Genomic DNA, 57,078 nt, shown 5'->3' with positions numbered 1-57,078 from the left:
AGCAACTCGGGCAGACGCATCGAGGTGGAGACCGATGACGACTCCATCGGCGGCCACTTCCTGCACCTGCTGCACGGAAGAAAGCCAAGCGCGTTGTGGGAGCGCGCGATGCACACCTCGCTCAACCTCTATGCCGAGCATGAGTTCAACGCATCGACCTTCGCCGCGCGCGTGGTGGCAGGCACGGGCAGCGACATGTACTCCGCCATCACGGGTGCGATCGGAGCCCTGCGCGGCCCCAAGCACGGCGGCGCGAACGAGGTGGCCTTCGAGATCCAGAAGCGCTACGACAACCCTGCCGAAGCGGAAACCGACATCCGCCGCCGCGTGGACAACAAGGAAGTGGTGATCGGCTTCGGCCATCCCGTCTACACGGTGAGCGACCCGCGCAACGTGGTCATCAAGGGCGTGGCGAGGAAGCTTTCGGAAGATGCGGGCGCAACCAAGATGTTCGATATCGCCGAACGCCTGGAGTCCGTGATGTGGGAAGTGAAGAAGATGTTCCCCAACCTCGACTGGTTCAGCGCGGTGAGCTACCACATGATGGGCGTGCCCACCGCCATGTTCACACCGCTCTTCGTGATCGCCCGCACCAGCGGCTGGGCAGCGCACGTCATCGAACAGCGCGCGGACAACAAGATCATCCGTCCAAGTGCCCATTACGTCGGCCCGGATCACCTGGCCTTCATCCCGATCGAGGCCCGTACGTGACGATGGAGAGCCCAGGCGGGGACATGGGCGCGCTGCGCCCCCTGCAGCCCTACTCGCTGTACGCACAGTATCGAAGGAGCTGATGCTGCAGTTCTTTCAGCTCGCCCATGCACGCCTGCAACTGGCCTATGGCCCGGCAGAAACGGCCCGAAACAACGCCATCCATTCCAACTGACTCCCAGCTGCCCCAACGGTCCCACCTGACCCAGCGGGCCCCACCGACAATCCACGGACCAGCCCATCCGCAACCACTTGCAGGTGGCGATGCCCCCACGATACCACGACATGAACTCGCCTTTCCGCAAGCCGCTTCCCGGAACACGCCTTTCCTACTACGACGCACAAGCCGCCGTCGATGCCATAGCGCCCGGCGCCTGGGCCACCCTGCCCTATACGTCGCGCGTGCATGCCGAGAATCTGGTGCGCAAGGCCGATCCAGCCTGTCTGAGCGACTACCTCGCACAGCTCATTGCACGCAGGCGCGAGCTTGACTTTCCATGGTTCCCTGCCCGCGTGGTGTGCCATGACATCCTGGGCCAGACCGCGCTCGTCGACCTGGCCGGCCTGCGCGATGCGATTGCCGACGAGGGGGGCGACCCGGCAGCGGTGAACCCCGTGGTGCCCGTGCAGCTCATCGTCGATCATTCGCTGGCCGTGGAGTGTGGCGGCTACGACCCGCAGGCATTCGAGAAGAATCGCGCCATCGAGGATCGCCGTAACGAGGACCGCTTCCACTTCATCGACTGGTGCAAGCGCGCCTTCAAGAACGTGGACGTGATCCCGCCGGGCAACGGCATCATGCACCAGATCAACCTGGAGCGCATGAGCCCGGTGATCCACAACGTGAATGGCGAGGCCTATCCCGACACGCTTGTCGGCACCGACAGCCATACCCCGCACGTCGATGCGCTCGGCGTGATCGCCGTCGGCGTGGGCGGACTCGAGGCAGAGAACGTGATGCTGGGGCGCGCCTCGTGGATGCGCCTGCCAGAGATCATCGGCGTGGAGCTGACGGGCTCACGCCAGAGCGGCATCACCGCCACCGACATCGTGCTCTCGCTGACCCAGTTCCTGCGCAAGGAAAAAGTGGTGGGGGCCTACCTCGAATTCCACGGCAGCGGCGCCCGCGGCCTCACCATCGGCGACCGCGCCACCATCTCCAACATGGCGCCGGAATACGGGGCCACGGCAGCGATGTTTGCGATTGACGAGCAGACGATTGCCTATCTCCAACTCACCGGCCGCGAGCCCGAGCAGGTGCAGCTGGTCGAGACTTACGCCCGGCAGGCGGGGCTCTGGGCCGATTCGCTGAAGGACGCTCAGTACGAACGCACTTTGAAATTCGACCTCTCCACCGTGGTTCGAACGATGGCGGGTCCGTCGAACCCGCATGCCCGGCTGCCCGTTTCCGAGCTGGCCAGCCGGGGCATCGCGGGTGCGTGGAACGAGACCGCCGGACGCATGCCCGACGGCGCCGTGATCATTGCCGCCATCACCAGTTGCACCAACACCTCCAACCCGCGCAACGTGATCGCAGCCGGACTGCTGGCGCGCAACGCCAATCGCATGGGCCTGGTGCGCAAGCCCTGGGTGAAGTCATCGCTGGCCCCCGGCTCCAAGGCCGTGGCGCTGTATCTGGACGAAGCAGGCCTCACACAGGATCTTGAACAGCTAGGTTTTGGCGTGGTGGCATTCGCCTGCACGACCTGCAACGGCATGTCCGGTGCGCTGGATCCAGACATCCAGCAGGAGATCATCGAGCGTGATCTCTACACCACTGCCGTGCTGTCGGGCAACCGTAACTTCGACGGACGCATCCACCCCTATGCGAAACAGGCTTTCCTTGCCTCTCCACCACTGGTGGTCGCCTATGCGATCGCGGGCACGATGCGCTTCGATATCGAGAACGACGTCCTCGGCGTCCACGAAGGCAGGGACGTTCGCCTCCGGGACATCTGGCCCAGCGACGAGGAAATCGATGCCGTCGCGGCCAGGGCCGTGAGGCCCGAGCAGTTCCGCGCCGTCTACGAGCCCATGTTCGCCATCCACGCAGACCACGGCGCGAGCGAGCCGCCGCTCTACCCATGGCGCCCCCAGTCCACCTACATCCGCCGTCCACCCTATTGGGAAGGCGCGCTGGCGGGGGAGCGCACGTTGAAGAGCCTGCGCCCGCTGGCCATCCTGCCCGACAACATCACCACCGACCACCTCTCGCCCTCGAACGCCATCCTGCCAGACTCCGCTGCCGGCGAATATCTTGCGAGGATGGGATTGCCCGAGGAGGACTTCAACTCCTACGCCACCCACCGCGGCGACCATCTCACCGCGCAACGCGCCACCTTCGCCAACCCCAAGCTCTTCAACGAGATGGTGCTGAAGGAGGATGGCACCGTCAGGCAGGGCTCGCTCGCTCGCGTGGAGCCTGAAGGCAAGATCATGCGCATGTGGGAGGCCATCGAAACCTATATGGACCGCGGGCAACCGCTGATCATCATTGCCGGCGCCGACTACGGCCAGGGCAGTTCGCGCGACTGGGCCGCCAAGGGCGTGCGCCTGGCCGGTGTGGAGGTGATCGTGGCCGAAGGCTTCGAGCGCATCCATCGCACCAACCTCATCGGCATGGGCGTATTGCCGCTGGAATTCAAGCCCGGCGCCAACCGCAAGACCCTCGCGCTCGACGGTACCGAGGTGTATGACGTGATCGGCGAACGCACCCCGCGCGCCGAACTCACCCTGGTCATCCACCGCAGGAATGGCTCCACGGCACAGGTGCCCGTCACCTGCCGCCTGGATACCGGCGAGGAGGTTTCGATCTACAACGCCGGTGGTGTCTTGCAAAGATTTGCGCAGGATTTTTTTGCGGATGAGGCTTGATATGGACACCACCCTGAGGCGCTTCGCGACATGCCGTATTGAAGCTGACTGGTTTAACACCTGCTTCCTATGTTTTAGGGCGGAGGCCGGGAGTGCCCCGGCGGGGCAGTAACTTTTTGGTCTTGCCCAAAAAGTCACCAAAAATGCGCTTTGAATACGGGGGCACGCGGTAGAACTCACTGCGCGCCTGTGGCGCTCCGTTCAAACAGCCACCGCGAGTCAGTTTGGAAGAGGTGGTCCGGCACGTCGCGATGCTCGTGCCGGGCTCGCCCGACCTCGGGCGAGCAAGCTGCGCCCACTTTGAACCACAGCGGTAGATTGGGGCACGGCACATCTCGCGAAGTCGCGAGATGCCAGGGCACGAGCGCAGCGACGTGCCGAATGCTCCTCCCCCTAATCTGACTCACGGCGGCTGTCTGAACGGAGCGCCGCAGGCGCAGAGTGAGTTCTGCCGTGGGTATTGAGAAAGCGCGTTTTTGGTGACTTTTTGCGCGCAAGCAAAAAGTTACTGCCCCGCCGGGGGCACTCCCGGCCTCCGCCCTAAAAAAGACCTCAGCAACAAAAAAGACCTCAACAACAACAACAAACCATAAGCTCAAAAAGCACACAACCCAACACCTCATCTCCCCATGCCCGCACTCCCCCAACTCCGCATCCCCGCCACCTACATGCGCGGCGGCACCAGCAAAGGCGTGTTCTTCCATCTCGCCGATCTGCCCGAGGCCGCACAACAACCCGGCAAAGCACGCGACGCCATTTTTCTGCGCACCCTCGGCAGCCCCGACCCTTACGGCAAGCAGATCGACGGCATGGGCAACGCCTCGTCGAGCACCAGCAAAGGCGTGATCCTTTCCAGAAGCACGCGGGCCGGGCACGACGTGGACTACCTGTTCGGCCAGGTCTCCATCGACCAGCCCTTCGTGGACTGGAGCGGCAACTGCGGCAATCTCTCGTCGGCCGTCGGCCCGTGCGCGATCCACATGGGGCTGATCGACCCGGCCCGTATCCCGCAAGACGGGGTGGTCACCATCCGCATCTGGCAGGCCAACATCGGCAAGACCATCATCAACCACGTCACCATCACCCACGGCGAGGTGCAGGAGAGCGGCGACTTCGAACTCGACGGCGTGACCTTTCCTGCCGCCGAGGTGCCACTGGAGTTCATCGACCCTGCCGACGATGCCGAGGATGGGGGTTCGATGTTCCCCACGGGCCATCTCGTGGACCGGCTCGACGTTCCGGGTATCGGCAGCTTTCCCGCCACGCTGATCAATGCAGGCATCCCCACCATCTTCCTGAATGCACGGGATCTGGGCTATGCCGGCACCGAATTGCAGGATGCGATCAACAACGACGCCGAGGCCCTCGTCCGCCTCGAAACCATACGCGCGCATGGCGCCGTGAAGATGGGCCTGATCGCAACGCCAGAAGAAGCCGCCCGGCGCCAGCACACACCCAAGATCGCCTTCGTCGCCCCGTCAACGAGCTATGTCACGTCGAGCGGCAGGAAAGTCGATGCCAGGGATGCGGACCTCGTCGTGCGCGCGCTCTCCATGGGCAAGCTGCACCACGCCATGATGGGCACCGCTGCCGTTGCCATCGGCACGGCGGCGGCCGTCCCCGGCACGCTGGTGAACCTGGCTGCTGGCGGCGGCGAACGCAATGCGGTGGTATTCGGTCATCCTTCGGGCACCTTGCGTGTCGGTGCCGAAGCCAGGCAGAAGAACGGGGAATGGGTGGTCACCAAGGCGCTCATGAGCCGCAGCGCGCGCATCCTCATGGAAGGGTTCATCCGCGTGCCGGCCGAGGTGCTTGTCACCACTCCCTGAATCACCCCGCCAGGTCAGCCCTCCAGCTTGAACTGCGCGCGCACGCGGCTCAGGTAGGTGCGGCCCACGGGAACCAGTGAACCGTCCTTCAGCTCCACAACCCAGTTCGAAAAGGCGCCTCGGCGAATGTGCGCGATGCAGTCATGGCGAACAATGCTGCCGCGATGCACGCGAACAAACTCTTGCGCGGACAGCCGCGCCTCCAGCGATGCCATGCTCTCCCAGTGCAGGAAAGCCTGCCCGTCCGCATGGATCCGCACATAGTCGCGCTCCGCATGGATGCGCGAAATATGCCGGGTGGCCACACGCGTATAGCCATCGAGACTGCGAATCCAGAGCTCGGTGATCTCGTCCCTTCCTGCAACGGCAACGGTGCTTCCGTCCTGCCCGGGTGCCTTCAGCGCCTCGGCGAGCTCGGCAATCCGTTTCTGCAGGATCGGCACCTGCCGGTCCCCTTCGCGCGCAAGCACAAGTGCGCGCGCGCGATCCAGGGCCCTGCCCAGGCGCTCCGGCTCCACAGGCTTGAGCAGATAGTCCACCGCATGCACCTCGAACGCCCTGATCGCATGCCGGTCAAACGCCGTGACGAAAATGACCAGCGGAGGTTGAGTACCCAGCAGGCCGAGCAATTCAAAGCCATCCCCGCCGGGCATCTGGATGTCCAGCAGCAGGATATCGGGCGCCGAACGCTGCACAAGCTCCTGTGCCGAGCTCAGGTCGGCAGCGGCCCCCACGCAGTGCACGCCGGGGCAGGCCTCAAGCATCCGGCGCAGCCTGCGTCGCGCAAGTGGTTCATCGTCCACGATCGCCACGGAACAGGATCGATCACCCATGGCGTCAGACTCCGCGAAGAGGCAGGTTCACCGTGACCCTGAAACGCCGCGAGGCAAGGCCGGGCTCGATCGCCAGCTCCGCCTGCCCCGGGTAGTGCGCCTCAAGACGCTGCCGCACATTCACGAGGCCGATGCCCGCTCCCCGCGCGCGCGTGCCGCTCTCCGGCCGGAAGTCGTTCTCCACCGTCAGCACCAGCCGGTCGCCCGCGCTGCGCGCCGTCAGGGCAATCTCCGCAGCGCCGGGCACCGTGCATACGCCATGCTTGACGGCGTTCTCCAGCAGGGGCTGCAGGATCAGCGCGGGCACCAGCGCATGACCGAGCGGCTGCGGCACGTCGATATGCAGTTGCATGCGATCCGAGAAGCGCTCGCGCTCGATGTCCAGGTACTGGCGCTGCAGCGCAAGCTCATCGGACAGCGACAGGTCGCTCAAGGGGTCGAGCATCAAGGTCGTGCGCAGGTAGTTCGAGAGCGACAGCAACATGATCTGTGCACGCTCCACCGCCCCCTCCTCCATCAAACCCACCGCGGAATTCATGGTGTTGAACAGGAAATGGGGGTTGACCTGATAGCGCAAGGCACGCATCTGCGCCTCCAGGGCCTCCTCGCGCCAGGCGTGGATGCGCCGTTCGCGCTCAATGAGATCGAAGCTGAAGAGAAATGCCACGAACAGGCTGCACCAGCCGAAGATCAGCGCCGCACCGTACAGCACGTTGTAGCCGAAGTCCCTGGCATCGAATGCCCCCTGGCGTGTCTCATGCATGTTGATGGCCTGGTCCACCAACCCGTAGGCACTGGCTGCAGCCACGGACAGCAAGACCGAGATGCCCGCCATCCTGCGCAGCCTGCGGCCCCTGTTCAGCAGCAGCACGTAGGAGACCAGCAGGAGCAACGCTTCGGCCAGGATGAAAAGACCTACCCTGAACGGTGTCAGGCCATAGGATTCGCCACCCAGGACACCGCGGATCACTGTGGTGATGACGATGATGGCACCGCAGTACAGCACACTCAAGAGCAGGCTGGCCCGCAACAGCCTTCCCCGATCTTCGCGCGAGAGAGGCGGCCTCTCAAGGCCTGGGCGAAGCCCCGCTGCCATCGAAGAACGAGAAAGCCGCATGCACACATTTCCTCATGAACAACGGGGATGGCGCACGAAGCCCGCCATGGCAGGGCTTGGGCGCAAAGGGCAAAAAGCGCTTACTTGGGCGCGTAGCTGATTTTAGTGACCACAATCGTGCCCACCTGGTCACCGGTACGCGTGGCGAGCTTGAGCAGCTGCCCACGGTAGGCGCCGTCTGCGGCAACCCAGCTTTCCTGTATCTGCGTGAGATCCGAGCCGTCCACCTGGCGGAACTTGACCACCCCCGTGAACTTGCAGGAGGCAATCACCCCCATGGGAGTGTCCAGGTTGACGCGACCGTCATAGGTTTCGGTGCCGGTGACCACCTGCGCCCCGCGCACCTGGCCATCCGCGCCCTCGACCGAGCGCACCGTGTAGTTCATGTCAATCTTCTGGCCGGGTGACATGACGGGCTTGCGGATCAACGGGTCGTTGTAGGTATAGCCCATGGCCGGGTCGGTGCCCTCGCCACCGTTACGGGTTCCGTAGTGCACGATGTTTCCATCCACGAAGTCCGTGTACAGGCGATCCGAAACCTCTGTGTTGAGGAAGTACTGGGTGCGCAACTTGCGTACGGGATTGGCGCCCATGAAGGCCTCCCGGCCTCGCGTGAGGATCACCGTGCGCATTTTTTCGGTCTGCCCGTTCGAGATGACGTCCTGCTCCATCTCGAGCCGGGTGCCCTCGTGCAGGTCCGCCTGGTTGAAGCAGGCAGCCGACGAGGTTCCATCCGATGGCGCGGGTGCGGGCGGGTTCGGAGCCGGTGGATTCGGTGCCGGAGGGTTGGGCGCTGGAGGATTGGGAGCCGGCGTCGAGGGCGATGGCGCCGGTGACGATGGATCGGAGCCACCGCTCCCCCTCCGCATCCGGCAAGCATTGCCATGCTGATCGCAGCCGAAACCCATAGCAGCGAGCGCCGGCCTGACGCCTTCCCGCTGCCGGCATCCGTACATCGCGGCGCCGGCGCGTCAGGCAGGATCGGGGTCGGCGCGGGTGGCACGGCACGCATGGATGGGAAGGATGGGAGAGACATGCTCGAGAACTCCTGAAAAGAGGGAATGAGAAGGCGGACCTCCGCGCCTGCCTCAGGCACGGGGTCATCGGGCGAGCGTTGCGCCTGGTCAAATCCTAGGGTTCGGAGTTCCCGGGCGAGGAATATTTTCTGCAAGCGGCTTGTGCCGTCGACGAACGACAGCCGGACAGTGGCATCCTGCCGACAGTGCCTCGCCGGATCAGCCGGCAACGCCGTAGCGCCAGGTGAAATAGCAGGCGGCCGCGATTCCGACGATCGCAAGCAGGGTCATGATGCGGGGCATGGCGGAAATCCGGTTGGCTGAAAAACGAAGGGGATGGCAGACGGACACATGCTATCAGCCAGACAGCCATGCACCAAACGTTACAGTCCCGGCGCCCGAAACAGCCCAGACTGAAGCCTCATTCCCGGTGCGCGAACGATGGGCCGTAGGGCTGCACACGCACCGCCTCTCCCTCATCCATGGAAAGAAAAGGAATCGACACATGACCCGCATTCTTCTAGGTGTCCTGATGGCATCGGCCCTCGCGGCCTGTTCCTCCAACCGCGTTGCCACCCCTGAATCACCCGTACCTTCGCCGGCGACCGTGCTCAACGGCGTGCTTGTCGGCCCCAACCAGATGACGCTCTATGTGTTCGACAAGGACGGCGCAGGTTCGGGCCGCAGCGTATGCAACGGCCCCTGCGCGACCAACTGGCCGCCACTGCTGGCTCCCGCCAATGCCCAGCCGATCGGCGACTGGTCACCCGTGGCACGCGACGACGGCAGCAGGCAATGGGCCTACAAGGGCCGCCCTCTCTACAACTGGGTGAAGGACGCCAAGCCCGGTGATCGCACGGGCGACGGTTTCCTCAACAACAGCTGGCACGTGGCGACACCCTGATGCAAAGGAGGCGGGCCGCAGGCAGCCCGTCGGCCCGTCCCGTTGCTACCCCTGCTTCAGCCGCCGCCACAAGGTCGCCCGGCTGATGCCCAGGATCTCGCAGGCGCGCTTCTGATCACCTTGCACCGACTCCAGCACCTCGCGCACGCGATCCCTTTCGGCCTGCTGTCGGGTGTCGCGAAGCCGCGCCTGCTGCTGCAGGGGAGCCTCGTCCTCCTCCCGTGACCGCGAAGCAGCCGCGCATTCGCAGAACACCTCCAGCAATCGCTGCCTGCGGGTCGCACCGTCCTCGCTGTCCAGATAGGGGCCGCAGGCGAGCAGCCGCTCGATCCAGTTGTCCAGCTCCCGCACATTGCCGGGCCAGCCGTAGCCCGCGGACAAGGCCAGCAGCTCGTCCAGCAATCGCTCGAGTCGCAGTGGCTGCACCTGATGGGAAGTGTCCCCTGCGTGTCGGCCCAGCATGGCATGCGCGAGCGTGGCGACATCGGCCTGCCCGCGCTCGCGCAGGCTCGGCATGCCCATGCGCAACACCGCCAGCCGGTAGTAGAGGTCGCGGCGAAACAGCCCCCTCTCCACCAGATCTGCCAGATCCGCATGGGTTGCGGCGATCACGCGCACATCCACCGGAACGGGCGTGGTGGAGCCCACGCGCATCACCTCGCGCTCCTGCAGGACGCGCAGCAGGCGCGACTGCAGCGCCAGCGGCATGTCGCCGATTTCGTCGAGAAACAGCGTACCGGTATGTGCCGCCTCGATCAGCCCCGTCTTGCCTCCGCGGCGTGCCCCTGTGAATGCGCCTTCGTCATAGCCGAACAGCTCGGATTCGAGCAGGCTCTCGGCAAGAGCCGCGCAGTTCACGGCCAGAAATGGCTGTGCCGCCCGGCGGCTGGCGCGATGGATGCCCTGCGCCATCATCTCCTTGCCGGTACCGCTCTCGCCCTGCACCAGCACCGTCGCGTCGCTTGCAGCGTACCGGTGCGCCAGCTCGCGGATGCGATGGGCGCAGGCTCCGTGCCCCTGAAAGTCGTCGATGCTCCAGCGCACGCCCGCGCCGCGCTGGCGCTGGTTGGCGCGCAAGTTGCGGTCGGCACGCTGGATCACCGCAGGATCGCGGCATACCAGCAGCGCTCCCGCCACCGCGCCGTTCTCCATCAGCGGCGCACGGCGCAAAACCAGGGTACGCATCGCCAGCTGGACGACATCCTCGGTGCCCTCCTGCAGGTTCTGGGAATGTCCCTGCATGAGCACCGGTGACACCTCGGCCAGCATGCGTCCATGCAGAGCTTCGACGGGTTCGCCAAGCAGCGAGGCCATGCGCGCGTTCAGCGCCCGGATGCGGCCCTGCGCATCGATGGCGACCACCCCATCCTGCAGCTCGCCAAGAACGGTCTCCAGCCACTGGTTGCGGTCGCGCTCGGCCATGCGGTGGCGCGCCAGCAGCAGGGCCTCGTTCAAGGCCTGCCGCACAGCCGCCTCCGAATACAGAAGAACGCTGGGAATGCCGGCCTGCTGCGCGAGATCGGCCACCAGCCCCGGGGCCACGACCGCCCCCACATTGGCTGCCCGCAGTTGCTGCACGCACGCGGCAGCATCTTCCGCACCGTGGTAGACGAACTGGGCCACGCCCAGCCCGAACAATGCATCGAATTGCATGAGCTGTGGCGAGGGTGCATCGAAGGACACCAGGCCCACGCGCGGCCTGTCGGGAGTGGTCTGCTGCTTGGCGGTCATCAGCGCCTCCAGCAGCCCGAGGCCGCGCACCTCGACCATCGCGACCGGAATTTCCACCTGCTCGCGCACGTGCGCGCCACTCGCGCCCGCCACGACCAACGCATCGATGGGCCGCCTGGCATCCAGCGCGCGCACCGTGCGAACCGCATCGGCAAACGATGCGCTGACATGCGTGATCTGCGCCACGCCATCCCACGACTGAGCGATGGACTGCATGACCCGCCCGATGCGGTAGCGCCCCACCGTCACGATGTGCGGCAACCTGTGGCCTGGTGCCGCCTCCAGTTCAATTTCATTCATGAAATGAATTATTTCATTCCTGCAACAGGCTTTCGGATCCGCCTTCCAAAACCCTCCGCCCTGGTCCCTGCCAAGCGCCATGGGGAGCGCCCTGGGTGGCATATTGCACATGGCATGGGCCTTGCGTTGATGCAGGGGACTCATCTATCCCATCGCACGCATTCAGCATCCCGGAAAAAACCGAATGAACACCAAACAGAAACTTCGCCAGCTCATCGACGCACGCCGCGGCGCCCTGGTGCCCGGCGCCTTCAATGCGCTCTCGGCCCGCGTCGTGGCCGACCTGGGCTTCGAGGCCGTCTACGTCACGGGCGCCGGCGTCACCAACATGTGGTTCGGCCTGCCCGATCAGGCCTTCATGGGCCTGACCGACATCGCCGACCACACGGCGCGCATCCGCGACGCGGTCGAGTTGCCACTGATCGTCGATGCCGATACCGGCTTCGGCAATGCCCTCAACACCTACCACGCGGTGCGCACACTGGAGCGCGCAGGCGCGGACTGCATCCAGCTCGAGGATCAGGTCAGTCCCAAGCGCTGCGGCCATTTCAACGGAAAGGCCGTGATCGAGACCAGCGAGATGCTGGGCAAGATCAAGGCTGCCGTCGATGCCCGCCGCGATCCCGGCACACTGATCATGGCCCGTACGGATGCGGCCGCAGTGCACGGGTTCGATGCCGCAGTCGAGCGCGCACAGCAATTCGCCGAGGCGGGCGCCGACATCCTGTTCGTCGAAGCCGTTACCTCGCTCGATGAGATCCAAGCCCTCCCGCGCCGCCTGCCGCAGCCCCAGTTGATGAACATGGTGATCGGCGGCAAGACACCGATCGCCACCGCTGACGAACTGGGCGACATGGGTTTCTCGATCGTGCTCTACGCGAACGCAACCCTGCAGGGCGCGCTGGCCGGCATGCAAAGAGCGCTCGGTGAACTGAAGCGCTCCCATCATCTGCAGGAAGACCCGGCCCTCGTCGCACCATTCGCAGAGCGTCAGCGCATGGTGAACAAGCCGCACTGGGATGCCCTCGAGAAGCGCTATGAGTGAACCCGGGCATCGGACCGTGCCACGCCCGGGTAGCCCTGCTTCCTGCTATCAGCATAGGCATTGATATTGTTGTGAATTGCAAGCGGCTTGGTGTACCGATCCTGCTTGCTTCCGCCCGGGCGGCGGGTTGCATCCGCAAGTCCCGCTATCGACCAGGGTTTTTCCTTATCTCCCGAGTCCTCCTTGCACCTTCCGCTTGCGGCTACCGGCAGCCCCCTCCAGGGGAACTCCGGCCGCCCAGTGTGACTCAATGATGTCGTCGGCGCGTGCGGACGACAAATTCACTGACACTTGGTGACGTTTGGTCATCACCCTGTCCGGGGTTTGTCTAGAATCCAGCCCATTGCAGACATTCGAGCCTACGCACAGGAATATGGACGTGAAGCACAGCTTCTTCCTTCTTCCGCCAGGCCGATCTGCTGAGTCCGGCGATTCACGGCAGGGTTCGCCAACCCGCTCCCGACACACATCGGGGTGCCGTACGCAGCTCCCGGTTGCATGACCGGGGGACGAGCCGACTGTGCAATGTGCCCACCGCACGTTGCCGACGGCGTTCGATCACCCGAGCGAACGAACCAACTGATTGACAACCGCTCGATGTATAGCGGCCCCTGGCCGTTGCCATCAAGGATCGGAGGAGTCCCCGTTTTGGCTGGAACTGAAAACAAACTGCAGTACAACCCCGCGCTGGATGGCCTGCGAGGCGTCGCCATCGTGCTGGTGCTGCTCTCGCACGCCCATGTCCCCCTGTTTGACGGCGCCTTCTTCGGTGTCGATCTGTTCTTCGTGCTGAGCGGATTCCTGATCACCTCGCTCCTGCTGATCGAATTCGACAAGAGCCAGCGCATCGATTACTGGCAGTTCTACCGCCGCCGCTTCTTCCGCCTGATGCCCGCACTGGCGCTGTTCCTGCTGGCCTACTGCATCTTCGCGCCCATGATCTGGCCCGAACTGGACGATGTCTATTCCGATGCCCTGGTCTCCATCATGTATCTGGCGGACTATGGCATCGCCTTCTTCGACAGCCCGGACACCATCCTGCACATGTGGTCGCTGTCCGTCGAGGAACACTTCTACCTGATCTGGCCGCCGCTGCTGGTTCTGCTGCTGCGCTACGCCACGCCGGGCAAGGCATGGCGCTCGATCCTGCTGCTGTGGATCATGGCCTGGGCCTGGCGCGTGCTGTGGGTGGCACAGGGCCAGCAGTTCTACGAAATCTTCTTCCGCTTCGACACCCGCGCCACCGGCCTGCTGGCTGGCGCGCTGCTTGCCGCCCTGATGATCGAGCGCCCGGCGTTCACACGCAACCTCAAGAAGAACATGGCCCACCTGATGTGGTTCCCGCTGGCCATCCCCCTGCTGATGGAAATGGGTTGGGACAACCAGCAGGCCATGCTCTGGGGCATGACCGTGGTCGAATGTGCCGCGCTCGTGCTGCTGGTCGCCGTCAACCAGCGCTCCGGCCTGGTGTACGAGATGCTGAGCGCGCCCTTGCTCGTGAAGCTGGGTCGCCTCTCCTACGGCGTCTACCTGTGGCACTACCCGGTGGTGCGCTACCTGCGCGCCGATCTGCCCTGGCCACTGGTCGTGTTGCTGGGCTTCGCCATCTCGGTAGGCCTTGCGGCCCTGTCCTTCTACACCATCGAGCGCTGGGCCATGCGCATGCGGGATGCCAAGCCACGCCGCCAGGCCACCCCAGCCAAGCCCCGCGAGAGAAAGCTGCAAGCGGGCGTGGCAGGCCATTCCGGCATGGTTCTGTCCCCGCAGGCACCGCGCTGAAGGCTGCGGTCCATTCCAGGCAAGCCGCGCGCGACGCCCGTCGCAGCGCGGCTTTTTCATTGCCGGGCCTCCCAAGATGAAGCTTGGGCTTATCAAATATGAAACACCGGCGCGCACGCGAGCGCCCATGAGCCGCTACACTGCGCACTGCGCTTGCCGACCTCCTGCAGAAACGCTGAAAGCACCGAGGGCCGCCAAGCGCTTTTTCTTCCTTTTTCACCCCCCATTTCTGGCCGCCTGACTACCCTCCCGCCCATGTCCGCCGTCTTCAATTTCACTTTCGTCCCCTGGTTCCGGTCCGTGGCTCCCTATATCCACAAGTTCCGACACCAGACCTTCGTGGTGGGCATCACGGGTGAAGCCATTGCAGCCGGCAAGCTGCAGGGCATCGTCCAGGATCTCGCACTGATCCAGGCGATGGGCGTGAAGCTGGTGCTGGTGCATGGCTTTCGCCCCCAGGTGAACGAGCAGTTGCGCGCCAAGGGACACGAGCCCCAGTACTCGCGCGGCCTGCGCGTGACGGACGAGGTGGCCCTCGATTCGGCCCAGGAAGCCGCGGGCCAGCTGCGCTACGAGATCGAGGCGGCATTCAGCCAGGGCCTGCCCAATACGCCGATGGCCGATGCCCGCGTACGTGTCATCTCCGGCAATTTCCTTACCGCACGCCCGGTCGGCATCGTCGACGGCATCGACTTCAAGCATTCGGGTCTGGTTCGCAAGGTGGACGTGGAGGGTATCAAGCGCACGCTCGACTCCGAAGCCATGGTGCTGATCTCGCCCTTCGGGTTCTCGCCCACCGGCGAGGCGTTCAACCTGTCGATGGAGGAAGTGGCCACGCGCGTGGCCATCGAACTGCATGCCGACAAGCTGCTGTTCCTGACCGAGGTGCCCGGCATCCATGTGAAGCCGCTCGAGCCCGAAGGCGACGACAACCCCATCGACACCGAATTGCCGCTGGCCGCCGCGCGCCTGTTGCTCTCGCAGTTGCCCGCACCGCAGGCACCGACCGACGTGGGCTTCTACCTGCAGCACTGCGTGCGTGCCTGCGAGCACGGCGTTGAGCGCAGCCACATCCTGCCGTTCTCGGTGGACGGCGCGCTGCTGCTCGAAATCTATGTGCACGACGGCATCGGCACCATGATCATCGACGAAAAGCTGGAGGAACTGCGCGAGGCCACCATCGACGACGTGGGGGGCATCATCCAGCTGATCGAGCCATTCGAAAAGGACGGGACGCTGGTCAAGCGCGACCGCACCGAGATCGAGCGCGACATCAACAGCTACACGGTGATCGAGCACGATGGCGTGATCTTCGGATGCGCGGCCTTCTATCCCTATCCTGAGGCCAGCACGGCGGAAATGGCCGCCGTCACGGTCTCCCCCATGAGCCAGGGCACGGGCGATGGCGAGAAGCTGCTCAAGCGCATCGAGCAGCGCGCACGCGCCATGGGGCTGAAGAGCATCTTCGTGCTGACCACGCGCACCATGCACTGGTTCATCAAGCGCGGCTTCCAGCCCGTGAGCCCCGACTGGCTGCCCGAGGCGCGCAAGAAGAAGTACAACTGGGATCGCAAGAGCCAGGTGCTGGTCAAGCAACTCTGACCCGACCGCAGCAGACAGGCACCGTCAAGGAAGCTCCTTCAGGTCCTGCCTGCCCGGCCTACCGGGACTTCAGCAGCTCGGGGTGATCCTTCGCCAGTTTTTCCCAGGCACTGGACTGCTTTCGGAGCAACTCGGTCAATTCCTCGGGACTGCTGCTGCTTGCCTTCGCCCCGATCTCCTTGAGCCGGCTCTTGAAACTCCCCGAGGTGGCCACGGCACGCACGGCGCTGTTCAGGCGCTCCAGCCGCTCCGGCTCCATGCCGACGGGCCCCTGCAGAACGTACAGGGCGGAAATGATGAAATCCACTCCGCTTTCCACGAAGGTGGGGACATCGGGCAGTGAGTCCTTGAGCCGCTTGGGCGAGGTGATGCCGATGGCTCGCAGCTTGCCCGCCTCCAGCAGAGGCAACAGCACCGGCGCCAGCGCAAAGGTCGAGTCGACGACACCCGACATGGTATCGGTCACCGCCTGTGCGCCGCCCTTGTAGGGTACGTGCAGCAGCTCGACGCCGGCCACATGCATCAAGCGCTCCACATAGGTATCGAGCTGGCTGCTTGCCACCGACAGGCGGCCCGGCTCGTGGCGCGCCGCCAGCACGAATTCGCGCGGCGTGCGGAACGGCGCGTCGGGATGGGCCGCCAGGACGAACGGGACCTCGGCCACCGTGCTGATGGGCGCCAGCCCCTCCTGCGGATCGAACCCCGGCTTGGGACCAAAAATCTGGTTCACCAGGAGCGCACTGCTGCCGAACAGCAACGTATAGCCATCCGGGCGAGCCTTGGCGACCCATTCGGAGCCGATATTGGTTGCTGCACCAGGGCGATTGTCGATATAAACTGATTCACCAAGCTCCTTAGCAAGGCCCTCGGCAAGAATTCGAGCAATGGCATCCGTGCTGCCGCCCGGTGGAAACGGTACGACGAGTCGCACGCTTTGGGCAGGCAGGCCCTCCGCTGGAGCCGCGAAGGCATGCGGGCCGGCAATGCCGATACATGCCAGTAGAACGAGGCGGAGCGTCCTCAAGCGCATTCGTGAACCTATGTGTGAATACCCTCTTCCCACTATCATAATTTTTTGTTAATTCATCGGGACGATGGTCCTCATTCTCGCGCATTTCGCCACATAATATTAAATAACTATGTACACAAAAGAACAAATCGATGAGCTGCGAGTGAAACGACGTTACGGCGTCGGGCGCATGCTTCTGCTCGCACGCAAGGACTTCGTCAACCGCCTCCACGCGGCGATGGGAGACCAGCTCAAGGATCTGCCGCCCGCGGCTGGCGGCATGCTGCCGTACATTGATCTGGAAGGTACCCGAGGCACCGAGCTCGCCCGGCGCATGGGCGTCAGCAAGCAGGCTGCAGGCAAGGCCGTGCGCGACCTGGAGGCCGCCGGCCTGGTCACGCGCATCCAGGACCTCACCGACGCCCGAGCCTTCAAGGTTCAGTTCTCTGCCAAGGGACTGGACTACATGATGAACATGCACGAAGCGATCAACGAGATTGAGAATGACTATGCCAAGCTGCTGGGTACTGAAAAGGCCCAGATGCTGCGCGAAGCGCTCTGCGAAATCGCCTATCACAGTCCGTTGCCGCGCTAGGCGGTCAGTCCTTGAGTCCCGTGTGCGGCGTTGCGCATACGGGCTTCTTCATCCGAGCCTCGGGCGGCAGCGCTACCGCACCCGCGTCTCGTCTCCCTTCCCGAAAATCATGCTTGCTCATCGGCTGGTGCAACACCATCCGGCATGATTTGTATACACCGCGATTGCCTTCCCCAACACTCTCAGTTGATCTCAATCAAAAGTATTGATTGGCAGCGAGGGAAACAAATCGTTAGAAACGTGTCGAGCGTTGAGTAGTCCTGACGCGGGGCCGATCTGCAGGCGAATCGATCCGGACATTGCTCCCGAATCGCCGCCTGCCGGATGACCAAACAGCCCCAAGGCAGGAATTGCTTTGTTCTTCCTTTCACTTTTCCGGGAGGTGATACATGGACTCGTTGGTACAGACCAGTTACAGCAGAGAGCTCGTAGTGCTGTCTTATGTCATATCGGTCATCGGCGCATTCATTGCGCTGTATTCCGCAAGCCACCTGCAACCCCACTCCAGGAATAAACGAGCCTACTTCTTCAACGTGCTTGCGGCCGGTGTGGCACTGGGCGGTATCGGCGTGTGGTCCATGCACTTCATCGCCATGCTCGCGCTGCGCATGGATGTGGGCCTGGGCTACTCGATGTGGGAAACACTGCTTTCGCTGGTCGCAGCGATCGCCATCTCGGGCTTTGCATTCCACTTCGTGGCCTTGAATCCCTCCAGCCTTCCCCGCCTGCTCAGCGCAGGCTTGCTGCTCGGCTCGGGCGCGGTCGTCATGCACTACCTGGGCATGTACGGCATGCGCTTCGGAGGCTATTTCCAATGGGACTATGTGCGCGTGGGCATCTCGGTGGTGATTGCACTCGTCGCGGCCACCGTCGCTCTGTGGCTCGCCTTCCACACCCGGAAACTCAGTTCGCGCCTGTCGGCCGCATTCGTGATGGCCATTGCCGTGTGTGCCATGCACTACACCGGCATGAGCGCGGCCGAGTTCATCTGCACCACGGAGAACCGCCGCGCAATTCCCACCGGTCCAGACATCGTGAGCGTGCTCGATCTGCCGATGATGGTGATCACCCTGGCGCTTGGCATGTCGATCGCGCTGCTGCTCGACCTGGCTTTCGTGTCGATGCACGAGACCCATGGCGGCCGCCGCACCAAGGAGTTCGCGACGTCCAGGCAGCACTGAACTGAAACGACGGCCCGGCACACTGCCGGGCCATCCACCTGCTCGGGCATCCCTGCCCGTACCTGTTCACCGCAGCACGAACTGGAACGCCGCTCCGCCCCCTGATGGCGGCAGCAACCGGATCGTGCTCGCGTGCAATTGCAGGATGCGGTGGACGATCAGGAGCCCGAAGCCGCCCGAGCGCCCTCCTTCCCCATTCACGCTGCCCCTCGTTCCTGCATAGGCCGTGAATGCCGGGCGCTCGAACAGATGCTCGGCCAGCGCGGACGGCACGCCCGGCCCGGTGTCGCGCACCGTGACCTCGATTCCCCCTTTCACGTGCGGCCGCAATTGCACCGAGACCTCCCCTCCCTGCGGAGACGCACGCACCGCGTTGTCGACGAGATTCACCAGCACGCGCTCCATCATGGCGAGGTCGGCGGTAATCGGCGGAAGTCCCGGGGTGATGTCGGCCACAAGGCGTTGCTGCCGAGCCTCGGCCGCAAGCTCGAACTTCTGGTACACGTCCTGCAGCAGGTCGGTGAGAAAGAAAGGCTCCATCTCGGGTTTGACCACGCCATACTCCAGCCGCGCGAGCTCGAACATCTCCTGCGCGAGGCGACCCACCTTGCGGCTTTGGTCCAGCGCGATATCGAGATAACGGCGCTGCTCCTCAGGGGCAAGCAGCCCGGATTTCATGCGCAGCGTTTCCAGGTAGCCATGCAGCGAGGTGAGCGGCGTGCGCAGATCATGCGATAGATTGGCGAAGAGCTCGCGCCGCTGCTGGTCCTGTTGCCGAAGCTCCTGCCATTGCTCCACGGTGCGTTGCGCGAGCCTCTCGAAGCTCTGGCTCAGCAAGGCCATCTCGCCACCGCCGCGCGCCGCCTGCTGAAGAAGCGGCTGAGCCTGCGGCAGCCAGGACAGGCCCTGGGTCTCTAGGCCTCGCACCCCTTCGGTCAATGCACGCAACGGGCGCGTGATGAGGTGAAACGCCGTGAGCCCCGCCAGCAGGCCCAGCAGGGCCACCAGCGCCATGGACCACAGCATCGCGTTCGCGGTGCCGCCCGCAGTCACGCGAGAGGCCAGCGACTCACGGCTCTCCCCCTGCAGGATCACGTAGACATAGCCGGCATCGCGCCCCGCCAGTTGCAGTGGCGCCGCACTGAACACCTTGCGGCCCCCGGGGTTGCGCGGATCGTCACCAAACACCGGCAGCGCGCCGCCACCCAGCAACAGCCGCACCGGCGCGAGATCAACCTGCTCGCGCTTGACCGCCCCCTGCGGTGCCGAGTAGGACTGGATGCGGCCGGCCTGATCGAGCAGGTACACCTCCACGCTCGGATTCACCGCCATCAGCTTGTCGAACAGCCCGCTCACGGCGGCAGGGTTGAAGCCCGCCGGTTCCATCAGTTCGGGGTACTGGGCAATCTGCGGCGCGAGATCCAGTGACAGCCGCTGGATGACCTCCTGCTCATGTCGCTCGCTGCCCCGCATCTGCAACGCCACCGAAGCGGCACAGCAGGCCAGCAGCAGCACAACGAACACGGCAGACAGACGCTGCGACAGCGACAGGCGCTGCATACGCAGCGTGAGGGTGGTGATCACAATGCCTCCTCCGAGAGTTTGTAGCCCCGCCCCCAGACCGTGAGGATGCGCTGGGGATCGGCCGGGTTCTTCTCGATCTTGGTACGCAGGCGGTTGATGTGCGTGTTCACCGTATGCTCATAGCCGTCATGCTGGTAGCCCCAGACGTGGTTGAGCAGGTCGAGCCGCGAGAACACCTTGCCGGGCTGGCGCGCAAAGAAATACAGAAGATCGAATTCGCGTGGCGTGAGCTCGACGGCCTGGCCATCCACACGGGCCTCGCGTGCGATCGGGTCGATGCTGAGGCTGCCCAATGCAAGCACACCGGCTTCGATCCGCGCATTGCGCGCCAGCGCCTCGCTTCGCCGCAGCAGCGCACGCACACGGGCAACCAGTTCCATCACGGAAAAAGGCTTGGCCAGATAATCGTCCGCACCCAGCTCCAGCCCGAGGATGCGATGCACCTCGCTGGAGCGCGCACTCGTGATGATGATCGGCACGTAGTAGGTCATGGCGCGGGCACGCCGGCAGATCTCGAGGCCATCGACACCCGGCAGCATCAGGTCCAGCACCAGCGCATGCCAGCCCCCACGCTCCACGGCGGCAAGGCCGAGCCGGCCGTCCGCCACATGCTCGACCTCGAAGCCCTCGTCGCTCAGATGCATGCGCAGCAGCTCGGCGATGTGCTCGTCGTCTTCGACGATCAGGATGCGTTTGGTGGTGTCCATCGGCGCATTCTCCCGCACAAGGGCCCGGGGAAGTATCACGTTTTTTTGAACTTTCGGTGAGGACTTCGGGAACATGCGCGCCGAACAATGTGCCCATGCCAGTCCACACCACGCACCCCAACCGACGCCCGTCCTCGCATCAGCCGCTGTGGCTGCGCGTCACCCATTGGCTCAATGCCGCGGCGGTACTCGTCATGGTGACGAGCGGCTGGCGCATCTACAACGCATCGCCCATCTTCGGTGATTTCACCTTCCCTGCCGGCATCACCCTGGGCGGCTGGCTCGGTGGCGCGCTGCAGTGGCATTTCGCGGGCATGTGGCTGCTGGTGCTCAACGGGCTGGCCTACCTGCTGCTCAGCCTGCTCACCGGCCGATGGGCTCGGCGCATGTTTCCCGTATCGCCACGCGGCGTGTTGCGCGATGCATGGCTCGCGATCACGGCGCGCCTGTCCCACGCCGACACAGGCCACTACAACCAGGTCCAGCGCGCGGCCTACCTGTTCGCGGTCGCGGACCTCGTGCTGCTGGTGGCAAGCGGACTGGTCATCTGGAAGTCGGTGCAGTTTCCGCTGCTGCGCGACCTGCTCGGCGGATATGACTTGGCACGAATCATCCATTTCTGCACGATGGCGGCGCTCGTCGGATTCACGATCCTGCATCTCGTCATGGCCATGCTGGTACCTCGCTCGCTGCTCGCCATGCTGCTGGGTCGTCCCACGCTGCAGACCACCACCTCCCGGGAGAACACACCATGAGCCCATCCATCTGGCAGCGGGACAACGCTGAAGCCGTGGTCACCGAGGCACGCAGGATGCTTTCCGGTCCCTTGCCCCAGGCCGCCCGCAGGCAATTTCTGCGACGAGGGCTTACGCTGGGCGGGCTGGCACTGCTCAGCGGCTGCCGCATCGACGACAGCGCAACGGCGGAAGCTGCGCTCCAGCGCGTCTCGCGTTTCAACGACACCGTGCAGGGTTGGTTGTTCGATGCTTCGCGTCTCGCGCCGACCTATCCGGATTCGATGATCACCCGGCCGTTCCCGTTCAATGCCTTCTACGGCGAAAGCGAAGTGCCGCAGGTGGACGCGGACACCTATCGGCTGGAGGTCACGGGCCTCGTCGCCGACAAGCGCCGCTGGCGGCTCGACGAGCTGCGCGCGCTGCCGCAGCACACCCAGGTCACGCGCCACATCTGCGTGGAAGGCTGGAGTGCCATCGGAAAGTGGGGCGGCCCGCGTTTTCGCGATTTCCTGCAGGCCGTGGGCGCCGACCTGGGTGCCCGCTACGTCGGCTTTCAATGCGCCGACAACTACTACACCAGCATCGACATGGCGACAGCGCTGCATCCGCAGACCTTGTTGGCGCTCGACTGGGACGGGCAGCCGCTGCCGCCCCGCTACGGCTTTCCCATGAAGCTGCGCATGCCGACCAAGCTTGGCTACAAGAACCCCAAGCACATCACGGCCCTGTTTGTCAGCAACACCTTCAACCGAGGCTACTGGGAAGACCAGGGCTACAACTGGTTCGGAGGCAGCTGAAGCCCATCCTCATCACCGCATGTTCCCGCGGCTCACGCCGTATTTCTCCACCACCACCAAGAAAGAAGCATCATCATGAAAACCGCATTCACCACCACTGCGCTCTCCCTGTGCCTCGCGCTCGGAGCCGCCTCCGCTTTCGCCGCAGATCCGATGGCAAAGGATGCCATGGGCAAGGACGCCATGAGCAAGGACTCGACGGGTAAGGATTCCATGGCTAAAGATTCGATGGCCAAGGACTCGATGGGCAAGGACAAGGGTGCCATGAAGAAAGACGCCATGAAGAAGGACTCCATGGGCAAGGACGCCATGTCGAAAGACAGCATGGCCAAGGACAACATGGGTAAGGACGGCATGGCCAAGTAAGCCGCGACAGGGCATGGCGTACCCGCTCCGGGTGCGCCATGCCCGCATCGATCAGTCCTTTCAGCGAACCTCTTTCACCGAAGCCCGCTCATCAAGCCTGCGGCGCAGCTCGGCCCTCCACGTGGCCGCATTTTCCTGGTGCTCCCTTCATGAAACCTCCGTGGCACCAGGTCGGCTTCTCCCGTCGTTCTGACCAGCTCACTGCGGCCGCTCCTCACGGCCCCTTGCTTCATCGCCCCTCGCACGCGAAGGTGCCGGAGGCGAATCCAGCTCGCCCTAGAGTAAACCACTACACCCATGTCTTGACCATATATTTCACAAGTGTCTACACTTAATAAGACACTCGTTGAAATGCTTTGCATGGACACCCGGAAACGGGCAGCGTGCACAACGATGTTGATCTGTTTGCACGTCCCGGGACGGATTCAAGTCTTGCCTGGAATACCTGCTCTTTCCCTTCATCCATGGAGTTCCCTATGTCCATCAAGCGTCTTCACACCAACGCCCGCATGAGCCAGTCCGTCATCGCCAACGGCTTCGCCTTCCTGGCTGGCCAGGTTGCCACCGACACGTCCCTGGACGTGGCGGGCCAGACGCGGCAGATCCTCGACAAGATCGATGCACTGCTTGCCGAATCGGGCAGCGACAAGAGCCGCATCGTCCAGGCCACGATCTGGCTGGCCGACCACAAGACCTTCAATGAAATGAACGAAGTATGGGACGCGTGGGTCGCACCAGGCCACGCACCTGCGCGCGCCTGCGTGGAGTCGGCACTTGCCTTCCCGCCCTACACCGTCGAAATCGGCGTGGTCGCCACCGTCTGACCGTACTTCGTCAGGACTGCCCCATGCATACCGTGATCCTCGGCGCCGGCGTAGCAGGCGTCACCACCGCCTGGTATCTGGCAAGCCAGGGCCGCAAGGTGACCGTGATCGATCGCCAGCCTCAGGCCGCCTCGGAGACGAGCTACGCCAACGCCGGCATGATCGCTCCCGGCCATTCGTACACATGGGCTTCACCGCGTGCGCCCGGCATTCTGTGGCGATCGCTGCGCGACGACACCCAGGCCTTGCGCCTGAAGCTCAACCCCGATCCCCACATGTGGACGTGGCTGTGGAAATTCTGGCGCAACTGCACAGCCGAGCGTTCGCGCATCAACACCCGCCGCAAGCTGGTGCTGTGCCGCTATTCGCAGGCGCAACTGCAGGCACTGACGGAGCATCTTCAGCTCGAGTACGAGCGCCTCTCGACCGGTGCCCTCTACATGTATCGCGACGAGGCGTCGCTGGCACGTGGCACCGGCAACATGAAAATTCTCTCCGACGGCGGCATGGACCTGCGCACGCTGACCGCGGACGAGGTCGTCGCGCACGAGCCCGCGCTGGCAAGCGCCCGCGAACACATCGCGGGTGCCATCTATGCACCCACAGACGAGAGCGGCGACGCGCGCATGTTCACCCGCAATCTCGCCATGCGCTGCGAGGAAGCAGGTGTACGTTTCCTGATGGATACCTCGATCGAGGGCATCGATGTGTCGGGAGACCGCATCACGGGCGTGCGCACGCCCAAAGGCCTGATTGCCGGCGACGACTACGTGCTGAGTCTCGGCAGCTATTCACCCATCATCGCGCGACCGCTGGGCTATTCGCTGCCGATCTATCCCGTCAAGGGCTATTCGGTGACCTTTCCGATCCGCGAGGGACACACGCCTCCGTCACTCAGCGGAGTGGACGAGAACAACCTCGTCGCCTGGGCACGCTTCGGCAACCGGCTGCGCTTCACTGCCACCGCCGAATTCAGCGGCTACGACCGCTCGCACAGTCCCGCTGACTTTGCACCAATGTTGCGCGTGGCGCAGCAGTTGTTCGGCAACGGTGCCGACTTCTCCGAACCCGAGTACTGGGCCGGCCTGCGCCCGATGACGCCAGAGAACACGCCCATCCTGGGCAGGACGCGGCATCGCAACCTGTACTTCAACACGGGCCACGGCCACATGGGCTGGACCATGGCCTGCGGCACCGCCAGCGTGGTGGCCGACATCATGAATGGCCGCACGCCAGCCATCGACATCACTGGAATGACTCTTGCATGACCCCCTCCACCATGACGACCGCCACCGACACTTCCTACCAGATCCTGCCCTTCACCATGGACGAAGGCGTGATGCCACGCGCCGCCATCGGTCTTGTGGTGCTGGCCACCGACCAGACCCTCGAACATGAATGGCGCCAGGTCTTCGCCCACGTGCCGGGTGTCGCGTTTTTCGAGGCTCGCCTGTACAACTCACCCGACATCAATCCCGAAACACTGGCCGGGATGGAGAAGGACATCGCCGCCGCGGTGAAGCTCATCGTGCCCGACGTACCACTGCAGGTCGTGGCCTTCGGCTGCACCTCCGGCTCGGTGGTGATCGGCGAGGACAGGATCGCCGACCGCATCCGCAGCGTACGCCCCGGCATTGCCACCACCACGCCGATCACCGCGGCGGTGGCCGGGCTGCGAGCACTCGGCAAGCAGCGCATTGCGCTCATCACGCCCTATGTGCAGAGCGTGAACGAGCTCTTTGCACGGCATCTTGCGAAAAGCAACATGCAGGTCAACTGCATCGCCACCTTCAATCATGCCAATGACAACGAAGTCGCTCGCATCGACCGCGAATCGTTGCGCAACGCGGTGATGACCGCGGGCGGGCATGACGACGTGGACGCCGTGTTTGTCTCCTGCACCAGCTTGCGCATGGCCGCGCTGATCGCGGATTTCGAGAAGGAACTTGGCAAGCCTGTTCTCGCGAGCAACAGCGCCATGGCATGGCATGCCCTGCGCCTCGCCGGCATCAACGATGCGTTGCCGCAGTTCGGCAGCCTCTACCAGATCTGATTTCCACCGAAAGCATCTTTCCCTACCCTTGTTGTCATTCACCCTGGAGCCGATCATGAAAAATACTTTCTTCTCATCGTCCCGCCGACTTCACCTCGTTGCCGCCGCATCCCTGCTCGCCCTCGGCGCAGCTGGTAACGGGCATGCACAGGACGCGGTCAACATCGGCGCCGTGCTGTCGCTTACAGGCGCCAATGCCACCGTGGGCGAGGATGTACGCCGCGGCGTGCTGCTGGGCGTGGACCACGTGAATGCCAAGGGGGGCGTGCTCGGCAAGAAGCTCAACCTCATCATCGAGGACTCGGGCGGCAACCCCACCACGGCGCTGTCCGCAGCGCGCAAGCTGGCCACCGTCGACAAGGTGCCCGTGGTGATGGGTGAGTACTCTTCCGGCATCACGCTGCCGATGGCGCAGTACCTGGTCAAGGAAGGTGTCACGCACATCAACATCGCCAGCAGCAGCACCAAGGTGCGCGATATCGGTGCGACATCGTTCAGCCTGGTCGGCCTCGAGAACTTCGGCAACGCCTTCTCGGCCAAGGACACCTGGTCCCTCGGGCTGCGCAAGGTGGCCCTGATCGCGCCCAACAACGCCTACGGACAAGGTGTCGCACACGGCTTTCGCCAGGAGTTCGAGAAGCTGGGCGGCAAGATCGTGACCGAGGTGCTGTACACCGCGGGCCAGTCCACCTACCGCCGCGAGCTGCAGCAGATGGCCCGCAGCAACCCCGACGGCTATGTCTACACGGCCTACGGGCAGGAGTCGGCGGTGATCAACCGCGAGGCGGAAGAGCTGGGGCTGCGCAAGGTGCCGTTCTACGCCATCCTGATGAGCATGAGCCTGTCGGACACCCAGCCCACCATTGCCAACGGCCAGATCGGCATGGAGCTCGGCTCCCTGCGCGGCGCCGCCGGCAAGGCCTACAACGATGCCTTCACCGCCAAGTACAACGGGGCGCCAAAGACCGCGTACACCGGCTACGGCTACGACGCCGTACTGATGACTGCCGCCGCCATCGAGAAGTCCAAGTCCACCCAGGCCGCCGCCATCCAGGCGGCATTGCGCGAGATCGGTAGCGCGGGCTTCGAAGGCGTCACCGGCAACATCCGTTTCGACGCCGACCGCCAGCGGGTCGATCCCCCGTACGACAAGCTCAAGTTCGAGAACGGCAAGCTCGTCCCGCGCTGATCCCGCGGCTCTCCCCGCCGGCGTCCCGGGCCTCGCGCCGGGCGCCGGCGCCGACCCTTCCCACCCTCTTTCGCCATGCTGCAATTCCTGGTTGACACTCTGCTCAGGGCCTCCGATCTGGCGCTCGTCGCGTTGGGCCTGAGCATGCTCTACGGCCTCGTGAAATTCCCCAACGTCGCACACGTGCAGTACGCCATGTTTGGCGCCTATGTCTGCTACGGCCTGCATGCAGCAGGCACTCCGCTGGTCCTTGCGATCGCCCTTGCCACGGCCGCCACCGGACTGTTCACACTGGTGCTGCAGGTGCTGGTGTTCCAGCGGCTGCTGCGCGGCGGTCCCGCCATCGCGATGATCGGCTCGCTGGCGGTTTCGATGCTGCTCATTGCCGTCATGCAGGGCGTTGCCGGCTCGTTTCCGCGCATGTTCGAGCTTCCCCGCACCGAGCCCCTCGTTCTGGGCGATGTGCGACTGGCGCGCGCGCAGATCTACTCGGTCGCCACAACCATCGTGCTGCTGGGACTGTTCATGTTCTTGCTGTTCCATACCCGCATGGGCCGTGCCATGCGCGCACTTGCCTCCAACAGCATGCTCGCCAACGCATCGGGGCTGAATGCCGCGTTCATCACGCGCCTCGTGAGCTTCATGGCCGGAGGCCTCGCGGGACTGGGCGGCAGCATGCTGGCACTCTCGACAGGCGCGCACATCAACCTCGGCAACGACCTGCTGCTGCCGGTCTTCGCAGCCGCGATTCTGGGTGGCCTCGGCAACCCGCTGGGTGCCGTCGTGGGCGCCATGCTGATTGCCCTGACGGAAACGGCCGTCACCAACATGAATTTTGGACCGGTGTTCGGCCAGGAACTGATGTTCCTGCCGGTCGCCTACATCAGCGCCGCCTCGTTCCTGATACTGCTGCTGGCCCTGCTGTTCAGGCCCTATGGTTTGTTCGACCGCGAGGTGCGCCGTGTTTGATTTCCTCGTTTCTTCACTGACGATCGCCGGCATCTACGCGCTCATGGCGCTGGGCCTGAACCTCCAGGCAGGCTACGCGGGACTGCTCAATTTCGGGCACATTGCCTTCGCGGGCCTCGGCGCCTATGCCGCAGGCATCGGTTTCGGCCTGGGCTGGGGGGTTCTTCCCAGCCTGGCCATGGGCATCGCAGCGGCCATGCTGCTGGGCCTGTTCATTGCCAGCATCGGGCGCAAACTCGCTGCCGACTACTGGGGCATCGCCACGCTCGCGGTCGCGGAGATCCTGCGCACGATCGCCACCAACGAAGGCTGGCTGACCGGCGGTGCGAACGGCATCAGTGCGATTCCCGCGCTGTTCGACGGGCTCGCCCGCCCCTGGGACAGCGTGGCATTCCTCGCACTCGTGGCAGCAATCCTCGCCGCCTGCGCCGTGGTGTGTTCGCGCCTCGGCAACGGCCGCTTCGGCAGGGCACTGCGCCTGATGCGGGAGGAGCCGCAGCTCGCCACCTGCATGGGCTACGACCTGCGCTCGCTGAAGACCCGCGCCATCATGAGCGGCGCCGCCATCGCGGCGCTGGGGGGCTTCCTGTACGCGCACTACATGAGCTTTGCCGGGCCTGAGTACATGCTGGCCTCGGAGACCTTTCTTCTCTGGACCATGTTGATGATTGGCGGCCTTGGAAACACGGCCGGCGTGCTGGTAGGCGTGGTCGTGGTGCAGGCCGCCTATGTGTTCGTTCCCTTCATCAAGGATTGGCTGAGCCTGTCTTCCGACGTGTCCGGCGCGATCCGCCTGGGCCTGATCGGCACCATCCTGCTCCTCTGCCTGATGTGGCGCAGTGAAGGCCTTGTCCCTGAAAAACTGAGGAAGATGCCGTGATGCCGTCCCCCTTGCTTGAACTGGGGCATGTCTCCAAGTCGTTCGGTGGCAACCATGTGCTGCAGGACGTGAATTTCACCATCGCGAAAGGCGAGATCGTCGGCCTGCTGGGCCCCAACGGCTCGGGCAAGAGCACTCTGCTGAACCTGGTGACGGGTTTCGGAGCCATCGATGGGGGGCGGGTCACGTTCGACGGCCAGAACATCGGCACGCTGCCCGCGCACCGCATCGTCAGTGCAGGCATCGGTCGCACATTCCAGTTGCCGTCCATGCCCAGGAAGATGTCGGTGATGGAGGTGGCCATGGCAGCCTCCACGTCCCACCACGGCGTGCTGTCCACCATCTTCGGCTCGGCCGGCGCACGCCGGGCCGAGGCTGCCGCCCACGCCAAGGCGACGGTGCTGCTGGAGCAGTTGCTGCTCACGCATGTGCGCGACCTCCCCTCATCCGCGCTGTCGGGTGGCCAGAAGAAGCTGCTGGGCATCGTCTGCGCATTGATGAGCGATCCACGCCTGTTGATGCTGGACGAGCCCACGGCAGGAGTGCACCCCAACCTGCGGCGCGACATCGTCCAGTCGCTACAGAAGCTCAACCGGCAGGGCATGACCCTGGTGATCGTCGAACACGACATGCACTTCATCCGCGAGGTCTGCACACGCTGCATCGTGCTCGATCGCGGCCGCATCGTCGCGAGCTGCCAACCCGATGAACTGGCGTCCAACGAACACGTCGTACAGGCCTACCTGGGAAGCGTGGACAAGCGCGAACCCGCCGAAGCGGCTTGAAGCCGCAAGCGAGGAGTACAAGCACATGATGATCGAAATCGACAATGTCGTCGCCGGCTACACCCCCGAGGTGGACATTCTCAAGGGTATCTCGCTGAAGGTCGAACGCACCGAGATCGTGACGCTGCTCGGGCCCAACGGATGCGGAAAGAGCACGCTGCTCAAGACCATTGCAGGACAGCTGCTGCCGCGCAGCGGACATGTGAAGGTCAATGACCAGGACCGCACGCAGATGCCGATCTTCCGCAAGATCAGGCAATGCAGCCTCGGCTTCGTGCCCCAGACAGAGAACATCTTCAGCAACCTGACCGTGCGCGAAAACCTCCAGGTGGGCGGGCACTACATGAGTACGCCGGATTGCAACCGCCGCATGGAAGAACTCCACGCGCTCTATCCCGTGCTGGGCCGCAAGTTCAATGCGGCAGCCTCTTCGCTGTCAGGCGGAGAGCGGCAGATCCTCGCGCTTGCGCGGGCCCTCATGCCCAGCCCCGAGGTGCTGCTGCTCGACGAGCCCTCCGCGGGTCTGTCGCCCAAGGTGCTGCAGGAAGTTTTCGACGCCATCGTGCAAGTGCGCGACAAGGAGAAGGTCACCATCCTGATGGTCGAACAGAACGCGATGGAGGCCATGCGCATGTCCGATCGCGCATACATCCTGTCGATGGGCACCGTGGCCCTCACGGGCACCACGCAGCAGCTGATGCACGATCCACAGGTACGCGAACTCTATCTCGGCGGCCGCAAGGCCTGAGTCGTTGCGAGCCATTGCAAAGTGAGGTGCGGGGCCTGCCTCCGGCGCCACCAGTTCTTCAGCACAAACGCACCGGTGATTTGCGCATGGAAAGCACTCGTCAAGCGCTTTCATCGAGTGTGCGCAGTGCGCCGATGGAGCATTCCCCTCGTCGATCCCGCTGCATGACGGATTGCAACAGCCGGTTCACGCTGCGGGGCGATCCGCAAGGCCCGGGGCCTCGCGGATCTCCAAGCCCTCCGCGCTCAGGCCGCAGCCCGTTGCGTGCCCGGCAGCGGGTGGCGAAGGCGCTCGAGCAGCATCGCCACTTCCTTCTCGTAAGCCACGCGATGGGCTTCCTTCACGGGGCCGAAGCCGCGTACCTTCATCACCGCCTGCGCGATCTGGAGCGCCAATGCGTGCTGGTCGGCCCGCAACCCGGCCACCATCTGGCGGATCATGGCCTCGTAGCTGTCCACCAGTGCGCGTTCGTGCCGGCGCTCCTCTGTCCTGCCGAACACGTCGAAGGCCGTTCCCCTCAACCCCTTGAGCCGCGCAAGCAGCCGGAAGCCATGCATCATCCACCCACCCCATTCGCTCTTGGCGGGTCGCCCCGTGCGCTGGTCGATCCGCGACATGCCGGGAGGCGCCAGGTGGAAGGTGAGCCTGTGGCCGTCCTCGAATTGGGCCTTGAGCTGCTCGGCAAACGCCGGCGAGGCATGCAGGCGTGCCACTTCATACTCGTCCTTGTAGGCCATCACCTTGTGGAATCCCTGCGCGACCGCCCTGGCCAGCGCGTCGCTTCCCGGCAAAATGCGCGCCTCGGCTGCTCGCACCTCGTCCACCAGCACGCGGTAGCGCCGGGCGTAGGCGGCGTTCTGGTACTCGGTGAGCATCTGGCTGCGACGGTCGACCAGGGCGTCGAGCGACTGCGGCGCGAGGCTCACCGCCTTGCCGCTCCCCCGCGGTTTCCCGGCAAACGCATGGTTCACCACGTCCTCGGGATGGACCGCATGGCGACGGCCCCAGCGGAAGGCCGCGATGTTCATCTTCACGGCCGCGCCGTTGAGCTCGATCGCCCGCTCGATCGCCTCTGCGCTCACCGGGATCATGCCGCGCTGCCACGCGGCCCCGAGCATGAACAGGTTGGTGGCGATGGAGTCGCCGCACAGCGCAAGCGCCAGGCTGCCGGCATCGATCACCTGCACGTTCTCGGCGCCCACCGCGCGCGCGACTGTCTGCACAAGCGGGTTGGCGGGGAACTGCAGGTCGGGGTTCTGCACGAAAGCCCCGGGCATCACTTCCTGGCTGTTGAGCAGCACGCGCGTGGCGGCCTTGCGCGTCATGGCCAGCGTGTTCGCCGAGGCCGCCACCACGAGGTCGCAGCCCACCACGGCATCGGCCCCGCCCGGGGCAACGCGCACAGCCGCGATCGCATCGTTGCTGGTGCCGAAGCGCATGTGCGTCCACACCGAACCGCCCTTCTGCGCGAGTCCCGCCATGTCGAGTACGCCGGTGCCCTTGCCCTCAAGATGTGCCGCCATGCCAAGCAGCGCACCAATGGTCACCACACCGGTTCCGCCTACGCCCGTGATCACCAGGCTGTATACGCCCTGGCGCAGATCCGGCAACACGGGTTCGGGCAGGAGCAGTCCGGCATCCGAATCACCCTGCGACGAAGCGCCCTTGCGCAGCGCACCGCCGCTCACCGTCACAAAGCTGGGGCAGAAGCCCTTGATGCACGAGAAGTCCTTGTTGCATGCCGACTGGTCGATGGAACGCTTGCGGCCGAGTTCGGTTTCGAGCGGCACAACCGCCACGCAGTTCGACTGCACGCCGCAGTCGCCGCAGCCCTCGCAGACTTCGGGATTGATGACCACGCGCTTGTCGGGATCGGGGAAGGTGCCGCGCTTGCGGCGACGGCGCTTTTCCGCTGCACAGGTCTGGTCATAGACCAGCACGGTGGTGCCCTCGATCTCGCGCAGCGTGCGCTGCACCGCATCCAATTCATCGCGGTGGTGCACCGTCACGCCGGGAGCCCAGCCCGTCACGCCGTCGTACTTGCCGGGTTCGTCGGTCACCACGGCGATGCGCACAACGCCCTCGGCATGCACCTGGTGCGTCATGCGGATGGGATCCAGCGGCCCGTCGTGGCGCTGCCCTCCGGTCATGGCCACAGCATCGTTGTAGAGCAGCTTGAAGGTGATGTTGGTCTTCGCGGCAACCGCCGCGCGCACGGCCAGAAGGCCGGAGTGGAAGTAGGTACCGTCACCCATGTTCTGGAACATGTGCGTGCGCCGGGAGAATGGCGCCTCCCCCACCCACGCCATGCCCTCCGCGCCCATCTGCGTGTAGCCAAGCGTATCGCGGCCCATGGTCTGCGCCATCCAGGAGCACCCGATGCCTGCGTAGGCACGGCTGCCGTCGGGAATACGTGTCGAGGTGTTGTGCGGACAGCCCGCGCAGAAATAGAAACTGCGCGACATCACGTCCACCGACGCGACCTGCGGCCTGCGCTGTGCCAGTTGCTGCACAACCTCCTTGAGCGATGGATCCGCCGCCGCGAGACGCGATCCCACGACCTGCGCAATCATCGATGCATCGAGCGCAAGCTCGGTGCGCAGCAGCTTCGCGCCCTGCTCGTCACGCTTGCCAATCACGCGCGGCGCGTCGGCCTCGCCGTAGAGAATCTCCTTGATCTGGCCTTCGATGAGCCCGCGCTTTTCCTCGATCACGATCACCTGTTCAAGCCCCAGGGCGAATTCGCGCAGGCCGATGGGCTCCAGCGGCCAGACCATGCCCACCTTGTAGACGGCCAACCCGAGCTGCCGTGCGCGCGCTTCATCGATTCCCAGATCGGCCAGCGCCTGCCGCAGGTCGAGCCAGCTCTTGCCCGACGTGACAATGCCGGTGCGAGCGCCCTCGCGGCTACCGAATGCCACGCGGTCAATGCGGTTGGCGCGCGCGAAAGCACGCGCCGCATCGAGCTTGTAGTTGACCAGCCGGAACTCCTGCGCATGCGGCGTATCGGGCAGGCGGATGTTCAGGCCATCCTCCGGCGCGCCGTCCCAGTCAGGCATCGCGATGCGCAACTGGGCATCATCGATGCATACCGAGCCCGAGGCATCGGCCGTGTCCTTGATGCACTTCATGCCGACCCATGCCCCGCTGTAGCGTGACAAGGCCCAGCCGAGCAGGCCGTACGGAACGACTTCGGGCACACCCGCGGGCGAGAGAATCGGGATCTGTGCATCCATCAGCGCATATTCGCTCTGGTGGCACGTGGTCGATGACTCGCACGTATGGTCATCGCCCATCAGCACCAGCACACCGCCGTGCCTGGAGCTGCCCGCAAGGTTCCCGTGGCGAAACGCATCGCCGGAACGGTCCACCCCGGGCCCCTTGCCGTACCAGATCGAGAAGACCCCGTCAAACTTGCCATCGCCTCCGATCTCGGCCTGCTGGGTGCCCCAGACTGCCGTGGCAGCCAGATCCTCGTTGACGCCCGGAATGAACGTGATGTCGTGCTTCTCGAGGTGCTTGCGTGCCTTGACCAGCTGGTCGTCGAACGTGCCCAGCGGCGATCCACGGTATCCGGTGATGTAGCCCGCCGTGTTCAGCCCGGCCGCGCGGTCGCGGCGCTTCTGCACCATGGGCAGGCGCACCAGCGCCTGCACGCCCGTGAGGTAAGCCGTACCCTCGTCGGCCGTGTACTTGTCTTCCAGGTCGACGTTGCGCAATTGGCTCGTGACACTCAAATCACTCATGGCTGTTTGTCTCCCGCCGCGCAGGCCTCCGCGCGGCAATGCGTTGCTGTTCCGTGCAGGCTCCCTGACGCGCTTGCATTCTTCTTCAAGCCTGCCTCCATCAAAGTGTAGACACTTATGACGACATTAGTCAATAACATTACAAGACAGTTTGTGCGAAGATCCGGTACGTGACATGATCCCGGGAAATTGCGGGAATCTCGGGGTTCTCCGCAACTAGAATCGGCAGCCGTTCCATGAAGCGTTGCGGCGCGGATTTTCAGACGAACGGCCCGAGGGATCCGTCCGCAGGCAACCCCTCTCCAACAACGCCCACGCACCTATGGCAACCAAGAAGAAACCCAAAGCAGAACACGTACCGCAGACGCGGGATGAAAGCAGCGTGGAGCGGCTGTATGTGGAGTTGCGCGAGCGAGCGATGCGTTACGACTTTCGCCCCGGCGCGCGCATCAACGAACAGGCGCTGGGCCGCGAGTTCGGCATCAGCCGTCCGCCGCTGCGCGAGGCATTGAATCGCCTCGTGGCGGAAGGCTTCCTGGACTTCGTGATGAACAAGGGCTTCTTCCGCAAGGCCATCAGCGTGGAGGAACTGTTCAACCTCTACCAGGTGCGCATCGCGCTCGAGCGGCGCGCCGTCTATCTGGCGGTCACCCATGCCAGTGACGCCGAGATCGAGTCGCTGGCGGACTACTGGAAAGAGGTGATGGACAACAGCGCGAACATGTCCAGCGCCGAACATCTGCTCACCGACGAGGAGTTCCACCGCCGCCTCACCGCGCTGTCGCACAACCGCGAACTGTGCCAATTCCTCGAACAGGTCACACGGCGGATCCACGTGGCGCGCCACATCGATCTGGAGCAGTCCGACTGGAATGCGCGCGCATTCGACGCGCACGCCCGGCTTGTCGAGCTGATCCGCGCACGCAAGACGGCCGAGGCGCTGGAAGCCCTGTCCGAGCACATCGACCTGAGCCTGAAGCGGGCCGTGCAGATCACCAAGGAGATGGTGGCCAAGTTCTTCCTGCAGGACCAGGGCTGGGAGGCCTCTCAGCCCCCTACCCCAAGCACCGCACCCGCCCTGAAGATGAAGCCACCATCGCTCGCCAGGACGGAATGAGCATCGCGCTCACATACCGCGGCACGGCATTCTTCGACAGGCCGGACCGGGCGTTGTAAGATCTATTTTTTTCTTAAAGGAAAATTCATGACCATCAAACGCCTTCACACCAACACCCGCATGAGCCAGGCCGTCATCGCCAACGGCTTCGTGTTCCTCGCCGGCCAGGTTGCCACCGACACCGCCAAGGACGTCGCCGGCCAGACCCGGGAAATCCTCGACAAGATCGATGCACTGCTCGCCGAGTCCGGAACGGACAAGACCAAGATCGTGCAGGCCACGATCTGGCTGGCCGATCACACGACGTTCGAGCAGATGAATTCCGTGTGGGATGCATGGGTTCCAGCAGGCCACGCACCGGCGCGTGCCTGCGTGGAGTCGGCATTGGCGCGTCCTGCGTTCACCGTGGAAATCGGCGTGGTGGCGGTCGCCTGACCACTCCCGGCCTCCGCTCGACGCCCGCCTTCGGCAGTTGCCTTCCTTGAAGAGCATCGTGAGCCGGACGGCCCGGGTGTATCGATACTGGCGGACAATCAGTGCATGACGTCCGCCCTGCCTGTTCTCTATTCTTTCCGCCGCTGCCCCTACGCGATACGCGCCAGACTCGCACTCGCCTATAGCGGCTTCGCCTGCGAGCTTCGGGAAATCAAGCTGCGCGACAAGCCGCAGTCCCTGTTGCAGGTCTCGCCCAAGGCGACCGTTCCCGTTCTGGTGCTGGCCGATGGCCGCGTCATCGAGCAAAGCCTGGACATCATGCTGCACGCATTGCAGGGCCGTGACGCCGATGGTTGGCTGCAACCGACTGATGGTACGCAGCAGGCCATGCTTGCACTCATCGAGCGCAACGACCGGCATTTCAAGCCGGCGCTCGACCGCAGCAAGTACCCCGATCGCCATGGCAGCGATGAAGTCGCGGAAGCCGCGCGGATCGCAGACGAGTGGCTGGGCTCCCTCGACGAACAGCTCGCGGCCACGGGCTATCTCCTGGGTGTCAACCCGGGCCTGGCCGACATGGCCCTGCGTCCTTTCGTGCGCCAGTTCGCGCACATCGACAAGGACGCCTGGGCCCGCAAGCCATGGCCACACTTGCAGGCCTGGCTGCAACGCTGGATGGACTCGGCGCTGTACGCCGAGGTGATGGAGACCTACCCGGTATGGGTTCCCGGAACCACCGGGCCAACGGTATTCGATGGCTCGGCTCAGTCCACGCGCCCTGCGGTCTAATGCTGTGACAAGACGGCCGCGTGCCGTCACGCCTCCCACCGTTAATGCCTAGGAAGCCTTGCCGCTCCGGTACCAGTCGGCCACCACGCGGCCCACATCCGCCAGCACGGCATCGCGGCCGTCGGAGTCGACCTTCATCGCTCCGGTCAGGAATGCGCTCACCAGCATCGGCGCCGCATCCTTCCCCGCCCAGACCACACTGACCTCATTGGCCGTGCCGTTATCGCCGGAGCCGGTCTTGCCTCCCACCGTCCATTCTCCGGGCATGCCTGCACGCAGGCGTTTGTCGCCGGTACGGCTGGCAAGCAGCCAGTCCTGGAGCTGCTTTTGGCTTTCGGGTGCCAACTCACCCTTGGCATCCGTCAGCAGCGAAAGCGTGGTGCGTGCCATGGCACGCGGCGTGGTGGTGTCGCGCGGATCGCCGATGATCGCGGTGTTCAGGTCGGGTTCGATGCGATCGAGCCGCGTCTTCATATCGCCGCTCATGCGCAGCCAGCGGGTCAGGCCCGCCGGACCGCCCTGGAGGTTGAGCAGCAGGTTGGCAGCGGTGTTGTCGCTTGCCACCACGGCGGCTTCGCAGAGTTCGCGCACCGTCATGCCCTGGGCGTCCGCGAATTTTTCGGTGACGGGTGAATAGGGCACCAGGTCGCGCTTCTCGTAGAGCAGCGCCTGTTCCAGCGGAAACTCGCCCAACTGGGACAGGTGCAGGATGCGGGCCGCCAGCAGCAGCTTGAACGTGCTGCACATGGGAAAAGCCTCGTCCTCGCGACGGCTCAACGTGCGCTCGCTGCCCAGTATCTGCACCGACAGGCCGAGGCGGCCACCGCTTCGCGCCTCCAGTTCGGCAAGCCGCTGCTCGAAGGAGTGGCCCTTCGCCTTCGCGTCGCCATCCCCGAGGCCCGTGAACTGCTTCACCGTACCGCAACCGGTCAGCGAAACACCTGCGGCGCCCAGCAGGCCCAGCGACAGCCACTGGCGCCGCTGCATGTTCATGTCGTTCATTCTTCGGTCCCGCCAACACATAGCCCCCGCACATGCCGGGGAGCCTTGATTCGACTCATCGAACAAGCTTCAACGCCTGCCGCCGCGCACCAGCGCCACGAGCAGTGCGATGGCGATGATCGCAAAGCACACGAAGGACCAGTTGGCGATGGAGCCGCCCAGGAAAGTCCAGTCGATGGCGGTGCAGTCACCCGATCCACGGAAGATCATCGGAATGGAGCGGCTGATCGGATAGTTCTCGATCATCCCGTAGAAGTCGCGACCGCAGGTGGCGAACTCCGGCGGGTACCACTGAAGAAAGCTCTGGCGTGCGGCCACGAAGGCTCCGAAGCCGGCCATCAGCAGTGCCAGGAAGCTCCAGGTCTTCCACCAGCCGGGGCCGGAGCGCATCGCACCGATGCCGGCGAAGACGGCCACGAGAATGAGCGCATAGCGCTGCACGATGCACATCGGGCATGGCTCGAGCCCCACGACGTGCTGCAGATACATGCCGAATGCCAGCATGGCGATACATGCCAGGCTGATGAGCCCGAGAACCTGACGCGGAGCCCGCGAAATCCAGTTGAAAACCACTTTTTGTCCTTTGGAAACCGGCCTTCCGTGGCCAGCTTCCGGCTTGTCGCGGGAAAGTGGCCTCAGATACCGGCAGCTTGGTCCAGGAAAACCTTGGCGTGGCGTGGTGTCACCACCAGCATCTCGCCCTCGCGCAGCCCCTGGTCACGAAACTGCTGCGCCGGAATCTGCGCTTCGATGATCGATTCCGAGGTCGTATTGTCCGCCGATTGGTTATCGGATTCCGGGATAAGTTCCAACCGCGCAATCGGTCCGACGACAATCGCCCGCGACAATTGTGCAACGATACCGCGCGGGCGGCCCTGCGCATCGAGCGCCTGGCCTGGCGAGTAACGCTCCACGTCCAGGTCGTGCGGGCGCACGAAGGCAAAGGCCTTGGCCTCGTTCGCATTGGCGGCATCGACACTGTCGAGCTGCATGCCGTCGTCCAGGTACACGCGGCCGTCGCTTGCGCGGCCCTTGAACAGGTTCACGTCGCCCAGGAAGCCATAGACGAACGGGCTGGCGGGATTGTCCCAGACCTGCTGCGGCGTGCCCTCCTGCTCGATCTTGCCCTTGTTGATGACCACCACGCGGTCGGCCACCTCGAGCGCCTCCTCCTGATCGTGCGTGACGAAGATCGAGGTGACGTGCAACTCGTCATGCAGTCGGCGCAGCCAGCGGCGCAGCTCCTTGCGCACCTTGGCATCCAGCGCACCGAACGGCTCGTCAAGCAGCAGCACCTTGGGCTCCACCGCCAGCGCGCGCGCAAGGGCGATACGCTGGCGCTGGCCGCCAGAGAGCTGGGAAGGATAGCGGTCGGCGATCCAGTCGAGCTGCACCAGCTTGAGCAGGTTCATCACCTTCTCCTTGATCTGGGCCTCGCTCGGGCGTTCCTTGCGCGGCTTCACGCGCAGGCCGAAGGCGACGTTGTCGAAGACCGTCATGTGCCGGAACAGCGCATAGTGCTGGAACACGAAGCCCACGTTGCGATCACGCACGTGCACATCGGTTGTGTCCTCGCCGCTGAAGGAGATGGTGCCGACATCGGCCGTCTCCAGGCCCGCGATGATGCGCAGCAGCGTGGTCTTGCCGCAGCCCGAGGGACCAAGCAAGGCGATGAGCTCGCCGGACTTGATGTCGAGGTTGACGTCGCGCAATGCCTGGAAATCGCCGAACTGCTTGCTGACGTTGCGAATTTCGATGCTCATTCTGTAATCCTTCCTGTTCCCTCCCGCGCCTCGGCGCGAGAGGAAGTCAATTCATCAGCCGGCCGTCGTGGGGCGTTCCGGCGGCATCGCGGCGGCGGCTTCCATCTGCTTTTCCGCCTGCCACTCGGCCACCGACTTGATCACCAGCGTCACCAGTGCCAGCAGGGCCAGCAGCGAGGCAGCGGCAAATGCGGCCACCGATTGGTACTCGTTGTAGAGAATTTCCACGTGCAGCGGAATCGTGTTGGTCTGACCCCGGATGTGGCCCGAGACCACCGACACGGCGCCGAATTCGCCCATCGCCCGGGCGTTGCAGAGGATCACGCCGTACAGCAGGCCCCACTTGATGTTGGGCAGCGTCACGTGCCAGAAAGTCTGCCAGCCACTCGCGCCCAGCACGATCGCGGCCTGCTCTTCGTCATTTCCCTGCGACTGCATCAGCGGAATCAGCTCGCGGGCGATGAACGGAAAGGTCACGAAGATCGTGGCGAGCACGATGCCCGGCACGGCGAAGATGATCTTGATGTCGTGCGCGGCGAGCCAGGGGCCCAGCCAGCCCTGCGCACCGAACACCAGCACGTACATCAGGCCGACCACCACGGGTGAAATCGAGAAAGGCAGGTCGATCAGCGTGATCAGGAACGCCTTGCCCTTGAAGTCGAACTTGGCAATGCACCAGGCCGCGGCCACGCCGAACACCAGGTTCAACGGTACGGCAATCACCGCGGTGATCAGCGTGAGCTTGATCGCGGACCAGGCATCGGGTTCGCGCAGGCCGGCCAGGTAGGCATCCACGCCCTTGCGCAGCGCCTCGGTGAACACCGCGGCGAGCGGCAGCACGAGGAACAGCAGCAGGAACACCAACATGGTGCCGATCAGGATCCAGCGCACGGCACGCGGCTCGGTCGTCGTGAGCTTCTCGGGCTTGCCGCCCTTCTTCGGTGCGGTCAGGCGGTAGGCCACCAGAACCAGCGCGAGCATCGCGCCAATGACCGTCAGCAGGAAATAATGCGATTCGTTCACAGCGGTGCCCCCTGACGCTTGCGCTGCCAAGCCTGCAGGCCGTTGATGACCAGCAGCATGATGAAGGAGAAGAACAGCATGGTCACGGCCACGGCGGTCGCGCCCCGGTAGTCGTATTGCTCGAGCTTGCCGATGATGATGAGCGGCGTGATCTCCGAGACCATGGGCATGTTGCCCGCGATGAAGATGACGGAGCCATACTCACCGATCGCGCGGGCGAAGGCCATCGCAAAGCCCGTGAGCAGCGCGGGCGTGATGCCCGGCAGGATCACCTTGTAGAAGATCTGCCAGCGCGTTGCACCCAGGCTGGTCGCTGCCTCCTCGAGTTCCTTTTCGGAATCCTCGAGCACCGGCTGCACCGTGCGCACCACGAACGGCAGCCCGATGAAGATCAGCGCGATCACCACGCCATTGGGATTGAACGCCAGCTGGATGCCGAGCGGCTCGAGGTACTGCCCCACCCAGCCATTGCCAGCGAGCAGCGCGGTGAGCGAAATGCCGGCCACGGCGGTGGGCAGCGCAAATGGCAGATCGACCAGCGCATCCACGATCTTCTTGCCGGGAAACTGATAGCGCACCAGCACCCATGCCACGAGCAGGCCGAACACCAGGTTCACACAGGCCGCGATGAACGAGGCGCCGAACGTGAGCCGGTAGGACGCCAGCACGCGCGGGGCGGCCACGGCCTCCCAGAACTCTGGCCAGGTCATCTGGAAGGTTCTGAACAGCAGCGCGGCCAAGGGAATCAGCACGATGATGCTCAGGTAGAAAAGCGTGTAGCCCAGCGTGAGCCCGAACCCGGGCAGCACACGTTTGGGCCCGCGCGGGGTGGCGGTTCCCCCGGGCGATGCGTTCAGCGCCGCAGCAGTCATAAATCGGTGTCTTCTTGGTGTGAAATGGGAGCGCGGCCCAGGGTAATGGTCAATGTTCGATGCGCGCGGCCCGAGCCAGCGGAGCACGCACATGAGCCGCCCCGTGGCACCCGTGTGCCACCGCTGGCTCAGGGAAGTGGCGCGCGGTGACCCGGGATGCCGCCAGGCTTACTTGCCGGGCGTGTACAGCTTGTCGAACTGGCCGCCGTCATTGAAGTGCACCTTCTGCGCCTCGCCCAGCGAGCCGAAGTACTTCGCCACGGTGAACTGCTTGATCGGCTTGAACACGTCGGCATGCTTCTTCAGCACCGCTTCCGAGCGCGGGCGCAGAGCGTGCTTTGCGGCGATCTCCTGGGCCTCGTCCGAGTACAGATAGTTCAGGTACTCGGTCGCCAGTTCGCGCGTGCCCTTCTTCGCAACGGTGCGGTCGACCACGGCCACGGGGTTTTCGGCCACGATGCTCACCGACGGATGGATCGCATCGACCTTGCCCTTGCCGAATTCACGTTCCACGGAAACAACTTCCGACTCGAAGGTGATCAGCGCATCGCCGATGTTGCGTTGCAGGAAGATGCTGGTCGCATCGCGGCCGCCCTTGCCCAGCACAGGCACGTTCTTGAACAGCTTGCCCACGAATTCCGCGGCCTGTGCGTCGGTGCCGCCCTTCTCGCGGACATAGCCCCATGCAGCCAGATAGGCGTAGCGGCCGTTGCCGCCGGTCTTCGGGTTGACCACGACGACCTTCACGTCGGGGCGGATCAGGTCTTCCCAATCCTTGATGTTCTTGGGATTGCCATTGCGCACCAGGAACAGCATGGTCGAGGTGGTGGGCGACGCGTCGTTCGGGAACTTCTTCGCCCAGTCCTTCGCGACCACGCCGTTGCCCGCCAGGAAATCGATGTCGGTGGTGGTGTTGAAGGTCACCACGTCGGCTTCCAGGCCGTCATTCACGGCGCGAGCCTGGGCGCTGGAGCCGCCGTGCGCCTGGTCCACCTTCACGTCCTTGCCGGTGGTCTTCTTGTAGTGAGCAATGAAGGCCTGGTTGTAGTCCTTATAGAACTCTCGCGCCACGTCGTAGGAGACGTTGAGCAGCGTATTGGACGACTGGGCGGAAACGGCACTGCCGGCCACCACGGCGACGGCGGCAATCAGGGTCTTGAGTGAGCGGGTCGAAATCATTATGTCTACGTCTCGGTGTTTCTAAAGGTGAACACATTGTGGAGACACATACTTAAAACTCAAACGAATATATTTTTGTTAATTTATCGAAATTTGGAATATAGAAGGATTGGCGGGCCCTGCAGGGCGATAGAGGCTCAGAGCCGACTGCGCTGGGGTATGGTCTCTCCGAGAAAGTCCAGGAAGCTGCGTACCGCAGGCAGCAGGCCGCGGCGGGATGGAAACACCGCATGCACGATGCCGCCGCGCTGGGTCCACCCTGGCAGCAACTCGACCAGGCGACCGTCCTGCAGCTCCTTGTGGCACAGATAGTCGGGCAGCCAGCAGAACCCCGTGCCGCCAATCGCGGCGAACTTGACCATCTGAAGATCGTCGACCACGTAGCGCGGCTTCAGTTGCACCACGGCCTCCTCGCCCTCATCGTTGAAGAGCTGCAGTGTGGTGCGACCTTCGTCGATCGAAATGGACAGACTGTCCAGGCGCTCCAGATCCTGCGGCACGCGAGGCGTTCCCTGCCGGATCAGGAGCTCGGGGCTTGCCACCAGCCTGACGCGCCCTTCCCCGAGGCGCTTGACCACCATGCTGCCGCTTTCCTCGAGCGAATTGCGAACGCGCAGGGCCACGTCGATACCCTCCTCGACCAGGTTGATCGGCCGGTTGAGCACGCGCATCTCCAGCCGGACCTCCGGGCAGCGCGCCATGTAGGTCGGTATGAGTTCGCCGAGCACCGTCTGCGCCAGGGTGACCGGACAGGTCACGCGCACGGTGCCGCGCGGCACTGTCTGCACCTGCGCAACGGCATCGGCCGCTGCCTGGGCCTCGTCTCGCATGGACTGGCAGTGGCGCAGATAGGTCTCGCCCACTTCCGTCAGCGAGAGCTTGCGCGTGGTGCGCTGGAGCAGCCGCACACCGAGCTGCGCCTCCAGTTCGGTGATCCGGCGCGACAGCCGGGACTTCGGAATACCCAGCGCCTTGCTCGCGGCAGTGAAGCCGCCATGCTCCACGATTTCGGCAAAGTACAGCATGTCATTGAGGTCTTGCATGGTGGTCCATCCGGTTAATTAGTTCGATATTCGGGACAATCAATCGCAATTTTGCCATCTAATCAAAAGATCGTTCCGCCATCACAATTCATTCCATCGAGCAGCACAGAAGTGCAGCTCTCCACCCCAGACCTCATTTCAACCGGACATTGACCATGCAACTGCTTCACATCGACTCCTCCATCACCGGCGAACACTCCGTTTCGCGCCAGCTCACCCGTCAGATCGTGGACGCCTGGGTGGCCCGCAACCCTGGCACCCAGGTAGCCCGCCTCGACCTGCTGACCGATGCTCCCGCGCACTTCACGGCTGACGCATTGGCGCCCCGCACCGGCCAGACAGACGGCCTGAGCGAAGCCCAGTTGCGCGAGAACGCTGTTTCGGAACGCCTGGTGAGCCAGTTCCTGGCATCCGACGTGATCGTGGTCGGTGCTCCGTTCTACAACTTCACCATTCCCACGCAGCTCAAGGCCTGGCTCGACCGCCTCGCCCAGCCCGGCCGCACCTTCCGCTACACCGCATCCGGCCCTGAAGGCCTGGCCAAGGGCAAGACGGTGATCGTCGCCTCGACCCGCGGCGGCTTCTACTCCACCAGCGAGCAGGGCCAGGCCATGGAACACCAGGAAAGCTACCTGAAGGTGATGTTCGGCTTCTTCGGCATCACCGACGTGCGCTTCGTGCGCGCCGAAGGCATCGGCATGGGCCCAGAAGCCAAGGCTGCAGGGCTGGCCAGCGCGGTCAAGGACATCGAAGGCGCCGTGCAGGCAAGCAGCGCCAACGAGGAACAGGCCGAGCTCGCCGAAGCAGCCTGACACCCTACGCGCAGCGCCGTATAGAAATGACAAAGGCCGGAGCAATCCGGCCTTTGTCGTTGCATGGGGCATCGCCACGTCAGGGCATCAACGGCCCCGCGTTCTGAAATCCTTGCTGGAATCACCTTCGGCCTTCCGTGCTCCGCCCTCCGCCTGCTCCTCCTCTGCCGCCCGCGCCGCGCGCAGCTTGTCCTTCTTGCTCATGCGCTTGCCCTTCACACCGCCGTTGTTGCCATCCTCATGGGGTTGGCGCTCGGGTGCCGACTCGGTCACGGGATACTGCGGCAGCGTCTGCAGCTGCACGTCGAGCGCGTTGCGCTTGGCAATCAGCCGCCAGTGCGCCTCGGTGGCAGGCGTGACGAAGCTGATCGCCACGCCGCTCAGGCCCGCACGACCCGTGCGGCCGATGCGGTGGGTGTAATCGGTGGGTGAGCGCGGCAGGTCATAGTTCACGACCAGCGGCAGCGCATCGACGTGGATGCCGCGCGCGGCCAGATCGGTGGTGATCAGCACCTGCCACTGGCTGTTCTGGAACTGTTCCAGCACCAGCCGGCGCGCGCCCTGGCTCAGGTCGCCGTGAAATGCCGTGGCATTGATGTTGCGGTCATACAGCTTGTTGGCCACATGCTCCGCGCTGTAGCGGCTTGCAACGAACACCAGCATGCGCTGGCCGGGGTATTGCTTGACCAGTTCATGCAGCAAGGCTGTGCGCTTGTCGGTATCGAGAAGATAGGCGCGCTGCTCGATGGTCGCGTCCTCCTGGTGCGTGTCGGCGATTTCCACACGTGCATGGTCGGGACGCAGCAGGTTCGCCGCGAGCGACTGAACCGCGGGCGGGAAAGTCGCCGACAGCAGCAGCGTCTGGCGCCCGGCAGTTGCGGGAATCAAAGCGAGCACCCTGTCGAGTTCCTCGGCAAAGCCCTGGTCCATGAGCCGGTCGGCCTCGTCCAGCACCAGTGTGCGCAGGCTCGTGAACCGTAGCCGGCTGTGCTCCACCACATCGAGCAGCCGCCCCGGCGTGGCGATCACCACGTCGGCGCCACCACGCAGCGCCATCAGTTGCGGGTTGATCGATACGCCGCCCGTGAGCACGGCCACCTTGGGTCGCCTGCCGAGCGACACGCCGACCTCGTAGATCAGTTCCGCCACCTGCGCCGCCAGCTCGCGCGTGGGCACGAGGATGAGTACCTGGGTCTCCTTGGCACCGCCGCGCTGTGCCGCTGCATCGCCGAGCATCCACGCCTGCAGCAGCGGCAGCACATAGGCCGCCGTCTTGCCCGAGCCGGTGGGCGCCGATGCCAGCAGGTCGCGCCCCTGCAGCACCACAGGAATGGCCTGTTGCTGGATGGCGGTAGGCGCTATCAGGCCACGGGATTGTGCGGCCTGGGCCAGCGATGGGGCGAGGCCGGATGCTAGGAAGGACATGTACAGGAACGGGCGGCGTGTACCGCCCCGGGGAAGAGATCAACCCGCTATTGTCGGGCTTTCGCGGCCCGCGCGTGCAACCTCCAGGAAGAGAGCCCCCGGGGAGCTCAGACCCAGGCCAGCGCCAGCGGCATCAGCACGGCCGTCGCGATCGCGTTCAGGCCCATGGCCAGCGCCGCAAAGCTGCCCGACGTGGGATTGACCTGCAGCTCGCGCGCCATGCCGATGGCATGCGCGGTAAGGCCGATGGCGAATCCGCGCGCCGCAGGATCGGTCACCTTCAGCAGGCGCAGCAGCGGGTGCGATATCACGGTTCCGAACACCCCCGTGATCACCACCGCCACGGCCGCCAATGCAGGCAGGCCGCCGAAGCGCTCGGACATGGGCATGGCGATCGGCATGGTGGCCGACTTGGGCATCAGCGACATCAGGGTCTGCCAGCTTCCGCCCAGAGCCCATGCGATGGCGATGGCGGACGCCATCGCGACCACCGAGCCGATCAACAGCGCGATCAGCAGCGGCTTCCAGATGCGCTTGAGCCGCTCGAGCTGGCCATACAGCGGGATCGCGATCGCCACCGTTGCTGGCCCCACCCACCAGTTCAACGGCTTGGTGGCGGGGGCGTAGACGGCATACGGCGTCTGGCTGATCCACAGCACAGCCATGACCATGAGCGATGTGGTTGCGACCGGCACGAATACCGGATTGCCCTTCATGCGCCGGCTCAATCGCAGCGCCAGCCAATACGCCAGGCAGGTCACCGCAATCCAGAGCGCGGCGGCCAGCGCGAACGAAGCCCAGCTTGAGAACGGCGCAGGAACGGCCATCAGGTCGGCCGCGATCATGCCTGCTCTCCCGCATGCGGCGCAGCCGTCCTGAGCAGACGCTGCAGCACGATCCCCGTCACGGCCAGGGTGATCAGCGCACCAGCCACACATGCCACCAGGAACGGCAACCACTCTTCACGCACGCGTGCCATGTTGTCGATCAGTCCGACAACGGCGGGCGCCAGCAGCAGCATCATGTTGCGCAACAAGCCGCCGCTCACCTTGCCGAGAGCCTGAGGTACGCGCCCCAGCACGACGAGTGCCACGGTGAGCAGCACCAATCCGATCAGTGCTCCGGGCAAGGGAATGCCGAGGCTTCGGACAAGCCACTCCCCCAGCAACTGGCAGAGCACGAGAACCAATAGGGAAACGATCAGGGCAGGCACGGGACTTGTCTTCTTTGTTGGATGAAAGGGAAAGGGAGCGGCGCCGGGCAGCGGCGGCTGGAAAAGGCCCGGGACGAGGCGGCAGCATAGCGAAGCTCGCAATTCGGCGCAGATCAGTGCGATATCGCGGGATGACGATGACTCTCGCCACTTCCTCGGCGAGGCAAAAAGACATTTTGACCGACGTTGCCAGAAATTAAATGATAGATACCCACCTGATAAAAGCACTCACCCGAACACCCCCAAAACACCGGCATCTCCGCGCAAATCACATGCATTTTGACGACGAAATCAACGACGTTAAAGCACGCATTTCGGGGCAACTAAATTCAGCAAGGCATCGTTTCCAGATGAGTTAAACGAAATTGCGAGCCATAGAATGAAAAATATCAACACACCGCGCAGCTTCCGACAGACGGAATCACTGTACGTTCGCCCCGAGCCGATTTCGCAACCCTCATCATGCCGACCGCAACAACCGCCACGACGCCGACCGTTCACATACAGCATGTGTCGCTGCTGCGCGGGCGCCATCGCGTCTTCGAGGACCTGACTCTTGCCCTGACAGAACGCCGCATCGGCCTGGTCGGTGACAACGGTGCGGGCAAGACCAGCCTCCTGCGTCTGCTGTGCGGACTCGAAACACCACAGACAGGAACCGTGCAGATCCATGGAGTCGATCTGCACCACGCCTCGCGCGAACGGGCCGCGCTGGTCGGCCTGATGTTCCAGAACCCGGACGAGCAGATCATCCACCCCGTGGTCGATGAGGAAATCGCCCTCTCCTTTCGCGCCGCGGGTTTGAGCAAGCGTGAAGCGCTCGACCAGGCCCGGCTGCTGCTCGCGGAACGCGGCCGGGGCGATTGGGCCAGCCGCGCCATCGGCAGCCTGAGCCAGGGCCAGCGCCAGCAGGTCTGCTGGCTTGCGCTGCTGGCTGCCCGGCCGCGCGTACTGCTGCTTGACGAACCCTTCGCCAGCCTCGACCTGCCCAGCCAGGCCGCGCTGGCCGATGACATCGCCAGCGCACCCCAGCAGATCATCGTTTCCACCCATGTCCTCGAACATGTGCACGATTTCGACCGCGTGATCTGGCTCGAGGCCGGCCGCGTGCGCGCCGACGGATCGGCCAAGGAGGTCTGCGCGCACTACGCGGCCGACGTGGCCACCCGGATCGCGTCACGTCGGGCAGGCACCAAAGCCACGAGCCATGCCGCAGGGGTGCGCCATGGGTAGCCTCTACAGTGACATCGAGACCTGGCTGCACCGCGTTCCGGCGGGCGCCAAACTGCTGGTGATGGCCATCGCGGGCACCTTGCTGTTCACCACCTCGTCTGTGGGGTGGCTTGGCGCAGCGGGCACGGCCTGCCTGGCCTTGCTGCTCTCCCTGCGGCGCGCGGCGTGGGGTGCGAAGCGGTGGCTGGTCTCCGCGCTGATCGCTGCATTGCTGGTCGCCGCGTTCCACGTGCTGATGGGCCAACCCCTGCTTGCCTACGCCACCACCATGCGCCTCATGAGCGCAAGCGTGCTGGGTGCTGCGCTGACGCTGACCACCCGCCCTGGCGATCTCGTCGACGTGCTGGAGCGATGCCTGCGCCCCCTCGCCCGGTTCGGCTTCGAGCCGGAGCGCATTGCGCTGCAGATGGCGCTGATGCTGCGCTTTGTCGAACACTTTTTCACCCGCTGGCAATTGCTGGCCGACGCCTACCGGCTGCGAACAGGCCGCGCCGGAGGCCTGCGACTGATCGCGCCGCTGTCGATCCAGATGCTGCAAACCTCCCGCCGCGTCGCCGATGCCCTGTGGGCGCGACTGGGCCATTGAAGCGTTTCACCCCATCCCTCGCACACACTCCAAGGAGCCCGTCCTCATGAACCCACCCACAACGCCCTCCGTGCACCGCCAGGGTGCCTCCTCCATGGCGCAGGTCGCCCTCTTCGCCGCCCTCATGGCCGTGCTGGGCCTGATCCCGAAGATCGACCTGCCGATGGGCGTGCCGATCACCGCACAGTCATTGGGCGTGATGCTGGCCGGCGTGCTCCTCGGGCCGCGCCGCGGGCTGCAGGCCATGCTGCTGTTCCTCGCCGCCGTGGCCGCCGGGCTGCCCCTGCTCTCGGGCGGGCGTGGCGGCATCGGCGTGTTCATGGCGCCCTCCGCGGGTTATCTGCTCGGCTACCCGGTGGCTGCGTTCATCACGGGCCTCCTGATGCGCCGCCTCCCCACCCAGAGCCCGCGCACCGTTGCGCTCAGCGCATTCGCGGCGTCCGTGGTCGGCGGCCTGCTCGCGCTGCATGCCATGGGCGTGACGGGACTGATGCTGCTGGCGAAGCTGAGCCTGCCACAGGCAACGCTCGCCACGCTGGCCTTCGTTCCCGGTGACTTCATCAAGTGCCTGATGTGCGCCGTCATCGCGCACTCCGTGGCACGCGGCATGCCGGATTGGGCATTCGGCGGCAAGCCGGCCACGCCATGATGCCTCCAGCCTCCTGGCCCTATATCCACAGCCCCCTGGAGCACTGGGCCAGCCACACTCCGCACGCGATTGCACTCCAGAACGAAAGCACCGCCCTCACCTATGCGGACCTGCACGAGCAGGTCATCCGGCGCAGCGCACGGATCGCGGCAAGCCGGTCGCCCCGGATGCTGCTCCAGAGCGGGGATGCCAGCCTGGAGACGGTCGTCGAATTCCTGTCCGTCGTCCATAGCGGCCGCTGCGCAGCCATCGCCGACCCCGAGTGGCCCGCAGCCGTGCGGACAAGAGCCGCGCAGTGGATGCCCACCGAGCCCTGCGACCTGCGGCAGCCGCAGAGCGAGGCAAGCCCGTTCTATACCGGCTTCACATCCGGCAGCACGGGTCTGCCCAAGGGATTCATGCGGCACCACCGATCCTGGACCGAGAGCTTCAGGGTCAGCCTGCAGGACTTCGGCGAGGCAGCGACCCATCGCACGCTCTCGCCCGGCCGCATGTCCCATTCCCTGTTTCTCTTCGGCGTGATACAGGCGCTGTGGTTTGGCGCTGGTGCGGTCGTGCAGGAACGGTTTTCGGCACTGCGCTGCCTGCATACGCTGCGCGAGGAGGATGTGCCATGCCTCGTCGCCGTGCCGAGCCAGTTGCTCCTGATGCTGCAATGGGCCCGGCAACGCGCCCTGCCGCCAATTGGGGGCGTGCGGTTCATCATGATCAGCGGGGCGCGCTGGATGCGCTCGCACACTCCTGCGCTCAAGGCGCTGTTTCCCAAGGCGCGCATCGTGGAGTTCTACGGCGCCTCCGAGGCCAGCTTCATCGCCTGGATGGATGCCGATGAGAATGCGCCCGCCCAGGCCGTGGGCCGCCCCTTCAGCAATGTCGAGCTGTCGATCAGGCCTCAAGGCGCAGGTACAGACTCCACGACGGGCGACATGACAGGAGACGGCAGCGACGGCCTGATCTTCATGCGCAGCCCCATGCTCTTCATCGACTATGTCGGCGAGGACATCGACCGTACCGGTGTGATCCGCGACGGCGACTGGCTCTCGGTGCGGGACATGGGCCATGTCGATGCCTCGGGACTCCTGCATCTGGCCGGCCGCCAGAGCCGCATGATCGTCACGCGCGGCAAGAACCTGTTTCCCGAAGAGCTTGAAAGCCTGCTGATGGAGCACCCCGCCATCGCACGCGCTTCGGTGCTCGGCATCCCCGATGAGCTTCGCGGCATGCAGCTGCATGCCGTGCTTGAGTGGCGCGAGGACGCCACCCCATCGCCCGCAAGCGGAGCCTTGACGCAATGGCTGCGCGAGCGCATCGAAGGCTTCAAGTTGCCCAGGCACTGGTGGCACACCACCGCCCCCTGGCCACAGACCACGAGCGGCAAGACCGATCACCCGCGCATTGCCCGTGCGGTACGCGCGGCGACGACGGGCGCCGATGACACCGAAAGCATCATCGAGCGGATCGCATGAACACGCCCATCACCATTCCTTCCCACTGCGTGCCCATCCCCGGCTGGGCACGCAGTGCGGTCGCGGCAAAGGACGGAGCGTTCCATGCGTTGCAGCCGCACGAGATCGCCGCACCCGTGCTGCGCTCGCTGCTTGAGCGCACAGGCACTGACGCCGCATGGGTGGATGCGGTCATCCTGGGCAATGCGCTGGGCGCGGGCGGAAACCCCGCCCGCATGACCGCCCTCGCGGCCGGACTGCCGCAGGACTGCGCCGCGTTGACCGTGGATACGCAATGCTGCAGCGGCCTCGACGCGGTCACACTGGCCGCAGCCATGATCGCGTCGGGCCAGGCCGACATCGTGATCGCGGGCGGCGTGGAGGCCTGGAGCCGGGCGCCTATCCGCATGACGCGGCCGCGGCACCCGGACGAAGCGCCACAGGTGTTCGAACGCCCCGCCTTTGCACCCGACCCCGCGCAGGATCCCGATCTCCTTGCCGCCGCAGGCGCGCATGCGAGCGCGCTTGGCATCACGCGCGCCGAACTGGATGCCTACGCACTCATGAGCCACGAGCGCGCGCTGCAGGCCCGTGAAGGCGGGCAGCAGCCCGGCGAAGCCGCCGAGATTGTCACGATCGCCGGCATTGCCGGTGACACCTATCCCCGCCGCATCGCGCCCGAGCGTGCGGCGCGCATGCCCGTGGTGGCATGCGCGGGTGGCGACAACCCAGGCTCGGGCGGTCCGGGCATGAGCGCACTCACCATTTCCGCCAAGGCGGACGGCGCAGCACTGGTGATGCTGGCCTCGCGCGAAGCATGCGAGCGCCACGGCCTGCAGACCCGCGCGCACTGGATTGCAGGCACGAGCGTGGGCTCCACGCCCTCCATGCCCCTGACCGCCGCCGACAAGGCGGCCCGCAAGGCGCTGGAACTGGCGGGCCGTCGCCTCCTGCTGGCCGAGCCACTGGCAGCGGACGACATGCAGGCCGTCGAACTGCACGACGCCTTCGCCGTGCAGGGCATCAGCTTTTGCAGATCGCTGGGCCTCGCGCAGCAGCAGATCAACGCCGGAGGTGGCGGCCTCGCGCGCGGGCATCCGATTGGCGCATCAGGCGCCATCGCGTTGGTCCGGCTGCTGACGGAGCTTGCGCAGACCCGCCCCTCCAGGCGTCAAGCCGCCCTCGGGCTGGCTGCGATCGCCGGAGCCGGAGGCATCGGCGCCGCATGCGTGGTGGCCTGCCAGCAGGCACAGGAATCCCCATGACCGACGAATACAGCACACACACCACCCTGGGTTTTCTGCACAGCCGCCGCTCCATTCGCGGATATCTGCCGCGCGACGTTCCCGATGCCCTGCTCCATCCGCTGCTTCAGGCGGCGCGCGCGGCACCGAGCGGGGCGAACCTGCAACCCGGCCGGTTCATCCATGTCGCGGGCACTCGCCGTGAACGGCTGAGTGCGGCGTTGCTGGACGATGTCCGAGGCGGCGCGCCGCAGCAGGAAGACTACGGCTACTTCCCCACCCCCATGCCCATGCACCTGCGCAAGCGCCAGGTGGCCGCGGCGCAGGCACTGTACGGTGCACTGGGTGTCGATCGCGGCGACACCGATGGACGGGCACGCCAGTTCGAGAACAACTACCGATTCTTCGATGCCCCGGTCGCTTTGGTCGTCACCATCGACGCACACTTCGGAGCAGGTGGCTACATGGATCTGGGAATGAGCCTTCACGGGCTGCAATTGGCGGCATCCGCGATGGGCCTGGGCAGTTGCGCGATTGGTGCGCTGGCCTCCTACCCCGGCACCGTGCGCCGCGTGCTGGAACTGCCGGACACACAGCATGTCGTCTGCGGCATCGCGCTGGGTTGGCCCGATCCTGCCGCTCCGATCAATCGCACGACCACGTACCGCGCGCCCCTGCATGAATACTTCCGGCGGATTTCCTGACTACGGCGTCTACCGGCAGGAGTCAGCCCCGGGATCTCCCCTATGTGGTGTTGAAGGCCTCAGGGCACGAAGACCAGCCCCTTGCCGAACACGGCGCGCACCGGGAGCATCAGCTGCGTACCGGCAAGCGTCTTGCGGCGCAGGCGCATCAGCGACGATTCGATGCGATGGAAGCCGTCCTCCGCCTCCGCATGGCCCATCGCCTTCACCAGGTTGCTCTTGGACACCATGCCGCCGTTGGCCGCCATCAGGCATTCCAGCAGCTCGCATTCGCGGCTGGTGAGGCGGATGGTCCGCTGGTTGGGCGCAATCAGGCGCGGCACGCTCAGGTCGAGACGCCAGGAATTCTGCTGCTCGGCGTTCGACACGCGCATTTCGAGTTGCCGCAATTGGGCACGGATACCCGCGCCCAGCTCGGCCAGTGAAAGCGGCTTCACAAAATACTGCAATGCACCCGCATCCAGGCTTGCCACGCGGGCTCCCGAATTCGCACTGTGCGAAAGCACGATGACGGGAATGCGCTGGGCCACCAGACGCCGGATGAGCGCCAGCCCCGTCTCCACGCCCAGGTCCAGATCGACGATGACCAGATCGGCCTTCTCCTTCAGAAGCCCGATATAGAAGTCTTCTACCGATCCTGCACCCCAGGTCGTATACCCCGACTCCTCCAGGAACCGGCATACATGCAGGCGATGCGTCTCGTCGCCGTCGACGACGGCAACCATGAACTTGACCGATGATGTGAGAATTTGTTGCATAGTGAAACTACAAGTTTTGGAAAATTTTCTCCATCAGCCTGTCACTGCGCCATGCACAAAAACACTTAGGCACTCACAATATGTATATCATTGCTACAGTGAATTGCAAACAATTGTCAAACAAATATTGTCAAACGATCACAACTGATGTAGCCGTTTGATTTTTTACCTAGTCCACAAAATAGGTCAATAAAGGTAGCACGCAAGCGTTGTCCAGCCCCGGCTACCGCCTCATTCACTCGCTCAAAAAGCCGGAAGAACCGAGCCCTTGAACTGGCTGTCGATGAATTTCTTGACCTCTTCGGAGTGATAGGCCTCGATCAGTTTGCCCACCCACGGCCTGCCCTTGTCAGCCTCGCGCACGACAAGAATATTTACATATGGGTTCTGTGCAGACTCCATTGCAATCGAGTCCGTCTTGGGATTGAGGCCCGCCGAGATCGCAAAATTGGTGTTGATCGCGGACGCATCGACATCATCTAGCGAGCGCGGCAACTGGGCCGCATCCAGTTCCACAAAACGCAGCTTCTTGGGATTGGAGGTCACGTCCAGCGGCGTCGCCTTCAGGCCCGCGCCGTCCTTGAGCTTGATGAGGCCCAGCGACTGCAGCAACAGCAACACCCGGCCACCATTGGTCGGATCATTGGGGATGCCGAGGCGTGCGCCCTGCGGCAGCTCATCGAGCTTCTTGATCTTCTTGGAATAGATGCCGATCGGGAAATTCACGGTGTCCGCCACCCAGCTGATCTTGTAGCCGCGATCCTTCACCTGCGCATCCAGGTAGGGGCGATGCTGGTAGCTGTTGGCGTCCAGGTCGCCGGCGGCCAGCGCCGCGTTGGGCTGCACGTAGTCTCCGAACTCGACGATCTGGATTGCCAAGCCCCGCTTCTCGGCAACCTTCTTGACCTGTTCCATGATCTGCGCATGCGGACCGCCCGTCACACCGATCTTGATGGAGCTCTTGTCCTGCGCAAACGCGGGGACCGACAGCGCGGCTGCCACGGTCAAGGCCAGGGAGGATTGGAGCAATGTGCGCTTGTTGAACACGATGTGTGGCTTTCTGTAAATAGGAAAACCGCTGATCGTAAATCAACATCCATGCAGCCTGAAAGATTAGTTTCCCATTTGCATACAACGCCAGCGCATGTCTCGCACAGGCCTCATACGAGGCCCGCGTGTCAGCCGCGCAGCGCCAGATTGTTGAGCTTGTCGAGCCGCTCGGGCCATGTGCCGTCCGTGGCCGATTGCAGCAGGATGCGGGTCCAGGCGATCCAGGCATCCCACTGCACGCGCTTGTCCCACGCATTGCCCCAGGCGCTGAAGCACTGCAGTGCGCTTCGGGCCGCAAGCACAGCATCGTCCTGGCGACCCGCGGAGAGATACACCTGGGCCAGCACCATCTGCGGCTCGCCCACCCAGGGATTGAGGCGCACGGCCTGCTCCAGCACATGGGTCGCCACGTCCAGATCGACCAGGGGCTGGTCGAGTTGGATCACCGACCAGTACAGCGACGAGGCGGCGGCATCGTCCTCCTTGCTCACGCTGACGGTGCAGCGGTTGAACACCGGCGGCATCGGCAGCAGCCCCGCAAGGCCCGGGTGCTGGAGCGCCAGCCCCAGTTGCGACAGTTGCGAGATCTTGCGGCTCGGCGGGCGCATGGGGCCCGGCCAGAGCGATGCCGCCCAATGCACCGCCTGCTTGCGCGAGGTATCGACATTCGGTGAACGTGAATAGATCTCCTCCTGCCAGCTGAACCACTGCTCGATGGTGTCGGCCATGCTCACGATGATGAACGCCGCCACCTCGCGCGGCGTGAGCTGCACGGTCTCGCGCGGCGCCGGGCCATTGAGCTCGAGCTCCATCCCGCCGTCCTCATCGAAGTCTCGCTCCAGTACCTTGTTGATGAACTGGCTGCGGCTCATGGTGCAGAACAGGTGGACCAGATGCTCGGCCTCCTCGCCCACCAGCCCCTGCAGCCGCGCGCGCTCGGTCCGGGCGTCGAACTTCACCAGGTCGACGAACGCATTGCCGTACACGCTGTGCAGCAACCCCAGCAATTGCACGTCGTGCGGCTGCTGCCACAGAGCAAGCGAGCGCGCGACCCCGTAGAGATGATGGCGGAACGTGCCGGCCTTGTGCCAGTCCTGCCCGACGCCGCGCTCGAGCACCACCGGAAGAACAGGGGCCAATTCAGGGTCGCGGGTGATCCAGCCCTCATCGAGCAATTGCTGTGCGCGGGAAAACAGAGTGGTGTCGAGGCTGTGCCATGGCAGGGTCATCGGATCGTCTCGGTGAATGGGTGGGGATGAAGGATGGCGGAGTGCACGGGGAATGGCTCCATACCCTCCACTATGCCTGCCCGATCCCGCATCCGCTCCCGGAAAAATCCCGCACTTCATCCCACACTCTTATCCCGCACTTTCGCAGTCCAGCAAAAAAGGGAGCCTGCTTTCGCCCGGCTCCCTTTTCCTTTTTTCCCTGTCTCTTTTTTCATGGGTGCGAGGTGACGCGACCAGCGTCACGCGCACCTTGCCCGCCTTTACTTGTGGCTCAGGCGTCGCACCGCCCAATCACCCAGCGACTGGATCGCCTGCACGAAGAAAATCAGCACGATCACCACAGCCAGCATGATGTCGGGCAGGAAACGCTGGTAGCCGTAGCGGATACCCAGGTCGCCCAGGCCGCCGCCGCCGATGGCCCCGGCCATGGCGGAGTAGCCCGTCAGGCTCACGAAGCTGATGGTAAGACCGGCCACGATGCCGGGCAGCGCCTCAGGCAGCAGCACCTTCCAGACGATCTGGCTGGTGGTAGCGCCCATGGATTGCGCGGCCTCGATCAGGCCGTTGTCGACCTCGCGCAACGCTGTCTCGACGAGGCGCGCAACAAATGGCGCCGCCGCCAGCGTCAGCGGAACGACGGCGGCCCAGGTGCCGATCGACGAACCGGTGATCAGGCGCGTCAGCGGAATGATGGCCACCAGCAGAATGATGAATGGCGTGGAACGCACGGCATTCACGATCCAGCCGACGATGCGATTGAGCGGGCCGTTCTCCAGCACGCCGCCCTTGTCGGTCAGGCGCAGGAACACTCCCAGCGGAATGCCGATGAGGCCACCCACCACACCCGACACGCCCACCATGATGATGGTTTCCCAGAGCGACTGCGCGAACAGCTCCAGCATCATTTCGGAAAAATTCTCGAACATCTCTTCAGCCCTCCAACTCGACTTCCTGAACCTGCACGCCCTGCTCGCGCAGCTCGGCCACGGCGGCGTTCAGCCGCCCCGCATCACCGCTGGCAAACACCGCAAGCGACCCGAAGGTCTGGTTCTGGATTTCATCGACCTGCCCGTGCAGGATGGAAAGATCGAGCTGATAGTCGCGAATCAGGCGCGAGAGAATCGGCTGGTAGGCCTGGTCGCCCGCATAGGACAGACGCAGCAGGCGGCCCGTCACCCCCTGGCCACGCGCCATGTCGGAGAGCTTGCGCACGCGATCAAGCACACCGGCGGGCAATTCCTGCGGCACGATCTCATCGATCAGGCTCTTGGTGATGCCCTGCTCCGGACGGGTGAACACGTCGATCACGCGCCCCATCTCGACGATGCGGCCGGCCTCGATCACGGCGACGCGGTCGGCGATCTGCTTGACCACCTGCATCTGGTGGGTGATGAGCACCACGGTCACGCCAAGCTCGTTGTTCACCTTGCGCAGCAGGTCGAGAATCGAACGTGTCGTTTCGGGATCGAGCGCCGAGGTGGCTTCGTCGGACAACAGCACCTTGGGGTTGCTGGCCAGGGCGCGCGCAATGCCCACGCGCTGCTTCTGCCCGCCCGAGATCTGCGACGGATAGCGATCGGCCAGATGATCCAGGCC

Annotated in this window: 53 protein-coding genes (2 of these 53 only partly in view); 30 read left to right on the top strand and 23 right to left on the bottom strand. The window is 64.4% G+C overall.

Annotation, left to right across the window (positions count from 1 at the left end; all coding sequences use genetic code 11):
* The 3 genes from prpC to prpF form a co-directional block, all read left to right on the top strand.
* A protein-coding gene (gene prpC / locus H9K76_RS09345) for a bifunctional 2-methylcitrate synthase/citrate synthase (protein ID WP_187599801.1) crosses the window boundary here: on the top strand, positions 1–711 show its 3' portion. It extends 453 nt beyond the left edge of the window; 711 of the gene's 1,164 nt are visible here — the last part of the coding sequence; its start codon lies off the left edge, out of view; the stop codon is at positions 709–711.
* Between the two features lie 285 nt (positions 712–996).
* Positions 997–3,585 (top strand): Fe/S-dependent 2-methylisocitrate dehydratase AcnD, encoded by a 2,589-nt coding sequence (gene acnD, locus H9K76_RS09340; RefSeq protein WP_187599799.1) that lies wholly within the window; start codon positions 997–999, stop codon positions 3,583–3,585.
* Positions 3,586–4,214: 629 nt separating this feature from the next.
* Positions 4,215–5,414, top strand: a complete 1,200-nt coding sequence (gene prpF / locus H9K76_RS09335; RefSeq protein WP_187599797.1) for a 2-methylaconitate cis-trans isomerase PrpF — start codon at positions 4,215–4,217, stop codon at positions 5,412–5,414.
* A gap of 14 nt (positions 5,415–5,428) precedes the next feature.
* Here prpF and H9K76_RS09330 read toward each other — a convergent pair whose 3' ends face one another.
* The 3 genes from H9K76_RS09330 to H9K76_RS09320 all read right to left on the bottom strand — a co-directional run bounded on the left by H9K76_RS09330 (position 5,429) and on the right by H9K76_RS09320 (position 8,233).
* Complete coding sequence (locus tag H9K76_RS09330) at positions 5,429–6,247, bottom strand: LytR/AlgR family response regulator transcription factor (protein ID WP_187599795.1); 819 nt, start codon at positions 6,245–6,247, stop codon at positions 5,429–5,431.
* 4 nt (positions 6,248–6,251) lie between these two features.
* A complete protein-coding gene (locus H9K76_RS09325; protein WP_246475507.1) occupies positions 6,252–7,253 on the bottom strand; it encodes a sensor histidine kinase in 1,002 nt (333 codons plus the stop codon).
* Positions 7,254–7,444: 191 nt separating this feature from the next.
* The gene (locus H9K76_RS09320) at positions 7,445–8,233 is read right to left on the bottom strand and encodes a hypothetical protein (protein ID WP_187599791.1); all 789 of its coding nucleotides are present in this window, start codon (positions 8,231–8,233) and stop codon (positions 7,445–7,447) included.
* 652 nt (positions 8,234–8,885) lie between these two features.
* On the opposite strand from H9K76_RS09320, the gene H9K76_RS09315 reads away from it, so the two are divergent.
* On the top strand, positions 8,886–9,284 hold the full coding sequence (locus tag H9K76_RS09315) for a COG4315 family predicted lipoprotein (protein WP_187599789.1): 399 nt from the start codon (positions 8,886–8,888) through the stop codon (positions 9,282–9,284).
* A gap of 45 nt (positions 9,285–9,329) precedes the next feature.
* Here H9K76_RS09315 and prpR read toward each other — a convergent pair whose 3' ends face one another.
* A complete protein-coding gene (gene prpR / locus H9K76_RS09310) occupies positions 9,330–11,315 on the bottom strand; it encodes a propionate catabolism operon regulatory protein PrpR (RefSeq protein WP_187599787.1) in 1,986 nt (661 codons plus the stop codon).
* Between the two features lie 184 nt (positions 11,316–11,499).
* Between prpR and H9K76_RS09305 the strand changes: the two genes are divergently transcribed.
* The 3 genes from H9K76_RS09305 (at position 11,500) to argA (ending at position 15,741) form a co-directional block, all read left to right on the top strand.
* Entirely contained in the window at positions 11,500–12,360 is an 861-nt protein-coding gene (locus H9K76_RS09305; RefSeq protein WP_187599786.1) for an isocitrate lyase/PEP mutase family protein, read from the top strand.
* Positions 12,361–13,008: 648 nt separating this feature from the next.
* Positions 13,009–14,139, top strand: a complete 1,131-nt coding sequence (locus H9K76_RS09300; RefSeq protein WP_246475423.1) for an acyltransferase family protein — start codon at positions 13,009–13,011, stop codon at positions 14,137–14,139.
* Between the two features lie 255 nt (positions 14,140–14,394).
* Positions 14,395–15,741 (top strand): amino-acid N-acetyltransferase, encoded by a 1,347-nt coding sequence (gene argA / locus H9K76_RS09295; protein WP_187599782.1) that lies wholly within the window; start codon positions 14,395–14,397, stop codon positions 15,739–15,741.
* A 58-nt stretch (positions 15,742–15,799) separates the two neighbouring features.
* Here the strand turns inward: argA and H9K76_RS09290 are convergent, their stop codons facing one another.
* Positions 15,800–16,765: a Bug family tripartite tricarboxylate transporter substrate binding protein gene (locus H9K76_RS09290; protein ID WP_187599780.1), complete on the bottom strand. Its 966-nt coding sequence runs from the start codon at positions 16,763–16,765 to the stop codon at positions 15,800–15,802.
* 148 nt (positions 16,766–16,913) lie between these two features.
* On the opposite strand from H9K76_RS09290, the gene H9K76_RS09285 reads away from it, so the two are divergent.
* Together H9K76_RS09285 and H9K76_RS09280 are read left to right on the top strand one after the other, a co-directional pair.
* Positions 16,914–17,345, top strand: coding sequence for a MarR family winged helix-turn-helix transcriptional regulator (locus tag H9K76_RS09285; RefSeq protein WP_187599778.1), 432 nt, complete (start codon positions 16,914–16,916; stop codon positions 17,343–17,345).
* 431 nt (positions 17,346–17,776) lie between these two features.
* On the top strand, positions 17,777–18,526 hold the full coding sequence (locus tag H9K76_RS09280; RefSeq protein ID WP_246475422.1) for an MHYT domain-containing protein: 750 nt from the start codon (positions 17,777–17,779) through the stop codon (positions 18,524–18,526).
* Between the two features lie 66 nt (positions 18,527–18,592).
* Here H9K76_RS09280 and H9K76_RS09275 read toward each other — a convergent pair whose 3' ends face one another.
* Together H9K76_RS09275 and H9K76_RS09270 are read right to left on the bottom strand one after the other, a co-directional pair.
* Positions 18,593–20,086: a sensor histidine kinase gene (locus H9K76_RS09275; RefSeq protein WP_187600553.1), complete on the bottom strand. Its 1,494-nt coding sequence runs from the start codon at positions 20,084–20,086 to the stop codon at positions 18,593–18,595.
* Between the two features lie 20 nt (positions 20,087–20,106).
* Positions 20,107–20,817 (bottom strand): response regulator transcription factor, encoded by a 711-nt coding sequence (locus tag H9K76_RS09270; protein WP_187599775.1) that lies wholly within the window; start codon positions 20,815–20,817, stop codon positions 20,107–20,109.
* A 95-nt stretch (positions 20,818–20,912) separates the two neighbouring features.
* Between H9K76_RS09270 and H9K76_RS09265 the strand changes: the two genes are divergently transcribed.
* From H9K76_RS09265 to H9K76_RS09215, 11 genes are all read left to right on the top strand, one after another.
* Positions 20,913–21,572, top strand: coding sequence for a cytochrome b/b6 domain-containing protein (locus tag H9K76_RS09265; RefSeq protein ID WP_187599773.1), 660 nt, complete (start codon positions 20,913–20,915; stop codon positions 21,570–21,572).
* Positions 21,569–22,351 carry a molybdopterin-dependent oxidoreductase gene (locus H9K76_RS09260; RefSeq protein ID WP_187599771.1) on the top strand — a complete coding sequence of 261 codons (783 nt, stop codon included), beginning with the start codon at positions 21,569–21,571 and terminating at the stop codon, positions 22,349–22,351. Before H9K76_RS09265 ends, H9K76_RS09260 begins: the two co-directional genes overlap by 4 nt.
* A gap of 75 nt (positions 22,352–22,426) precedes the next feature.
* Positions 22,427–22,717 carry a pentapeptide MXKDX repeat protein gene (locus H9K76_RS09255; RefSeq protein ID WP_187599770.1) on the top strand — a complete coding sequence of 97 codons (291 nt, stop codon included), beginning with the start codon at positions 22,427–22,429 and terminating at the stop codon, positions 22,715–22,717.
* Between the two features lie 476 nt (positions 22,718–23,193).
* Positions 23,194–23,541, top strand: coding sequence for a RidA family protein (locus H9K76_RS09250; protein WP_187599768.1), 348 nt, complete (start codon positions 23,194–23,196; stop codon positions 23,539–23,541).
* A gap of 23 nt (positions 23,542–23,564) precedes the next feature.
* The gene (locus H9K76_RS09245; protein ID WP_187599766.1) at positions 23,565–24,809 is read left to right on the top strand and encodes a D-amino acid dehydrogenase; all 1,245 of its coding nucleotides are present in this window, start codon (positions 23,565–23,567) and stop codon (positions 24,807–24,809) included.
* Positions 24,806–25,594, top strand: a complete 789-nt coding sequence (locus H9K76_RS09240) for a maleate cis-trans isomerase family protein (RefSeq protein WP_246475421.1) — start codon at positions 24,806–24,808, stop codon at positions 25,592–25,594. The genes H9K76_RS09245 and H9K76_RS09240 overlap by 4 nt, the downstream gene beginning before the upstream one ends.
* A gap of 55 nt (positions 25,595–25,649) precedes the next feature.
* Positions 25,650–26,783, top strand: a complete 1,134-nt coding sequence (locus H9K76_RS09235) for an ABC transporter substrate-binding protein (RefSeq protein WP_187599764.1) — start codon at positions 25,650–25,652, stop codon at positions 26,781–26,783.
* A 75-nt stretch (positions 26,784–26,858) separates the two neighbouring features.
* Entirely contained in the window at positions 26,859–27,752 is an 894-nt protein-coding gene (locus tag H9K76_RS09230) for a branched-chain amino acid ABC transporter permease (RefSeq protein ID WP_187599762.1), read from the top strand.
* Positions 27,745–28,632, top strand: coding sequence for a branched-chain amino acid ABC transporter permease (locus H9K76_RS09225; RefSeq protein ID WP_187599761.1), 888 nt, complete (start codon positions 27,745–27,747; stop codon positions 28,630–28,632). Before H9K76_RS09230 ends, H9K76_RS09225 begins: the two co-directional genes overlap by 8 nt.
* Positions 28,632–29,417: an ABC transporter ATP-binding protein gene (locus H9K76_RS09220; protein ID WP_187599759.1), complete on the top strand. Its 786-nt coding sequence runs from the start codon at positions 28,632–28,634 to the stop codon at positions 29,415–29,417. Before H9K76_RS09225 ends, H9K76_RS09220 begins: the two co-directional genes overlap by 1 nt.
* 28 nt (positions 29,418–29,445) lie before the next feature.
* The gene (locus H9K76_RS09215) at positions 29,446–30,165 is read left to right on the top strand and encodes an ABC transporter ATP-binding protein (protein ID WP_187600551.1); all 720 of its coding nucleotides are present in this window, start codon (positions 29,446–29,448) and stop codon (positions 30,163–30,165) included.
* Positions 30,166–30,410: 245 nt separating this feature from the next.
* On the opposite strand, the gene H9K76_RS09210 is transcribed toward H9K76_RS09215, so the two are convergent.
* On the bottom strand, positions 30,411–33,911 hold the full coding sequence (locus H9K76_RS09210) for an indolepyruvate ferredoxin oxidoreductase family protein (protein WP_187599757.1): 3,501 nt from the start codon (positions 33,909–33,911) through the stop codon (positions 30,411–30,413).
* A 322-nt stretch (positions 33,912–34,233) separates the two neighbouring features.
* On the opposite strand from H9K76_RS09210, the gene H9K76_RS09205 reads away from it, so the two are divergent.
* From H9K76_RS09205 to H9K76_RS09195, 3 genes are all read left to right on the top strand, one after another.
* On the top strand, positions 34,234–35,028 hold the full coding sequence (locus H9K76_RS09205; protein WP_187599755.1) for a GntR family transcriptional regulator: 795 nt from the start codon (positions 34,234–34,236) through the stop codon (positions 35,026–35,028).
* 87 nt (positions 35,029–35,115) lie between these two features.
* Positions 35,116–35,463, top strand: a complete 348-nt coding sequence (locus H9K76_RS09200; protein ID WP_187599753.1) for a RidA family protein — start codon at positions 35,116–35,118, stop codon at positions 35,461–35,463.
* A 105-nt stretch (positions 35,464–35,568) separates the two neighbouring features.
* Positions 35,569–36,252: a glutathione S-transferase gene (locus tag H9K76_RS09195; protein WP_187599751.1), complete on the top strand. Its 684-nt coding sequence runs from the start codon at positions 35,569–35,571 to the stop codon at positions 36,250–36,252.
* A gap of 48 nt (positions 36,253–36,300) precedes the next feature.
* On the opposite strand, the gene bla is transcribed toward H9K76_RS09195, so the two are convergent.
* The 7 genes from bla to H9K76_RS09160 form a co-directional block, all read right to left on the bottom strand.
* A complete protein-coding gene (gene bla, locus H9K76_RS09190) occupies positions 36,301–37,254 on the bottom strand; it encodes a class A beta-lactamase (protein ID WP_246475420.1) in 954 nt (317 codons plus the stop codon).
* Between the two features lie 69 nt (positions 37,255–37,323).
* Positions 37,324–37,827 (bottom strand): disulfide bond formation protein B, encoded by a 504-nt coding sequence (locus H9K76_RS09185; RefSeq protein WP_187599749.1) that lies wholly within the window; start codon positions 37,825–37,827, stop codon positions 37,324–37,326.
* Positions 37,828–37,889: 62 nt separating this feature from the next.
* Entirely contained in the window at positions 37,890–39,017 is a 1,128-nt protein-coding gene (locus H9K76_RS09180; protein ID WP_187599747.1) for a sulfate/molybdate ABC transporter ATP-binding protein, read from the bottom strand.
* Positions 39,018–39,071: 54 nt separating this feature from the next.
* Positions 39,072–39,998 carry a sulfate ABC transporter permease subunit CysW gene (cysW, locus tag H9K76_RS09175; protein ID WP_246475505.1) on the bottom strand — a complete coding sequence of 309 codons (927 nt, stop codon included), beginning with the start codon at positions 39,996–39,998 and terminating at the stop codon, positions 39,072–39,074.
* A 38-nt stretch (positions 39,999–40,036) separates the two neighbouring features.
* Entirely contained in the window at positions 40,037–40,912 is an 876-nt protein-coding gene (gene cysT, locus H9K76_RS09170) for a sulfate ABC transporter permease subunit CysT (protein WP_187599745.1), read from the bottom strand.
* Between the two features lie 168 nt (positions 40,913–41,080).
* Positions 41,081–42,091 (bottom strand): sulfate ABC transporter substrate-binding protein, encoded by a 1,011-nt coding sequence (locus H9K76_RS09165; RefSeq protein WP_187599743.1) that lies wholly within the window; start codon positions 42,089–42,091, stop codon positions 41,081–41,083.
* A gap of 137 nt (positions 42,092–42,228) precedes the next feature.
* On the bottom strand, positions 42,229–43,134 hold the full coding sequence (locus H9K76_RS09160; RefSeq protein ID WP_187599742.1) for a LysR family transcriptional regulator: 906 nt from the start codon (positions 43,132–43,134) through the stop codon (positions 42,229–42,231).
* Positions 43,135–43,289: 155 nt separating this feature from the next.
* On the opposite strand from H9K76_RS09160, the gene H9K76_RS09155 reads away from it, so the two are divergent.
* On the top strand, positions 43,290–43,946 hold the full coding sequence (locus H9K76_RS09155; RefSeq protein WP_187599740.1) for an FMN-dependent NADH-azoreductase: 657 nt from the start codon (positions 43,290–43,292) through the stop codon (positions 43,944–43,946).
* Between the two features lie 87 nt (positions 43,947–44,033).
* Here H9K76_RS09155 and H9K76_RS09150 read toward each other — a convergent pair whose 3' ends face one another.
* From H9K76_RS09150 to H9K76_RS09140, 3 genes are all read right to left on the bottom strand, one after another.
* Positions 44,034–45,371, bottom strand: coding sequence for a DEAD/DEAH box helicase (locus tag H9K76_RS09150; protein ID WP_187599738.1), 1,338 nt, complete (start codon positions 45,369–45,371; stop codon positions 44,034–44,036).
* 107 nt (positions 45,372–45,478) lie between these two features.
* Positions 45,479–46,216 carry an LrgB family protein gene (locus H9K76_RS09145; RefSeq protein ID WP_246475419.1) on the bottom strand — a complete coding sequence of 246 codons (738 nt, stop codon included), beginning with the start codon at positions 46,214–46,216 and terminating at the stop codon, positions 45,479–45,481.
* Positions 46,213–46,584, bottom strand: a complete 372-nt coding sequence (locus H9K76_RS09140) for a CidA/LrgA family protein (protein WP_343066331.1) — start codon at positions 46,582–46,584, stop codon at positions 46,213–46,215. Before H9K76_RS09140 ends, H9K76_RS09145 begins: the two co-directional genes overlap by 4 nt.
* A 462-nt stretch (positions 46,585–47,046) precedes the next feature.
* On the opposite strand from H9K76_RS09140, the gene H9K76_RS09135 reads away from it, so the two are divergent.
* The 6 genes from H9K76_RS09135 to H9K76_RS09110 are packed head-to-tail and all read left to right on the top strand — an operon-like array spanning position 47,047 to position 52,445.
* Positions 47,047–47,817, top strand: coding sequence for an energy-coupling factor ABC transporter ATP-binding protein (locus tag H9K76_RS09135; RefSeq protein WP_187599736.1), 771 nt, complete (start codon positions 47,047–47,049; stop codon positions 47,815–47,817).
* Positions 47,810–48,403 carry a CbiQ family ECF transporter T component gene (locus H9K76_RS09130; protein WP_187599735.1) on the top strand — a complete coding sequence of 198 codons (594 nt, stop codon included), beginning with the start codon at positions 47,810–47,812 and terminating at the stop codon, positions 48,401–48,403. Before H9K76_RS09135 ends, H9K76_RS09130 begins: the two co-directional genes overlap by 8 nt.
* A gap of 46 nt (positions 48,404–48,449) precedes the next feature.
* Positions 48,450–49,052 (top strand): biotin transporter BioY, encoded by a 603-nt coding sequence (locus H9K76_RS09125; protein ID WP_246475418.1) that lies wholly within the window; start codon positions 48,450–48,452, stop codon positions 49,050–49,052.
* Positions 49,049–50,518 carry an AMP-binding protein gene (locus H9K76_RS09120; RefSeq protein ID WP_187599733.1) on the top strand — a complete coding sequence of 490 codons (1,470 nt, stop codon included), beginning with the start codon at positions 49,049–49,051 and terminating at the stop codon, positions 50,516–50,518. Before H9K76_RS09125 ends, H9K76_RS09120 begins: the two co-directional genes overlap by 4 nt.
* The gene (locus tag H9K76_RS09115) at positions 50,515–51,762 is read left to right on the top strand and encodes a thiolase family protein (RefSeq protein ID WP_187599731.1); all 1,248 of its coding nucleotides are present in this window, start codon (positions 50,515–50,517) and stop codon (positions 51,760–51,762) included. Before H9K76_RS09120 ends, H9K76_RS09115 begins: the two co-directional genes overlap by 4 nt.
* Positions 51,759–52,445 carry a nitroreductase gene (locus H9K76_RS09110; protein WP_187599729.1) on the top strand — a complete coding sequence of 229 codons (687 nt, stop codon included), beginning with the start codon at positions 51,759–51,761 and terminating at the stop codon, positions 52,443–52,445. Before H9K76_RS09115 ends, H9K76_RS09110 begins: the two co-directional genes overlap by 4 nt.
* A 59-nt stretch (positions 52,446–52,504) precedes the next feature.
* On the opposite strand, the gene H9K76_RS09105 is transcribed toward H9K76_RS09110, so the two are convergent.
* The 5 genes from H9K76_RS09105 to H9K76_RS09085 all read right to left on the bottom strand — a co-directional run.
* Complete coding sequence (locus H9K76_RS09105) at positions 52,505–53,203, bottom strand: response regulator transcription factor (RefSeq protein WP_187599727.1); 699 nt, start codon at positions 53,201–53,203, stop codon at positions 52,505–52,507.
* A 243-nt stretch (positions 53,204–53,446) separates the two neighbouring features.
* Positions 53,447–54,250: a MetQ/NlpA family ABC transporter substrate-binding protein gene (locus H9K76_RS09100; protein WP_187599726.1), complete on the bottom strand. Its 804-nt coding sequence runs from the start codon at positions 54,248–54,250 to the stop codon at positions 53,447–53,449.
* A 131-nt stretch (positions 54,251–54,381) separates the two neighbouring features.
* Positions 54,382–55,482 (bottom strand): DUF6817 domain-containing protein, encoded by a 1,101-nt coding sequence (locus H9K76_RS09095; RefSeq protein WP_187599724.1) that lies wholly within the window; start codon positions 55,480–55,482, stop codon positions 54,382–54,384.
* Between the two features lie 260 nt (positions 55,483–55,742).
* Positions 55,743–56,408 (bottom strand): methionine ABC transporter permease, encoded by a 666-nt coding sequence (locus tag H9K76_RS09090; RefSeq protein WP_187599722.1) that lies wholly within the window; start codon positions 56,406–56,408, stop codon positions 55,743–55,745.
* A gap of 4 nt (positions 56,409–56,412) precedes the next feature.
* Positions 56,413–57,078: the 3' portion of a methionine ABC transporter ATP-binding protein gene (locus H9K76_RS09085; protein ID WP_187599720.1), read on the bottom strand. 384 nt of this gene lie beyond the right edge of the window; 666 of the gene's 1,050 nt are visible here — the last part of the coding sequence; the start codon falls outside the window, past its right edge; the stop codon is at positions 56,413–56,415.

Origin of the sequence: Diaphorobacter ruginosibacter (assembly GCF_014395975.1) — a bacterium.
GTDB lineage: Bacteria > Pseudomonadota > Gammaproteobacteria > Burkholderiales > Burkholderiaceae_C > Diaphorobacter_A > Diaphorobacter_A ruginosibacter.
Note: the sequence above shows the minus strand (reverse complement) of the source record. Positions and strands in the feature narration are given on the sequence as shown.

What these genes read in the sequence shown, in the direction of transcription:
- H9K76_RS09135 (WP_187599736.1), top strand. Translation starts at nt 47,047, where the DNA reads ATGCCGACCGCAACAACCGCCACGACGCCGACCGTTCACATACAGCAT.
- H9K76_RS09230 (WP_187599762.1), top strand. Translation starts at nt 26,859, where the DNA reads ATGCTGCAATTCCTGGTTGACACTCTGCTCAGGGCCTCCGATCTGGCG.
- H9K76_RS09235 (WP_187599764.1), top strand. Translation starts at nt 25,650, where the DNA reads ATGAAAAATACTTTCTTCTCATCGTCCCGCCGACTTCACCTCGTTGCC.
- H9K76_RS09270 (WP_187599775.1), bottom strand. Translation starts at nt 20,817, where the DNA reads ATGGACACCACCAAACGCATCCTGATCGTCGAAGACGACGAGCACATC.
- H9K76_RS09115 (WP_187599731.1), top strand. Translation starts at nt 50,515, where the DNA reads ATGAACACGCCCATCACCATTCCTTCCCACTGCGTGCCCATCCCCGGC.
- H9K76_RS09145 (WP_246475419.1), bottom strand. Translation starts at nt 46,216, where the DNA reads ATGATCGCGGCCGACCTGATGGCCGTTCCTGCGCCGTTCTCAAGCTGG.
- H9K76_RS09240 (WP_246475421.1), top strand. Translation starts at nt 24,806, where the DNA reads ATGACCCCCTCCACCATGACGACCGCCACCGACACTTCCTACCAGATC.
- H9K76_RS09165 (WP_187599743.1), bottom strand. Translation starts at nt 42,091, where the DNA reads ATGATTTCGACCCGCTCACTCAAGACCCTGATTGCCGCCGTCGCCGTG.
- H9K76_RS09105 (WP_187599727.1), bottom strand. Translation starts at nt 53,203, where the DNA reads ATGCAACAAATTCTCACATCATCGGTCAAGTTCATGGTTGCCGTCGTC.
- H9K76_RS09255 (WP_187599770.1), top strand. Translation starts at nt 22,427, where the DNA reads ATGAAAACCGCATTCACCACCACTGCGCTCTCCCTGTGCCTCGCGCTC.
- H9K76_RS09095 (WP_187599724.1), bottom strand. Translation starts at nt 55,482, where the DNA reads ATGACCCTGCCATGGCACAGCCTCGACACCACTCTGTTTTCCCGCGCA.
- H9K76_RS09180 (WP_187599747.1), bottom strand. Translation starts at nt 39,017, where the DNA reads ATGAGCATCGAAATTCGCAACGTCAGCAAGCAGTTCGGCGATTTCCAG.
- H9K76_RS09210 (WP_187599757.1), bottom strand. Translation starts at nt 33,911, where the DNA reads ATGAGTGATTTGAGTGTCACGAGCCAATTGCGCAACGTCGACCTGGAA.
- H9K76_RS09110 (WP_187599729.1), top strand. Translation starts at nt 51,759, where the DNA reads ATGACCGACGAATACAGCACACACACCACCCTGGGTTTTCTGCACAGC.
- acnD (WP_187599799.1), top strand. Translation starts at nt 997, where the DNA reads ATGAACTCGCCTTTCCGCAAGCCGCTTCCCGGAACACGCCTTTCCTAC.
- H9K76_RS09205 (WP_187599755.1), top strand. Translation starts at nt 34,234, where the DNA reads ATGGCAACCAAGAAGAAACCCAAAGCAGAACACGTACCGCAGACGCGG.
- H9K76_RS09320 (WP_187599791.1), bottom strand. Translation starts at nt 8,233, where the DNA reads ATGCGGAGGGGGAGCGGTGGCTCCGATCCATCGTCACCGGCGCCATCG.
- H9K76_RS09160 (WP_187599742.1), bottom strand. Translation starts at nt 43,134, where the DNA reads ATGCAAGACCTCAATGACATGCTGTACTTTGCCGAAATCGTGGAGCAT.
- H9K76_RS09195 (WP_187599751.1), top strand. Translation starts at nt 35,569, where the DNA reads ATGACGTCCGCCCTGCCTGTTCTCTATTCTTTCCGCCGCTGCCCCTAC.
- H9K76_RS09245 (WP_187599766.1), top strand. Translation starts at nt 23,565, where the DNA reads ATGCATACCGTGATCCTCGGCGCCGGCGTAGCAGGCGTCACCACCGCC.
- H9K76_RS09125 (WP_246475418.1), top strand. Translation starts at nt 48,450, where the DNA reads ATGAACCCACCCACAACGCCCTCCGTGCACCGCCAGGGTGCCTCCTCC.
- H9K76_RS09215 (WP_187600551.1), top strand. Translation starts at nt 29,446, where the DNA reads ATGATCGAAATCGACAATGTCGTCGCCGGCTACACCCCCGAGGTGGAC.
- H9K76_RS09265 (WP_187599773.1), top strand. Translation starts at nt 20,913, where the DNA reads ATGCCAGTCCACACCACGCACCCCAACCGACGCCCGTCCTCGCATCAG.
- H9K76_RS09120 (WP_187599733.1), top strand. Translation starts at nt 49,049, where the DNA reads ATGATGCCTCCAGCCTCCTGGCCCTATATCCACAGCCCCCTGGAGCAC.
- H9K76_RS09090 (WP_187599722.1), bottom strand. Translation starts at nt 56,408, where the DNA reads ATGTTCGAGAATTTTTCCGAAATGATGCTGGAGCTGTTCGCGCAGTCG.
- H9K76_RS09250 (WP_187599768.1), top strand. Translation starts at nt 23,194, where the DNA reads ATGTCCATCAAGCGTCTTCACACCAACGCCCGCATGAGCCAGTCCGTC.
- H9K76_RS09275 (WP_187600553.1), bottom strand. Translation starts at nt 20,086, where the DNA reads ATGCAGCGCCTGTCGCTGTCGCAGCGTCTGTCTGCCGTGTTCGTTGTG.
- H9K76_RS09260 (WP_187599771.1), top strand. Translation starts at nt 21,569, where the DNA reads ATGAGCCCATCCATCTGGCAGCGGGACAACGCTGAAGCCGTGGTCACC.
- bla (WP_246475420.1), bottom strand. Translation starts at nt 37,254, where the DNA reads ATGAACGACATGAACATGCAGCGGCGCCAGTGGCTGTCGCTGGGCCTG.
- H9K76_RS09200 (WP_187599753.1), top strand. Translation starts at nt 35,116, where the DNA reads ATGACCATCAAACGCCTTCACACCAACACCCGCATGAGCCAGGCCGTC.
- H9K76_RS09305 (WP_187599786.1), top strand. Translation starts at nt 11,500, where the DNA reads ATGAACACCAAACAGAAACTTCGCCAGCTCATCGACGCACGCCGCGGC.
- H9K76_RS09130 (WP_187599735.1), top strand. Translation starts at nt 47,810, where the DNA reads ATGGGTAGCCTCTACAGTGACATCGAGACCTGGCTGCACCGCGTTCCG.
- H9K76_RS09155 (WP_187599740.1), top strand. Translation starts at nt 43,290, where the DNA reads ATGCAACTGCTTCACATCGACTCCTCCATCACCGGCGAACACTCCGTT.
- cysW (WP_246475505.1), bottom strand. Translation starts at nt 39,998, where the DNA reads ATGCTCGCGCTGGTTCTGGTGGCCTACCGCCTGACCGCACCGAAGAAG.
- H9K76_RS09220 (WP_187599759.1), top strand. Translation starts at nt 28,632, where the DNA reads ATGCCGTCCCCCTTGCTTGAACTGGGGCATGTCTCCAAGTCGTTCGGT.
- cysT (WP_187599745.1), bottom strand. Translation starts at nt 40,912, where the DNA reads ATGACTGCTGCGGCGCTGAACGCATCGCCCGGGGGAACCGCCACCCCG.
- H9K76_RS09150 (WP_187599738.1), bottom strand. Translation starts at nt 45,371, where the DNA reads ATGTCCTTCCTAGCATCCGGCCTCGCCCCATCGCTGGCCCAGGCCGCA.
- prpF (WP_187599797.1), top strand. Translation starts at nt 4,215, where the DNA reads ATGCCCGCACTCCCCCAACTCCGCATCCCCGCCACCTACATGCGCGGC.
- argA (WP_187599782.1), top strand. Translation starts at nt 14,395, where the DNA reads ATGTCCGCCGTCTTCAATTTCACTTTCGTCCCCTGGTTCCGGTCCGTG.
- H9K76_RS09315 (WP_187599789.1), top strand. Translation starts at nt 8,886, where the DNA reads ATGACCCGCATTCTTCTAGGTGTCCTGATGGCATCGGCCCTCGCGGCC.
- prpR (WP_187599787.1), bottom strand. Translation starts at nt 11,315, where the DNA reads ATGAATGAAATTGAACTGGAGGCGGCACCAGGCCACAGGTTGCCGCAC.
- H9K76_RS09330 (WP_187599795.1), bottom strand. Translation starts at nt 6,247, where the DNA reads ATGGGTGATCGATCCTGTTCCGTGGCGATCGTGGACGATGAACCACTT.